Source organism: Nesterenkonia sandarakina, from assembly GCF_014138825.1.
In the GTDB taxonomy this organism is placed as follows: Bacteria; Actinomycetota; Actinomycetes; order Actinomycetales; family Micrococcaceae; genus Nesterenkonia; species Nesterenkonia sandarakina.
In genome coordinates, this window is the sequence record NZ_JACJIH010000001.1 from 798,628 (window position 1) to 851,975 (window position 53,348).

Below are 53,348 nucleotides of genomic sequence, written 5' to 3' on the forward strand. Positions count from 1 at the left end.
CACCTCGGCGGCGGGAATCAGCTCCGGCCCCAGAGTGGTGTACCCGTCGCGGCCCTTATTGCGCAGGTTGGAGCCTTTATCGGCCGAGCGCAGGTCGTAGAGCCCCCAGTCGTTGGCCGCGGTGACCGCGTGGACGTGGGACCAGGCATCCTCGGGACTGATCTGGCGCGCCTGGCGACCGATGATCAGCGCGATCTCGCCTTCGAAGGCGAGCAGCTCGGTTCCTCCGGGGCGCTGCACCGGGTCCCCCGAGGCACCCAGCGAGCTGGCGGGCTTGAGGAAGTAGGACGGGGTGGCGGGGCGTCGTCCGCGCTCGGCCGCGCGGGACTCGTAGCTGATGTGGACCGCGATGATCTTGCCGGGCGTGCCCAGGTCTTGCGCGCTCATATGCTCTCCTCGACGAGACGACCCGGAGCACCACCCCGGATGATATTCCAGATCGTATACGGTCTGTGATGTGGGGCACAACCCTCGGCATCGGAATCTGCTGCGCCGGTCATCGAGTGTGCAATCTGTGCAGGTTCTGCGGCCGTCTGGCCTGGATTCGGCGGTCGAATTGCACACTCGATGCGCGAGCTGCCGCCGCCAGCGTCTGAACCGGGCAGACATGGCCGCCTGATCTCGCCCGATGCGGGAGAATCGGCACATGCCCAAGAAGATCGACCGCGAAGAGCGCCGCCAGCAGATCGTCCGCACCTATCTGCGCATCGCGGACCGCGACGGCCTGGAGGCGGCCACCTCGCGCGCCGTCGCCCTCGAGCTTGGGGTCTCCACCGGGTCCCTATGGCATTACTTCACCGGATTCGACGACGTCGTCTTCCGCGCCTTCCAGCTGATCTTTGACCGCACGAACGCCCGGATCACGGCGCGAGTGGGAGACCACGGCGGTCTGCGCGCCCTGATGGCGCTCCTGGAAGAGGCCCTCCCCGTGGGCGAGGAGACCGAGCGTGAGGCGCTGATCGTGACCAACTTCTGGGGCCGGGCCTCCTCGAAACCCGAGCTGGGCCGGTTCCAGAGCGAGGTCGGAGCGATGTGGCTCCGGCAGATCACGGACCACCTCACCCAGGCCGTGGATGCCGGGGAGCTCAGCTCCGCAACACCTGTGCAGGAGCTCGCCGACGTCCTGATGGTGCTGATCACCGGGCTTCAGGTGGAATGCGCACTGAAGACCCCGCTGGCGCAGACGCAGAGGCAGTGGCGGATGATCCGCCACTGCCTCTCCCCCTGGCTGACCGACACCGGGCGCACCGGCGTCGGACTCTAGTGCGCCTGAAGATCCTGCGCCTGCCCCAGACTCGCAGGCCGCCCCAGGCCCCTAGGCGCCTCCGGACTCAACACCGGCCCGCGGCTGAGCGCCGTGAGTCTGCCGGTTGACCCCGACGGCTAGACCCGCCAGCTCAGCTGCAGCCGCAGCCGCTGGACTTGTCCGCGCCCTCGGCCTTGGCCTCGCGGGCCGGGCTCGCCGGGGCTGCGCAGTGCCCCGAGGGCTCCGGGGGCACGTCCAAGGTGGGGTTGCGGTCGAAGAAGCCGTTGGGGGTCAGGGTGAATCCGGCGTAGTCCACCGGCATGATCGGCCAGTCCTCGGTGCGCGGGAAATGCGTCAGCCCGAAGGTGTGCCAGAGCACCAGGTCCTCACCCTCCAGCGAACGATCCTGCGCGATGTAGCTGGGCAGTCCGCCGTAGCCCGGGTTCAGGTTCACCTGATCACCGGCCGGGAACTGCTCGTCCGGATGGTGCTGGGTCACCCAGAGGTGATGCCCGGCGAACGCCGCGCGGCGACGGATCGAGGAGTCCTCGGCCGCCAGCAGTGTGGGACTCTCCTCGGGGTGCAGCTGATACGCCGTGGGAGCTCCCATGCGGTTGGTCTTCTCCGCGCTGCTGATCTGCCAGACCCGGCCCACCGAGCCCTTGGCGTCTCGGACGGCTTCCTTCTCGGAGCGCAGCCGGGTGATGCTGCGGGTGAAGGCGTTGCCCCACGGGTTCTGCTCACTGGTGGGCACCTGGACCGCGTCGATCTCATCGATCGAGTTGCGCGTCCCATCCACGGTCATGTCCAGCCTGGCGCAGAACATGTGCTGGTGCACCGGGGCCCCGAGCCCTGGTGCCAGCTCGGTGGCGTAGGGGTAGTCCGGCGACGGCATGCCTGAGGTGAAGACGATCCCGGTGGCCTTGGACTCCAGCTCGATCTTGCCGTCCAGATAGAGGTACCAGTAGAAGCCGTAGTCGTAGTTGCCCACGGTGACGAAGAAGGACACCACGAGCCGGCGCTGCCGGCGGACCTCGCTGGTGCCGGAGAAGTCATCGCTGTGCTTCCAGAGGATGCCGTAGTCCTCCTCATGGATGCAGATCGCGTTGCGCAGCGTCTTGGGATGCCCCAGGTCATCGACGACGACGGCGTCCACGTAGCTGATCTCACCCTTGCAGTCACAGCCGAGCTCCAGGGCGTTGGCCAGCCGGCCGAACTGGTACTCCCCGACGTCGAAGTAGTTCTGCCAGGCGTGGGTAGGCGTGGGGTCCCCGTAGTTGACCACCATCTCTGCGATCGAGCCGCGGTAGAGGATGGGACGGTCCACGCCCTGATCATGGAAGCTCAGCTGGTGCAGCGTGAGTCCTTCGCGGCCGTTGAAGCCGACCCGGACCTTCCAGTTCTCCCACTCCAGCACGCCGTCCTGGAGGCTGAAGCTGACCCCTTCGGGCTGGGTGATGGAGATCGGCTTCAGCGAGGTGCGGTGCTCACCGCGCACCGCCGGGTCCAGGTAGTCTCCTGACTCTTCTGGGACATGGGTGACCTCGGTCTCCACGACCCGCAGGACCTTCTTGTTGGTCAGATCCACATGCGCGACCACGCCGTCGATCGGGTGCGCCCAGACGGAGTCGCTGGGGTAGTCCTGGCGGAAGGCCAGGGCGCGGACCACGCGCACACCCACTTCGTCGTCGTAGCCGAAGATCCCGGCCGAGAGCCCGACGACGACGACCTTGTCCAGATCCTCCACCCCACGCCGGGCGAGCGCCTCGACCCAGGTCGGATCGGCCTTGACGATCGGATCCGCGCCGGCAAGGTCCTCATCGAAGCTCGGCGCTGATCCCTCTTCCACCGCGTTGACCTCGTGCCGGGCGACGATGGACTCGCGGTCCAGGTCCACCACGAGCTGGGTCAGGGTCAATGTGGGCAGGTCGGTGAGCAGAAGCGACACCTCCCGGGGCAGCTTCGTGCCCGGGGTCCACCTGAGGACGTCTGCCTTGCTGGGCTCGCGCAGCGTCACATAGGACACGCGGGTCGCCTCATGCAGCAGCGACTCGCGTTCCAGGACGCCGCGCATCACCTCGATCTCGGGCTCGGTCAGCGGGGTCAGGGGGTGGCGGGACTGCTGGGCCGGGGTCTTGTCAGCCATGGTGATCCTCCTTATAGTTGAGCGCACGCTCAACAATAAATATGACACATTTCACATGTGTTTCGGAAGGGTCAGCTGCGCATGACAATCGCGATCCGCCGAGTGGCTGCGCTCGGAGCTGCCGCCTCTGGCCTGCAGCACCTGGTGATGCTCAGCCAGGGTCACCACCTGGGCGCCGCCCTGCTGATGGCAGCGATGGCCATCGTCTGCCTCCCATGTGCGGGGCATCTGTGGCGGGCCGCAAGCATGCGTTCCTGGACCATGATCGCGGTGATGAACGCCGCGATGCTCGCAACCCATCTCGGGATGCTCGCCGGCAACGCCGCGCCCACGGCGGCACACTCAGCCCAGCTCGGCGCAGGCGCCACGCCTGACCAGACGACCGTCCCGGAGGCCCAGGCAGCCCATGCGCACGACTCCTGGGCAGGGGCAGCCGCCCCCGCTGCCTCCTCCGAAGCTCACGCGGAGGGACTGCATCAGCTGCTGCTGCCATTGGCCTCGGGCCTCGCGCTGCTGGAGATCATGCTGGCACTGCTGGGACTCGCGCTGCTGCGGCGCCGGAGCACGAAAGAGGGGCCCCCACGCTCGGGGCCCCCTCATCTCGGGGTGGTCAGCACCCCGCCTCAGCGGCACGATGTCGTCGCTGACGCGGTGTCGCCGCCGCTGTACTCGCCGGCTCAGTCAGTGCCGGCGTCGACTCAGTGCTCGTCGTAGTGGTCACCGTGAGCCGCATGGCGGTGTCCGTCGTGGACATAGTCCACGTGATCGCCGTGCTCCAGCGCCTCGTGGCCGCAGTTCTCGCCGTGGGTGTGATCCTCCAGCTTGTGCTCAGCAGTCGCGTGCTCTGCAGTGGGGTTCTCAGTCATGATGAAGCTCCTTCTGGGGCGGACTCAGCCGCCTGATCCTGGGTGACGGGCTCCTGTGCGTGAGCGATGGCGTCGGTGATCACATGGGCAACGTGGTCATCGGCCAGACGGTGCTCGATCTCCCGGCCATGACGCTCGGCCAGCACGAGCCCGGCCTGCTTCAATGTCCGCAGATGCTGGGAGACCAGCGGCTGCGACATGGAGGTGATGCTCACCAGCTCGGTCACCGTCCTCGGGGACTCAGCCATCAGGCACAGCAGCCTCAGCCTGGACTCGTGTCCGAGGACCTTGAAGAGCTGGGCCGCGCTGACGAGCGCCTGATTCTCACTCACAGGTAGAGAACACCACACATATAAATAGATTGCAATCTATTTATTGCGACGCAGTCTCATCCTCGGGATCCAGTGCATCGAGCTCGGTCAGAGCCGCCTTCGCGGCACTGATCCGCTGCGCCTCCGGCAGCTCCCACCAATAGGGGCCGCGCTCCCCCAGTCCGGTCTTGGCCAGCCCGACCCGCTTGCGAGAGGCGGTCACCCGCTCCTCGTCGCCGGTCTTCTTCCCTGCCGCGACACCGGACCGACCGCGGCCCAGGTGGGACTTCAGGGCGGTGACCAGCTCCTCGGGCAGCGCGGGATCGGTCCGGCGCCACCGTCGTCCCTTGATCACCATCCAACGCTGGTCCTCCTCGGCGGAGGGTGTTTCCTCAGTCATCGACATCTCCTTGCCTACCCCAGTTGATGAGCGGGTTCTCCTGCTACTGTGCCAGCCAGGACGGCCGCTCGCGCGGCCACGCTTCGCCGAAAGGGCACTGATGACCCGCACGCTGATCTGGTTCCGCGACGATCTGCGCACCGCAGACCATGAGGCGCTGCTCACCGCCTGCCAGCGCGCGGAGGGACCGGGCGACGTCGTCGCACTCTATGTCCTCGACGAGGTCAGCCCCGGGGTGCGCCCACTCGGAGGCGCCGTGAAATGGTGGCTGCACCACGCGCTGGATTCCCTGAAGGCCGATCTCGCCGAACTGGGCATCCCGCTGCTGCTGCGCGCCGGGGACCCGGCGAAGCTGCTGCCTGCACTGGCCCAGGAGCTCGACGCAGAGAAGGTGCAGTGGTCGCGGCGCTATGGCGGGCCGGAACGAGCAGTGGACGCCGGGATTAAGGCCGCGCTGCCCGAGCAGGGTGTGGAGGTGGAGAGCTTCAACGCCTCATTGCTGCACGAGCCCTGGACCGTGGAGACCAACACCGGTGGCCCGTACAAGGTCTACACCCCCTTCTGGAAGCAGATCAGCGTGCGCGACCCCGGCGCTCCTGTTCAGCGCCCCACCCCCCTGGGCCCGATCGCAGACGCCGAGGCCGCCCTACCCACAATCAGTGAGGGCGCGGGGAACCTCGAGGACTGGCAGCTGCTGCCCACCCGCCCTGACTGGGCTGGCGGGCTGCGTGAGAACTGGACCCCCACCGAGGCCGGCGGTCACGCCCGGCTCAGCGAGTTCCTGAATCATCAGGTCGAGGACTACGACGACGCACGCGATGTTCCCGCCGGAGACAACACCTCGCGGATCTCGCCCTACCTGCGCTTCGGTCAGCTCAGCCCGCGCCAGGTATGGCATGCGGCGCACCAGGAGACCGAGGAGGCGGTGGGGAAGTTCCTCTCCGAGATCGGCTGGCGCGAGTTCTGCTGGCACCTGCTCTTCCACTTCCCGCAGCTGCCGCACACCAATCTGCGCGCCCAGTTCGACGCCTACCCCTGGAAGACCCGTGATCAGGCGCCCGAAGACTTCCGCGCCTGGGCCAAGGGGGAGACCGGTTTCCCCTGGGTCGACGCGGGGCAGCGCCAGCTCTGGGAGACCGGGCATATGCACAACCGGGTCCGGATGGCCTCGGCATCTCTGCTGATCAAGAATCTGGGCATCGACTGGCGCGAAGGGGAGGCATGGTTCTGGGACACCCTGGTCGACGCGGACGCCGCCTCGAACCCGGCGAACTGGCAATGGGTGGCCGGCTGCGGGATGGACGCCGCACCGTACTTTCGGATCTTCAACCCGGAACGGCAGCGCGAGCGCTTCGACCCCCGAGGCCACTACGTCAGCGCCTGGATCCCGGAGCTGAACACCCCGGACTACCCCGCCCCGATCGTGGATCTCAAGGCCTCCCGTGAGGAGGCGCTGGAGCACTACAGCCAGATCAGCGGCAAGTGATCCGGAATCTGTCGGTGGCGCCATGAGGTAGAGTGGGGATCCTGGTGCCCACCATGTGGGTCGCCTGCGTCGTAAGAACGCCTTGATCAACGCGACCGTGTGTATCCACCGGTCGTCGTTTCAGCAGTGATTTTCTCGCGGCGACCGAGTGCATCAACCGATGCCTTCGCCCCATGCCAGACCAGCCCCCGGCGGGTATACCCCTGCCTTCTCTGCGTCCGGCGCTTTCCGAAAGGCCCTCGCCATTTCTGAGACCCAGACCTTCGCCGAGCTCAACGTCCCCGCACCCCTGGTGCGGGCTCTCGCAGCGGACGGCAAGACCGAAGCCTTCGCCATCCAGCAGCAGACCCTCACCGACACGCTCTCCGGACGCGATGTCCTGGGACGCGGCAAGACCGGCTCCGGCAAGACCCTCGCCTTCTCGATCCCGATGGTCGCCCGCCTTGGTGAGAAGGACGCGGCCAAGCGCCGTCGTCCCGGGCGCCCGCTGGGCCTGGTGCTGGCCCCCACCCGTGAGCTGGCCACCCAGATCAACGCGGTGCTGGAACCGCTGGCCGCCTCCTATAACCTCAAGACCACCACGATCTTCGGCGGCGTCGCCGCTTCGCGCCAGATCAACGCGCTGAAGTCCGGGGTCGACATCGTAGTGGCCTGCCCCGGCCGCCTCGAGGACCTGCTGAACCAGCGCGCCTTGAGCCTGGAGTCGGTGGAGATCACCGTGCTCGACGAAGCGGACCACATGGCCGACCTCGGCTTCCTGCCCGTGGTGACCCGGCTGCTGGAGAAGACCGACGCCAAGGGGCAGCGGCTCTTCTTCTCAGCGACGCTGGACAACGGTGTGGACAAGCTGGTCAAGCGCTTCCTGAACAACCAGGTGATGCACTCCGTGGACGAGGCCACCTCCCACGTCTCGGCGATGACCCACCACGTCTTCGAGGTCCACAACGACGATAAGCGCGACCTGGTGAAGCAGCTGGCCTCCGGCACCGGACGCCGCATCCTCTTCACCCGCACCAAGCACCAGGCCAAGAAGCTTGCCAAGCAGCTCACCGAACAGGGCACCCCTGCGGTCGACCTGCACGGCAACCTCTCCCAGTCCCAGCGTGACCGCAACCTCGCGGCCTTCGGCGAGGGCGACATCAAGGTCCTGGTCGCCACCGACGTGGCAGCCCGCGGCGTCCACGTGGACTCCGTGGAACTGGTGGTCCATGTGGATCCGCCGGCCGAGCACAAGGCGTACCTGCACCGCTCCGGTCGCACCGCCCGCGCCGGCAGCGCCGGTGACGTGGTCACCGTGATGCTCCCCGAGCAGCGCCGCGACACCCAGGCGCTGCTGCGCAAGGCCGCCATCGCGGTGCACCCGATCCGGGTCAACTCCGAGTCCGAGGCCGTGAGCGAGCTGGTCGGCGCCACCGCCGAGTTCGTCAAGCCCGCCCCGCGGGCACCGGTCCAGCAGCAGCAGCCCCGCCGTCGTTCCGGGTCCTCCCCGCGCGGCGGAGGCCCCTCCCGCGGCGGTCGCGGCGGTTCGGGAGGCTCGGGGGGTCAGTCCCGCGGCGCCGGGTCCGCCCGCGGCGGTCGCCCCTCGGGTCGCAGCGGCGCATCCGCAGCCGGACGGTCCTCGCGCCCGGCACGCTGAGTCTTTGAGGCCATGACGATGGCTCGATCGCAACGACGCTCCAGGTGGGTGGGCCTTAGTGCCCACCCACCGGTGTACTAGGGTGATGCCAAACAGACGCTGTACACAGGTTGGGGAGGATCTGGGAATGTTGAACGAGGAGACCAGACAGCGCGCACTCGACGCCCTCGAGGTCTTGGACACTCCCCCTGACGAACGCGTAGATAGGATCACGCGCCTGGCACAGCAGATCTTCAATGTGCCTATGGTGAGCGTCAACCTTCTTGACCGGGACCGTCAATGGCGCAAGTCGGAGATCGGCATCGGTGTCCAAGAGGTCCCGCGTGCCGACGCGTTCTGCGAAGCGACGATCCAACAGTCTGGTGCACTAGTCATCGAGGACGCGACCAAGGAGGACGCGTGGGCTTCGAACCCTTTTGTCGTGGGGGATCCCCACCTTCGGTTCTATGCCGGTCACGCTTTAGCCGCGCCATGTGGTGAGCACGTCGGAACCCTCTGTCTCCTCGACACCAAACCTCGAACCCTCGACGAGGGTGAGCGTCGGCTGCTGCAGGATCTCGCCACGTGGGTCCAGACCGAGCTCGCCCAGCAGCAGGAACTGGACCACGCTGCCGTCGTACAACGCGCGTTGAACCCGCGAGAACTTCCTCAGCCCGCCGGGTTCACCGTCACGGCAGGCTCCGCGCCCGCCGGCGGCGTCTCCGGGGATTTCCACGACGTGAGGCTACGAGACGGCACCCTGCGCGTCACCCTGGCCGATGTCATGGGCAAAGGCGTGGGTGCCGGGATCATCGCCTCTGCGGTGCGAGCCTCTCTGCGCACCGCCCCGGACCGTTCGCTGCCCACTACGGTCTCCGAGATCGACGCGATCCTCGAGCACGATATCGGCGACCTGAATATGTTCGTCACCCTCTTCAGCGCTGAGATCGACGCGCTGACCGGCCAGGTCAGCTATGTCGATGCCGGACACAGCCTCAGCTTCATCCATCGGGCAGACGGCGCGTGGGAGCACCTGAACTCCACTGGGCTGCCACTGGCGATGGGCATGGGTGAACCGCACGGTGTTGGTTCAGCGCAGCTGAACCCAGGGGATGCATTGATGAGCTGCAGCGACGGACTGCTCGACCTCCTGGACCTCGAGGACCCGTTCGGTCAGGTCGACGAGATCCTCGAGGCATACGGCATGGACGGGGCGGTCGACGAGGCGCTGCGTCGGGCGGTCGCCGTCAAGGCCGCCGATGATGTCACCGTGGTCGTGGTCAGGAGAAAGTCATGACCCGACGGTTGATCCTGATCCGGGTCTTCGCCGTCCTCGCCGTACTCACCGGGATCAACTACCTCACTTGGCGCTGGATGGAGTCGCTGAACTGGGAGGCCTGGTGGATCGCGGTGCCGTTGGTGATCGCCGAGACCTACAGCTTGATCGATACCTTCCTCTTCGCGACCACCATGTGGCGCGCAAAGGAACGCTCTGGTCCGGAGTCTCCCCCAACGGGAACGGTCGACGTCTTCATCACCACCTACAACGAACCTATCCCGATGGTCATGGCCACGGCACGAGCCGCAAAGAACATCGCCTACCCTCACAGGACCTTTGTCCTGGACGACGGCAACCGTCCGGAGATGGCGGCCGCCGCTCGGGCGGAGGGACTGGGATACATCACCCGCTCGGAGGACTGGACCGACAAGCCACGCCACGCCAAAGCTGGAAATTTGAACAACGCGCTGTTCGAGACCGACGGCGAGTTCCTGCTGATCCTCGATGCCGATCAAATCCCGGACCCGCTCATCCTGCACCGTACCCTCGGCTACTTCGCCGACGACGAGCAGGTCGCACTGGTGCAGACCCCGCAGTGGTTCATCAATGTCGACGAGGCCGACCCGCTCGGCAGCCAGGCGCCGTTGTTCTACGGACCGATCCAGCAGGGCAAGGACGGTTGGAATGCGGCCTTCTTCTGCGGATCCAATGCCGTGCTGCGCCGCGACGCGCTGATGCAGCTCGGCATCGTCGGCTATGTGCGCAACCTCCAAGACTCCACCGAGCGCACGCTGCGTGCCGCCGAGAAGCTGCTCTCCCGCGAGGCGCGGCGCAGCCGGTCGGCGCCCGAGCTGCAGACCGAGCTCAAGGACCTGCGGATCGAAGTGTCCCAAGCGCGCGCCGCCATCGCCTCCGGGGAACCCATTGCTGATGTCACCTACGAGCTCCATGCCAGGATCAACGACGCCTCCAACCGGCTGGTGAGGCACGATCTGGACATGATGGCCGAAGACCTCGTGGCGATTCACGCACTTCCGGTCCAACGCGACGCTGAACTGGGGGCCGTCGTCATCGACGAGGTCGGCCTGGATGCGCTCTCCACCCGTGAGCTCTCCCCGCTGGCCGCGGTGAAGTCCGTGGGTGCTCTGCTTGATGCGCTGCGGGTGGACCGCCCCGACGAGGCCCAGCCGATCCAGCCGCTGGCCACGATCTCGGTCACCGAGGACATGGCCACCGCCATGCAGTTGCACAGCATGGGCTGGCGCAGCGTCTACCACCACGAGATCCTCGCTCGCGGGCTCGCTCCGGAGGACCTGCAGACCATGCTCAAGCAGCGGCTGCGCTGGGCCCAGGGCACCATGCAGGTGTTCCTGCGCGACAACCCGCTGGCCAAGCGAGGACTCTCGGCCGGGCAGCGACTGATGTACTTCGGGACCATGTGGAGCTACCTCGCCGGCTTCGCTGCGATCGTCTACCTCTCCGCGCCGGTCATCTACCTGATGTTCGGCGTGATGCCGGTCACCGCGTGGAGCGGCGACTTCTTCGCCCGCTTCCTGCCGTACTTCCTGATCAATCAGCTGATGTTCCTGATCGTGGCCCGGGGCATTCGCACCTGGCGCGGCCAGCAGTATTCGCTGGCGCTGTTCCCGGTCTGGATCCGCGCGTGCACGTCCTCCTTCGCCAACGTGTTCTTCAAGAAGCCTCTGAGCTTCGTGGTCACCCGTAAGGACGGCCGGGCGGACGGAGCGCTGCCGCTGCGCGAAGTCTGGCCACAACTCCTCGCGATCGCGCTGTTGATCATCGCACTCATCACCGGCATCATCCGGGTGCTGGCCGGCACCGCCGACGGCACCGGCACCCTGGTGAACACCGTCTGGGTGGCCTACTCATTGGCTGCACTGAGCATCGTCATCCAAGCCCTGCGCTACAAGGGCCCCGCAGCACACGCCGAAGAGGTAGAAGGAGCACCATGAACCTGAACGTCTCCACCCATGCACACCATGCGGTCGTGCGCCCCGAAGGACGACTCACCGCCTCGGGCGCCCCACGGCTGAAGCAGGCGATCAAGAAGCTCATCGACGACGGAAATCCCCGCATCGTGGTGGACCTGGCACAGACCGAGTTCATCGACTCCTCCGGGCTAGGCGCGCTGATCGGCGGCCTCAAGGCGGCCCGGCTCGCCGAGGGTGATCTGCGACTCGCCGCTGCGAGTGACTCGGTGAAGAGCGTCCTGAAGCTGACCAGCCTTGACCGGGTGCTCCGTGACCACCCCACCGTCGAGGCGGCCTTCGGTGACGGCTGATGGGGGCTCCCGCGTCACCCTGACCGGGGCCGCGGAGCTGGACTTCGTGGATCGGGTGCTCGCCGCCCTGGATGAGCTCTTCGAAGCTGCCGGTGACCTCACGGAGGAGGATCGCACCTTCTTCTCGCTCGCCGTCAGTGAGATCATCACCAACATCGTCACCCACTCCACCTGTGTGGGCGACGCCGGGGTCACGGTCACCGCGGACCTGACAGTCGACGACGGCGCGCTCTCGGCCCGCTTCCAGGACGACGCCGTGCCGGTCACCATCGATCTCCGGGGAGCCGCGCTTCCCGAGGAGCTGGCCGAGTCTGGTCGTGGTCTGGCGATCGCGAAGATGGCGCTGGACCAGCTCAGTCATGAGGTGAACAATGGTCACATCTGGACGCTGGTCAGACGCCGCCGCTGATCAGTCATCTCTCACTGCTCAACGGTGACCGCTGGGGCTGACCGATGGAGTCTGACCCCTGGCCGATGACCACGAGGATCTTCGTCGATGAACCGTCTCTCATCCCGCCTTGCAGCCCTGGTCGATGCGCTGCCCCTGGTGCCTGGGATGCGGGTGTTGGAGATCGGAGGGGGCCTGGCGCCGCCGCGCGTGCCGTGGCGCGGCGCCTTGTCGCCGGAGCCGGGCCGGTGTCCGAGACGTCCGAGGGCTCGGTGAGCGGTCCCAGCGAGGGCCCGGGCCGGGACCGCGGGGAGCTTCTTATGATCGACCGGTCTGCGAAGAGCATCGCCCTGGCCTCCCGGAACGCTGCCGAGGAGATCTCGGCCGGCTGGATGAGGGTTCGCCAGGTCGGGGTGGAGGACTTCGTCCTGGAGACGCGGGAGCATCCCTTCGACCTCGCATTCGCGTTCCGAGTCGGCGCCTTCGACGGTCGGCACCCCGAGATCGCGGAACAGGCTCTGGACCGTGTATCCGCTGCACTCAGGCCAGGTGGTCGGTACTTCATCGACGGCGGTGATCCGCTGCGGGAGATCGATCTGCAGAGCCGGACCTGACGCGGCGGATGGGCCTCGCGCAGGTCCCGGGCCCATGTCACGCTTGACCAACCCCCGTACGGGCGCCCAGGATTGATGCGACCCCCACGGAACGGAACCGCAGCACATGATCGACTATGGCGTCGCCCCCGGCATCCACCTGGTCTCCCAGGCGAATGTGAACTCTTACGTCGTCGAGGCAGAGGATGGGATCACCCTCATCGACGCCGGACTGCCCGGGATGTGGCACGAGGTCATGGCGGTGCTCAAGGCGCGCCAGCGGATGCCCTACGAGGTGAAGGCGCTGGTGCTGACCCACGGGCACTTCGATCACCTCGGGTTCGCGCTGCGCGCTCAGAAGAGCCTGGGCATCCCGGTGATCATCCACCACGAGGACGCGGAGCTCGCGACCGCTCCGTACCGCTACGCCACCGAACGCAATCGGCTGCTCTATCCGCTGGGCCACCCGCGATCGCTGCCGCTGCTGGGGCGGATGGTGGCCGCCGGCGCACTGACTGTCAAGGGCGTGCATGGCGTCCAGCTGATGACCGCCGGATCCACGCTCCACGTGCCAGGGTTTCCCGTCCCGGTGCACACGCCGGGCCATACCGACGGGCACTGCATCCTGCACTTCCCGGCCCGCCGGGCAGTCTTCACCGGTGATGCCCTGGTCACCCTGGACCCTTACACCGGGGAGACCGGACCCCAGATCGTCGCCGGAGCGGCCACCAAAGACACGGCCCAGGCGATCAGCTCGCTGGACGCCATCGCGCTCACCGAAGCCGACACCGTGCTCCCAGGCCACGGCGCGGTCTGGTCTGAAGGAGCAGAGGCCGCGGTACAGGCTGCCCGCGAGGTGGGCCGACACTGACGTCGACGGCCACTCTCACGCCCGCGGCCGCGGTGCTGAACGTGAGCCAGTCGGCACGCAGCTGCAGACTAAGAGACGCGACCCAGCCTTCGGACGAACGTCGCCGCGCCGGGCACTGAGAACTCGTCCCCGTCCGCAGGACGGCCCGAGACCGACATCAGGAGCGCCAACCCACTCGCCATCACCTCGGGCCCGGATCCATGCGCGAGCCCGGAGTCAGAGGCTCGCAGCCGAAATCCCGCCGCGCGTTCTCTCCCGCCACCGACCGAGACTCCGGTCGCGAGCTGGTGCCGCAGCGCCGCCTGCTGCGGCTCATCCGGGTAGGTGCGCGCGAGCCCCAGGGGACGCCGGATGTCCTCGCCGTGCACGATGGCTTCAACCAGTCGCGTCGCCAGCGGCACCGGCGGGGTGTTCGTGGCATCGCAGATCCGACGAAGCTCGGCCAAGGTCGCTGCCGGCGTGGCTGCCCGTTCGCGAGCGATGCCGTCGTCGTTGTGTCTGTCGAAATCACCCCTGGCAGCCGCCAGACCACGCAGAAAGCCCAGTCGGGTCGTCTTCGCGGTGTCCACGAGGTGCGCGAGGACGTCGTGGACATCCCAGCCCGGACACAACGAGGGCAGTGTCCATTACTCTGGGGTGAGCGATTCGAGATCGATCAGGAGCGCACGGCGTTCGCTGCGCACTGCTTGCCACACCGTGGCCGAGGTTCGGGAAGGCATGGGCCAATCCAACCACCGGCTCGAACCGATGAACACCCCAGCTCGCGGTGCACGTCGAGTCGGTCGTCGCCTCCGCAGCGCCGTCCCGGAGTCATGTCACGGTGGATGCCCCCTGACCCGCCGCCAGCGGGCGGCGCATGACGACGCGGGGCCACCGATCGAGCCCCAGCGCGGCCTCGTGCTCCCGGATCGCTCGCAGACCCTCCGTGAGGTCCTCCTCCGGCACGGTCTGGAATCCGATGCGTGCGTAGTACGGCGCGTTCCACGGGACGAAGGTGAACGTGGTCAGCGTCAGTCCGGTGAGATCGTGGTGCCGTGCCCAGTCGGCGGCAGCGTCCAGCAGAGCCTTTCCCAACCCCTGCCGGGCGTGGTCGGGATGGACCGAGACCTGCTCGATGTGGGCGCCGCCGTCCACGGCCTGCACCAGCAGATACGCCACGGGACGATCCGCCGCATCAACCGCGACCCACGCCCGCCCATCTGACTGAAAGTCAGCGAGTTCCGCGACCGTGGGCGGGTCATCCTCGGCAATCTCCTCCATGCCGAGTTGGCGAAAGGCCGCACCGGCGGCGCGCTCGATCTCGCGCAGGCCCCTGAGGTCATCGAGCCGCGCGTCCCTGATCATGGCGCGCTCCCCTGCCATTCGCTGCCTCTGCCTGCTGAGTGCCTTCTCGGAGGCTCGGCTAGTCCGTGAAGTACTTCCACTTCGTCATCTCATCGCTGAGGTCGTGCAGCTCCCCATTGGTGCTGAAGGTCCCGTTGCCGCGGTGGTGGAACTCCGGGGCCGGCGCGGCGTCGGGCCGGATCCAGGCGGCCGTGGTGCGCAGCAGCCACAGCGAGTAGTCCTCCACCAGGGAGTCGTCCTCGACCTTGCACTCGATGTTCGCCACGCACTCCCCGATCAGCGGCGCCGCGACGCTGACACCTGGGACCCGGGTCAGTCCGAAATGCTCCCATTTGTCGATGTCCTGGCTGGAGGAGTTGCCGACCTGCACCGTGGTGAGCATCAGGTCCGCCCCGGGGATCCCGATCACACACTGCCGCGTGGCCTGCAGGGTCGCGAAGCTGGTGTCCCAGGTCCCCACGATCACCGCCAGGATGCCGTCGTGCCGGACCGGCATGTTGAACGCGTTGGTCATGATGTTGTCCCGGACTCCGTCGGAGGTGGAGATCAGCACCGTGGGTCCCGGCTCGATCAGCCGGTAGGTCTCCCGGACCGGATAGGGCACGAATCCATTCATGATGCGTCCTCCCTCGTCAGGTGCTGCGATCAGCCTGCGTCGTGTCACCCAGCGTAGCGCTGCGTCGAGGAATCTCGTCAGGGTCGGCGTTCGCCTAGGCTGGAGCAATGAGCGCTGCTTCCCCTCGAATCACCTGCCCCGTCCTGGCCGGCAAGGTCACCTCCGCCGCCGAGGCGGCCACCCACATCCACGACGGCGACCGGGTCGGGATGAGCGGCTTCACCGGCGCCGGATACCCCAAAGCGGTGCCCGCCGCCCTGGCCGAACGCGCCAAGGACGCCCACGACCGTGGCGAGGAGTTCGGGATCGACCTCTGGACCGGGGCCTCCACCGCCCCTGAGCTCGACGGTGTGCTCGCCGAGGCCGGAGCTGTGCGCAAGAGACTGCCCTTCCAGTCGGACCCGACGCTGCGTGAAGCCATCAACACCGGGGAGACCGAGTACGTCGACACCCACCTGAGCCACTCCGCCCAGCAGGCCTGGTTCGGCTTCTACGGCCAGCTCAACGTCGCAGTGATCGAGGTCGCCGCGATCCTGCCCAACGGGCTCCTGGTCCCTGGCAGCTCAGTGGGCAACAACAAGAGCTGGCTGCAGCTCGCGGACAAGGTCATCCTGGAGGTCAACGACTGGCACCCCCGCGCCTACGAGGGCTTCCACGACATCTACTACGGCACCAAGCTGCCCCCGGAGCGCCGCCCGATCCAGCTCACCGACCCGCTGCAGCGCATCGGTGACCCCTACCTGCGGGTGGACCCCGAGAAGGTCCTCGCCGTGGTGCACACCGACGCGCCGGACCGGAACCTGCCGTTCAAACCCGCCGATGAGCAGTCCAAGGCCATGGCCCACCATGTGGTGGACTTCCTGCGCCATGAGATCCACCACGGCCGGCTGCCCGAGAACCTGCTCCCCCTGCAGTCCGGGATCGGGAATGTGGCCAACGCCGTGATGGCCGAGCTGGCACACAGCGAGTTCGAGGAGCTGCTGGCCTATACCGAGGTGATCCAGGACGGCATGCTGGACCTGATCGACACCGGGAAGCTCACCGCGGTCTCCGCCACCTCCTTCTCGCTCTCGGCCGAGCGCGCCGAGGCGTTCAACGCGCGCGCGGAGGAGTACAAGGGCCGGATCCTGCTGCGCACCCAGGAGGTCTCCAACCACCCGGAGGCCATTCGCCGGCTCGGAGTGATCTCCATCAACGGCATGGTGGAGGCAGACATCTACGGCAACGTGAACTCCACCCATGTGATGGGCAGCTCCATCATCAACGGGATCGGCGGCTCCGGGGACTTCGCCCGCAACGCCTACCTGAACTTCTTCGTCTCGGGCTCAGTGGTCAAGGGCGGCGCGATCTCCTCGATCGTGCCCTTCGCCAGCCATGTCGATCACACCGAGCACGACACCCAGATCCTGGTCACCGAGCAGGGCCTGGCGGACCTGCGCGGGCTCTCCCCCGCCGCCCGCGCCCGCACCATCATCGCCAACTGCGCGCACCCGGACTACGCAGACCTGCTCCAGGACTACTTCGACCGCGCGGTGGCGCAGAACCCGCGCGGCCGGCACACCCCGCACCTGCTGGGCGAGGCGCTGAGCTGGCACGGGAACTACCAGAGCACCGGCAGCATGAGGCCATGACCCCTGAGGAGATCCGCGACCTCCCCGCCATGGAGCTCGGCGACGACGCGCTGCGCACCGCGCTGACCACCGCCGTCATCACCGGGGTCAAGACGATGACCACGAGCCTGCACCGCTCCTACCTGGCGGAGTCCGAGCCGCTGCCCGTCCCGGGGCTCCAGCGCCTCGTGGGCCTGCAGGAGGAGAGCCTCGGCGTCGTCGAGGTGCTCGAGGTGACGCTGCTGCCGCTGGGTGAGATCACCCAGGAGATCGCTCGCGGCGAGGGTGAGGGATTCGACTCCGTGGCGGCCTGGCGCGAGGCTCATGAGCGCTTCTGGCGCAGCACGGGTGAGCTCGGCGAGGATCGATGGGAGGAGCACGACGTCATCGTCGTCGAACGTTTCCGCTGGCTGCCCGAGCATGCGCTGGTCCCGACGCCGGAGCCACGCCGGGTCGGGATCGTGGTCACCGATGACTACTCGGAGGCCCCCGATCGGGACACCGCTCCGCTGATCGCGCAGCTGCAGCTGCTCGGTATCGCAGCCGACCCGGTCATCTGGCACGAGTGGACGCCTCGCCCGGACTATGACCTGCTGGTCATCCGCACCCCGTGGAACTACTCCTCGCGCACCGAGGAGTTCCTGGACTGGCTGGAGCGGGCCGAGGCGCAGGTTCAGGTGCTCAACCAGCCCGCGCTGATCCGCTGGAACCTGGACAAGGTCTACCTGCGCGAGCTCGAGGCCGAGGGGATCGCCGTCGTGCCCACCCGGTGGGCCGACGACGACGCCGCACTGCGCCACGGCCTGGCCGCGCACGCGGAGGGATGGGTCGTGATCAAGCCGAGCATCTCGGCCGGGTCCTTCGACACCGGGCTGCTGCGCGCCGACTCCGCCGCGGCGCTGGCCCTGGGTGAGCGGATCCTGGCCCGCGGTCTGACGGTCATGATCCAGCCGGAGGTCCCGGAGCTCAGCGAGGGCCGGGAGAAGGCGCTGTACTTCATCGACGGGCAGCACACCCACTCGATCGCCAAGGGGGCGCTGCTGGCCCGCGGCGGGGGTCTGCGCGGCGGCAGCTATCAGGAAGATCCGCAGCTGGTGCAGGCCAGCGCGGCCGAGGTGGAGTTCGGGGAGCATGTGCTGGCGGCCGCGGGACGGCGGACCGAGACACCCATGCCGCTCTATGGCCGGGTCGACCTGGTCGATTCCGCGGAGTCCGGCACCGTTCTGCTGGAGGCCGAGCTGTTCGAGCCGGCGCTGAATCTGCACCTGGCCCCCTCGGCGGCGCTGGCGCTGGCCTGCAGCATCGAGTCCCGGCTCTCGCAGCACCAGGCCGCGAACGCCATGGTCGGCTGATCCTGCTGGTCTGAAGATCGTGCGGGTCGGAATGTGCTGCGGGTGTGAAGCTCGTGCGGGTCAGTTGATCGCCGCGATCACTGCCACCCCGATGAGTCCGACCGCTCCGGCCCAGATGTAGCTGGCCAGAGTGCCGATGATGAACCGTTCGGTGGCCTTCGCGCGCTGCTCTGCCTGCCAGGAGCGCAGCTCGGGATAGCGGCCCAGGCCCTTGACGGCAAGCACCACCGCGATCGCTTCGGGATATCCACCGAAGACCGCGCCGGTGATCGCCAGCCGCTCCAGGATCCCGATCCAGGTGCCCCCGCGCAGAATCCCGGGCCCATAGCCCTCGGGCTCCACCCGGCGCAGCAGCCAGCCCACCAGCGCAGCGCCTAAGAAGGCAGAGAGCGCCAGGGCAATCAGCACCACCGCGGTGATCCACAGCCATGTCATGGTTCTCAGTCCTCCTTCGCCGCAGTGGGGATCTGCCAGCTGCCTTCGGCGGCCGCGGCGGAGATCAGGGCCGCCAGCACGGGGCGGCTGCGGCGCTCCTCCTCCAGCATCGCAGAGCGCGCGCGCTGACTGACCGCAGACACGGTGATGCCCAGCCGAGCGGAGATCTCTGCCCGGGTGAGTCCCCGGTCGGTGAGGTCACTGACCTCCCATCCGGTGTCTGCGCGCCGGCGCACCACCCCGCCGAGCAGCTGCAGCACGGCGGTGGCGGCTGTCGCGGCCTCGGGTCGGTCCCCCTGGACCACCAGCGGCACCGGCTCGGTGCGGCTGCGGGCGCGTTCCACGGCGTAGCGGGCCTGGATGAACGCGCTGCCGGAACTGGCCCGGGCACTGGCGCCCAAGGGCTGCTCCACCGCTCCGGCCCCGATGCCCACCGCCCACTGCTCGGTGCGGCACAGTGTCAGGGCGAGGTCCACCGCGGCCTCCGCGCCCCGGAGCAGGATCTGGACCTCATCGCCGACTGTGCGCTCCAGCGGCAGCACGATCTCTGACTCCCACCGTGCGCTCCAGGGGCTCAGCTCCTCGAGCAGCTCCTGCACCCGCTCCCCGGATTCAGTGCTGCGATGCTGATCTGCGGTGAGGACGAACATGAATGTAGGTTATATCCTTCAACTGTCACTTTCAAGGCTATAGCCTTGATTCCTTTCTAGGCTGCCGGCCGCGGAGCCGTTCGGGGCCGGGCCGGACCACCGAGGGTGAGTGCATTGCTCAGCACCACCAGCAGGATCCCGACCCAGGCCAGCCATGGCAGCAGCTGACCCAGGAACACTGCGCCGATCAGCGCCGCGAAGAGCGGGTGCAGGGACATGCCGAGGCCGAAGATCACCGGACTGATGTGCCGCAGCACGATCAGGTCCAGCGAGTATGGCACCACCGAGGCCAGGACACCGGCGACCGCGGCGAAGAGGAAGGCCTCCAGCGGAGGCTGCAGGTGCCAGACGAGGACAGCGGCGATCGGCAACAGGCCAAGTGCGGAGATGGCGGTGCCCATCGCGACCCCTTGGACGCCGTCAAGGCGTTGACCCACGACTCGATTGGTCAGGATGTAGCCCGCCCAGCACCCCGCAGCCAGCACCGCGAAGCCCAACCCGAGCAAGTCGCTGGTGGGTCCGGGTCGGGTCAGCAGCACCACCCCGATCAGCGCCGTCGCGGCACAGACTCCGTCGCGGAGTCGCCGAGAGGCCAGCACCGCCACGGCCAGCGGCCCGAGGAACTCGATGGTCACCGCAGTCCCGAGCCCCACACGCTCCAGGGCGGCATAGAGCGCGGTATTCATGCCGGCGAAGAACAGCGCCAGCAGCAGCACCGGGGACCACTGGCTGCGGGTGAAGCGCCAGAACCGGGGGCGGGTCAGCGCGAGAAGCACCGTGGAGGCCACCACCTGGCGAACCGCCACCACCCCGACCGGGGTCAGTCCCGAGAAGGCCAGGGACCCGACGGCGGCGCCGAACTGGGTGCTCACCGCGCTCGCGCAGATGACCGCCAGTCCTCGTCCCGGTCGGTCCGCGAGCCGGCTCACCGGTGGAGCGCCAGGCGCGCTCACATGCGCAGCTGGACGGTGCCGGCCGCCCGGTCGTGGGCGCCGCGACCGTCGACGCCGATCAGGATGGCGGGGAGCAGCAGCAACAGCAGCAGGGTGCGCACCGTGGACCAGATCGGACCGGGGACGTTGTTGCCGCGCACCACCTGGATCCGCATCAGGCGCTTGCCGATGGTCACCCCGAGCAGGCCGATCAGGATCACGTGGATGGCAACGAAGATCCCCAGGGTCACCAGCTCATCGCCGCCGAAGAACGCCATCGAGATCAGCGTGGCGATCCCCCAGTCGATGAACAGGGCGATCAGCCGCCGACTCCAGGGTGCCATGCTGCCAGGACCAGTCTCCGGCAGACCCAGCTGATCACCGGCCCAGCGCGGCTCTCCAGACCCCGGCTCAGAGGCGCCGGGGGGTCCGCCGTCGTGCTTCGCCACAGATCTCCTTCGGGTTCGGATATGAGAGGGTGATGTAGAGCATGTGGCCGTGCGAGCACGGCCCCGGTCAGTCTATTCGCCCGACCGGGGCGGCCTCACCACTGGCCCATGAGCAACTTAAGTTACATGACGGAAACATTTGCGTGATGGCCGGGAAATGCCCGGACCATAGCGTGGAGCAGAGCGTTCACCACTGTTACGCGCGCAAGCCCAGACACCTGACGAGGAGCACGGACGTATGTTCACAAGCCCTGATGAAGTTCTGAAGTTCATCGAGAAAGAGGAGGTCGTGTTCGTCGACGTTCGCTTCACCGACCTCCCCGGCCTTCAGCACCACTTCAATGTTCCGGCCAAGACCGTCGACCTCGACTTCTTCGAGAACGGACAGCTCTTCGACGGCTCTTCGATCCGCGGATTCCAGGGCATCGCCGAGTCTGACATGCAGCTCATCCCGGATGTGGCCACCGCCTACATCGATGAGTACCGCGTGGAGAAGACCCTGGTGATGACGTTCTCGATCGTGAACCCGCGCACCGGGGAGCCCTACGCCCGCGATCCGCGCGGCGTGGCGCAGAAGGCCGAGGAGTACCTGGAAGCCTCAGGCATCGCCGACACCGCCTTCTTCGCTCCCGAGGCCGAGTTCTTCCTCTTCGACGATGTGAAGTGGCAGTCCAGCCCGGACGCCTCCTTCTACTCGCTGGATTCCGACGAGGCCTCCTGGCAGTCCGCCGAGGAGATCCCCGGCGGGAACCTGGGCCACAAGATGGCCACCAAGGGCGGCTACTTCCCGGTCAGCCCGCAGGACAAGAGCGCCGATCTGCGCGACGCGATCTGTGTGGCTCTGGACGCGGTCGGCCTCGAGGTCGAGCGCTCCCACCATGAGGTCGGCGGCCCCGGTCAGCAGGAGATCAACTACAAGTTCAACACGCTGACCCACGCAGCCGATGACCTGATGAAGTTCAAGTACATCGTGAAGAACACCGCGGACCAGTTCGGCAAGTCGGCCACCTTCATGCCGAAGCCGATCTTCGGCGAGAACGGCTCCGGCATGCACTGCCACCAGTCGCTCTGGACCGATGGCAAGCCGCTGTTCTTCGATGAGAAGGGCTACGCCAACCTCTCCGACACCGCTCGCTGGTACATCGGTGGCCTGCTCAAGCACGCCTCGGCCGTGCTGGCCTTCACCAACCCGACGGTGAACTCCTATAAGCGTCTGGTCAAGGGCTACGAGGCCCCGGTCAACATGGTCTACTCGCAGGGCAACCGCTCCGCGGCGATCCGCATCCCGATCACCGGTGCCAACCCGAAGGCCAAGCGCCTGGAGTTCCGCGCACCGGATCCGTCTTCGAACCCCTACCTCGCCTTCGCCGCGCAGCTGATGGCAGGTCTGGACGGCATCCGGAACCGGATCGAGCCTGCCGACCCGGTGGACAAGGATCTCTACGAGCTTCCCGCCGAGGAGCTCGCCGACATCCAGAAGGCGCCGGGCTCCCTGGAGGAGGCGCTGCTGGCACTCGAGGGTGACTACGAGTTCCTGCTCGAGGGCGGCGTCTTCACCGAGGATCTGGTCAAGGCCTGGATCGAGTACAAGCGTGAAGAAGAGATCGCCCCGCTGAACCTGCGGCTGAACCCCTACGAGTTCGAGCTGTACTACTCGGTCTGATCTCGCGTCACGTCTGCGACAGAGCAGCGGCCCCGCACCAGTGATTGGTGCGGGGCCGCTGCCATGTCCGGGACATCCATGCCCCTACCGCCTGCCCTCCGATGTGTCTTCCACCGCCGCGGAGCTCAGCCCAGGGGCGCGGTGAGCTCCAGGTTGATGCCGTCCGGGTCCTGGACGGAGAGGATCGCCAGCCCGGAGTCGCTGAGATCGTTGATCTCCCCGTGTTCGATTCCGGCTTCGGCCAGTGCCTGCGCGGCGTCCTGCAGCGCATCCCGGGAGTCCACCGCGAAGCTCACGTGGTCCAGCCCGGTGGTGTCGGGGTCGAATCCGGTCTCGCCCACCGGGCGCAGACCCACCAGCGTCCCCTGCGGAGTCTGGTAGATCACGCCGCCGTAGAACTGCTCCTGGGAGGCGCGGACCGAGGGGTCATCGGCCTGGGCCGAGGTGTCCACCACGGCGGGCCAGCCGAAGACTTCGTCGTAGAACGCCTTCGACCGGGCGATATCGGTGACCGTGAGCCGGACGTGTGCCAATCCATTGCTGTTGATGAGAGCCATCACCTCACCGTAGCCGGAAGACCCTTACCTGACCACCCGATGCTGAATACACTGCGCTCATGACCCGGATAGGACCGCTGGATGTGGTCGACGTGTTCGTCTACACCGTGGTGCTGGGGCTCTTCGTACAGTTCTTTCCCGAGGTCATCTCGGAGTCGTTCCTGATCACGCTGCTGACCGCAGTGCTGCTGAAGCTGGTCCTGGAACTGGTGACCTGGGTGAAGAAGTCGCTGCTGGCCCGGCGTCGGGCGCGCCGCGGAGTCCGGCGCGGTCTCAACCTGGCGATGCTGATCCTGGTGCTGCCCGGCAGCAAGTTCCTGGTCCTGGAGCTGACCGCGCTGGTCTTCCGAGGTGAGGTCCAGCTCGGCGGCTTCTTCCTGGTGACCGGGCTGATCCTGGTGCTGATGCTGGCCCGTGGGGGCACGCGCCGGCTCTTCCGCTCCTCGCCGGCCGCGACGGATACCGCACCGGCGGGTCCAGCACCGGCGGGTCCCGCACCGGCGGGTCCCGCGGAATGAGCCCCGCGGCACCAGCGAGCCGCTCTGCGGAATGAGAATGGCCGCCGGAGCTGTTGCACTGGGTATGCCCAACACCGCTTCGCGCCCCCTCTCCCTGCTTGACCTGGCTTTCGTGCGCCCGCCGGAGACCGTCGCCGATGGCATCGCACGCAGCGTCCGGCTCGCCAAGACCGCTGACGCCCTGGGATACACCCGCATCTGGTTCGCCGAGCACCACAACATGCCCAACATCGCCTCCAGCGCCACCGCCCTGCTGATCCAGCACGTCGCCGCGGCCACCGAGAATGTGCGGGTGGGCTCCGGGGGCATCATGCTCCCCAACCATGCCCCGCTGATGATCGCCGAACAGTTCGGCACCCTGGAGACGCTCTACCCGGGCCGGATCGACCTGGGTCTCGGCCGCGCCCCGGGCACCGACGGCGCCACCATGCGCGCCCTGCGCCGGGACGGCACCGAGGCCGATCGCTTCCAGTCCGACGTGATGGAGCTCAGCGGCTACCTCACCGGATACAGCCGGATCCCCGGGGTCAACGCCTACCCCGGTCGGGGCACCGAGGTGCCGCTCTACATCCTGGGCTCATCGCTGTTCGGAGCTCAGCTCGCCGCGCAGCTGGGTCTGCCCTACGCCTTCGCCTCACACTTCGCCCCGCAGATGCTCAACCAGGCCGCCCACGTCTACCGCGAGCACTTCGACGCGAGGAACTCACTGCAGGGCCCGGACGCGCAGCCGCACTTCATCGCGGCGGCCAATGTCATCGCCCATGACGACGCTGAGACCGCGCAGGCCCAGAAGACCCTGGCGGAGAACGCCTGGATCAAGAACCACCTGGGCCGGAATCGCCAGATCACCGACGAGGATGTGGTGATGCTGCGCGATCACCCGGCGGGCCAGCGGGTGCTGAGCATGCTCTCCCGCGCCGCCGTGGGCACCCAGGAGGAGGTGGTCTCCTGGCTGGACGACTTCGCCGAGGAGGTCCAGGCCGATGAGCTGATGCTGGTCAACCTGGCGCCCGAGGAGGCCGTGCAGCACCGCACCTTGGAGCTGCTCGCGCCGAGCATCGCCGCGTCAGAGAGATCCCCCTCGCAGGTCGCCTGAACCGTCCCCCAGAGCACCGCCCAGCGAGCACCTCCCACAGTGCGCGGCGCGACCGAGCACCGCTCATACGAGACCCGTCCTACAACAAGGAGACACCCATGAAGGTCCTGATCGTTCTCACCTCGCACGACGAGCTCGGCGACACCGGCAAGAAGACCGGCTTCTGGCTCGAAGAGCTCGCCGCCCCCTACTATCGCTTCCAGGAGGCCGGCTACGAGATCACCCTGGCCTCCCCCAAGGGGGGCCAGCCGCCGCTGGATCCTGCGAGCAATGTGCCTGACTTCCAGACCGATGACACCCGCAGGTTTGAGGACGACGCCGAGGCCATGGCTGCGCTGGCAGAGACTCGCCGCCTGGACACCGTCCATGAGGCGGACTACGACACCGTGTTCTACCCCGGTGGCCATGGCCCGCTGTGGGACCTCGCCGAAGACCCCGCATCGATCCGCCTGATCGAGACCACGATTCGCGCCGGCAAGCCCGTGGGTCTGGTCTGTCACGCCCCAGGTGTGCTGCGCCATGCCACCAACGAAGATGGCACTCCCCTGGTGCAGGCGAAGCTGGTCACCGGCTTCACCAACACCGAGGAGGCCGGGGTCGACCTGGTCGACGTCGTGCCCTTCCTCGTGCAGGACGAGCTCACCAGGCTCGGTGGCAGGTACTCCAAGGGCGAAGACTGGAGCTCCTACGTGGTTGAGGACGGCCTGCTGATCACCGGTCAGAACCCCCAGTCCTCCGCAGAGACCGCCCAGGCGCTGATCGCCAAGCTCGCGGCCTGAGTCGCAGAGAAGCCCGGCCGGCTGGGGACTCCGAGGCTTCCCCCGCCGGGCCGGGCAGAGCGATCTCCCGTTGAACTGAGCCACGTCCGCCGAATGGACCCGCACCGCGAATGCCCGCCGTGCCCGGCGGCACGGGCTGTGCCGTTCTCGCGCGCTGCCGCCGAGATGGTGGTCCACGTCTGTACGAGCTCCGGTCACTCATCGGATATGCGCCAGACTGCCGAACCTCGAACAGCGGACAGCCCGAAGGGCGCTCAGCCCCCGGAGATCAGCCGAGGCAGGACTCCGGGGGCTCTCCCCAGGCGAAACTTCATGCCTCGGTGACATTCGGTCCGCCCACTAGCCTCATCGGGGGGCGGGCCCTGGAGCCGCGAGAGCGGACCAGGAAGGCGCCTCACCCACTGTTCGCCTCATCCTGGAAGAACTTCATCGCCATCCAACCGTGCGTCACCGCGCCACCCGCACGCAGTGCGGCGGAGACCATGACCGCTTCGGAGATCTCCTGCTCGGACGCCCCCGCCTTCTGCGCGCCCCTGGAGTGGATCTCCACGCAATGGGGGCACTGGGTGGTCGTCGCTATTGCGATCGCAATGAGTTCGCGGGTCTTTTTGGACAGCACATGGTCGTTCTCGGAGAACACGGCGCCGTCGAACGCCGCGAAAGCCTCAAATCCTTGTGGATATCCATCCTTGATGTTCTGCATGTATTTTGCATCGGACGACTCATAATGCATCATATTTGTTCTCCCAAGATCGTATCTGCTTCCGCATCATTCACGGACGGCACGTTCGACCGTCCACGGGTGTGGCTCAGGTCAGCGCTCCGGGGTGGCGGTGTAGTCCACCACCACACGCCCCTCGATCTTGGCGTGCTGCATCTCGTCGAGGACCGCGTTGATGTCCTCGAGCGGACGGCGGCTGTACGTGGGATGGATCTTTCCCTGGGCGTAGAACTCCAAGGCTTCCACCATGTCCTGGCGGGTACCCACGATCGATCCTCGGATGGTGAGCCCCTTCAGCACGATGTCGAAGATCGGAGCGGGAAAGTCCCCCGGAGGCAGACCGTTGAACACGATGGTTCCGCCGCGTCGAGTCATGGCGATGGCCTGGCCGAATGCCTTGGGGTGCACAGCGGTGACCAGGACACCGTGGGTCCCGCCGGTCTTCTCCTGTATCTCGATGGCCGGATCCGCGACCATGGCGTTGACCACGATCTCGGCACCGTGCTGCTTGGCCAGCGCCAGCTTGTCGTCAGCGACGTCGACCGCAACGACTCGCATTCCCATGGCCACCGCATATTGCACAGCGATGTGGCCCAGACCGCCGATGCCCGAGATCACCACCCACTGGCCAGGTCGGACCTCTGTCTGCTTCAACCCCTTGTATACGGTCACGCCCGCGCAGAGCACAGGTCCGACCTCGTAAGGGTCGGAACCCTCGGGGATGAGGGGGGCGTATTTGGCGTCGACGATCATGTACTCGCCGAACGATCCGTTGACGCTGTATCCTCCGTTGCTCTGAGACTCGCACAGCGTTTCCCACCCGGTGCGGCAGTATTCGCAGGTTCCGCAGGCGCTCCACAGCCAGGCGTTGCCCACCAGCTGCCCCACCGAGAGCTCGGTGACTCCCTCCCCCAGCTTCTCCACGGTGCCCACACCTTCGTGGCCAGGGATGAACGGCGGACTGGGCTTGACCGGCCAGTCACCTTCAGCGGCATGCAGATCGGTGTGACAGACACCGGAGGAGATGAGCTTGACCAGGGCCTGTCCCGGTCCCGGTTCAGGAATGGCCACGTCTTTGACGACGAGGTCCTGGCCGAAGGCCTCGACGACTGCGGCCCGCATCGTGCGTTCGGTGGCGGCTTGGGTGTCCGAGTGCGTGTGTCCGGGGGAAACAGTGACATTGCTCATGATGGCTCCTAGATAGTGGCGGGACTTCTCACGGGGTCCGGGTCCAGATGGAGGCCGCTTCTGCCGCCTGCCCGTGGCCGAAGCTTCGGTACCAGACGGGTCTGCGGTTGGACCACGCCGACTCCGCAGAGCGGGCTGTTGTTCGCGCGGCCTCTGGGGTGACTCTAGTCACATTCGAGTTGCACCTACGTTGCATCCCGCTGGGTGCGTGGTCTGCCTGCTGCTCTGGTTCTCGGGCGCGGGCCCCGCCGCGGTGGCAGCTGCGTCCGTGCGAACCGGGTCAGCGGGTGATTGAGCTGGACTGGAAGCCGTCGCCGGACGCCGATGTGCGCTCTGCGTGGCCCCATCAGCCGCAGGGGATCAACCGACGCGACTCTGCGACTCAGAAGGGAACGACGCGCCGACCAGCTCCTCGGACTCCACCCAGATGCGCCTGGCCTCTTCCAGGTCCTCCAATGGCGTGTAGAGGCGTTGCAGGGCTGGGGCACCCCCCAGGTGCTGGAATCCTGAAGGTCCCCAGAACTGTGCACCGCGAGCTTCCGCAGACGCGGCAGCGGACAGGGCCGACAGTCCGGCGGTCTCGACGGTGCCGGTCAGCCCCAGCCGAGAGAGTGCGCGAATGATTCGACGACCGGAAGTCGGCTGGGATCGGCCAAGCTCGGGTCTCGCCGCGAGCAACGACGTCGGGGCAATCCCCGGGTGGGCGATGTTGCTGCTGAGACCCCACCCCTGTGCCCTGCTGCGCCGATCCAGTTCCAGACCGAACAGTCCGAAGGCGATCTTGGACTGCTGGTATGCGTCCATTCCGCGATACGAACGCTCCCAATTGAGATCATCCCAGTTGATGGATCCGCGGGAGGCGGCCAGGCTCAGCTGGGAGGTCACGCGGGCACTCCCGGCCCGCAGCAAAGGGAAGAGATGAGCTGTGAGTGCGAAATGCCCGAGGTGATTGGTGCCGAACTGAAGCTCGAACCCGTCCGACGTCGTCTTGCGCTCAGGCGGAGTCATGACGCCGGCGTTGTTGATCAGGATATGGATCGGCTTTCCAGCCTCCTGCATGGAACGGCCAAACATCGCGACCGAATCCAGAGACGACAGATCCATCTCTCCGAGCTGCACCCGGGCACCTGGGCTGCGCCGAAGGATCGACGAAACGGCGGCCTCTCCTTTTCTACGATTGCGCACCGGCAGGATGAGGTCTGCACCGGCGTCGGCGAGACGCGCTGCCATCTCGAGACCCATTCCATCGCTGCCTCCGGTGAGGACTGCTCGCCTGCCAGAGAGATCCGGCAATGAGATGTTGAACTTCTGATTCATGATCTGCTCCTCGTGAGGTGTGGGGGTGACACTCACTGTGCCAAGAGTTCATCAGACGAGGCAGTGTCGGCTCATCCTGGGACTCGCGCTCCCTGGCTCGCGCTGGCGAGGGGGATCACCAGTCCCTGGTGCAGAGGTCCCGCGGGCCGATAGAACTTGAGGAACACCAGCCGAAGGAGGCACCAATGAGCATGGATCGCACCGGCCTGGCGCAGTTTCTCCGCCGACGCCGCGAGCTCCTGCAGCCTGAGGACGTCGGCCTCCCCCGCGGCGAGCGACGACGCACCGGCGGTCTGCGCCGAGAAGAGGTGGCAGTCCTGTGTCACATGTCCACCGACTACTACACCCGTTTGGAACAGCAGCGCGGCACGCAGCCCTCCGAACAGATGTTGGCCTCCATCGCTCAGGGACTGCACCTGTCCCTCGATGAACGGGATCACCTCTTCCGGCTCAACGGGCGCAATGCGCCGAGCCGGGGTCCAGGAAGCGCACACATCAGTCCCGGTCTGCTGCGCATCCTCGACCGGCTCCACGACACTCCAGCCGAGATCATCACCGAGCTCGGCCAGACTCTGAAGCAGACGCCCCTCGGCGTCGCCCTGAGCGGTGACCTGACCTCGTTCACGGGTCCAGCACGCAGCATCGGCTACCGCTGGTTCACCCAGCCGGGCGCGCGCGACTTCTACCGCCGCGAGGATCACCCGTTTCTCACCCGGATGTGGGTGTCCCACCTGCGCCAGGTCACGACCCTGCGCGGTCCCAGCTCGGAAGCGGCACATCTGGTGGATCTCTTGATGGACGATGCCGAGTTCAGAGAGACCTGGGACAACCACGAAGTCAGAATCCATCCCGCCGAGGTGAAACACTTCGTCCACCCGCAGGTGGGGGCACTGGAACTGAACTGTCAGACACTGCTGGATCGAAACCAGCTCCATCTGCTGCTGGTCTACACAGCATCCCCTGGCTCGGAGAGCTACGAGAAGCTTCAGCTGCTCTCAGTCATCGGTTCGGTGCATTCCTAGTGTGCGCGAGGGCCGCTCAGGCCTCGTCGTAGAACAGCCGCTCGTAGACCTGCCGGCAGCGCCGGGTGGTGCGCAGGTAGTGGTCCTCGAAGTCGGCGCTGCCCCCGGAGGGGAACCCGCACCAGCGGGCCACCGCGTCGAGGTCCCGGCGCGCCGAGGGCAGCACATCGGCGGTCTTCCCGCTCCACACCGTGGTGGCGGAACGGACCCGGGTGCAGAGCTTCCACGCCTCACTGAGCTGTTCCGCGTCGAGCGGGCTGATCAGCTCCTCATCGACCATCGCGTCCAGCGCCAGCAGCGTGGAGCTGGTGCGCAGCCGCGGCATCTGGTGGGCGTGCTGGAGCTGGTAGAGCTGCACCAGCCACTCCACGTCACTGAGCCCACCGCGGCCCAGCTTCACGTGCCGGGACGGGTCGGCCCCGCGGGGCAGCCGTTCGGATTCCACCCGGGCCTTGATCCGGCGGATCTCACGGATCTGCGAGGAGCTCGGCGGGGCGCCGTAGCGCACCGTGTCGGCGAGTTCCATGAACCCGGCCAGCAGGTCGTCGTCTCCGCCGATCGGGCGAGCGCGCAGCAGAGCCTGCCGCTCCCAGACGTCCATCCATCGCCGGTAGTACTCGGTGTAGGACTCCAGGGACCGGGAGAGCGGACCCTGTTTGCCCTCAGGGCGCAGATCGGCGTCGAGCTTGAGCGGGAACTCACCGCGGATCGCGGGTTTCAGCGGCTTGGAGAGCTGCGCGCTGATCCGCATGGCCAGCTTCTGTGCCTGGGCGTCGGTGCGGGTCGGGTCTCCGCCCTCGGCGACGTCGTGGACGAACATCGCGTCCATATCAGAGCCGTAGCCGATCTCCCGGCCCCCTTGGCGGCCCATCGCGATCACCGCGAGGTCGGCGTGCCGACCCTCGGCCGTCCAGACCTCGGATTCGGCCACGCGCATCGCGCCCAGGGTGGCGGCGCGGTCCACATCGGAGAGAGCGGTGCCCACCTCGGAGATCTCCAGCAGGCCCACGGCGTCGCCGATCGCCACCCGCAGGGTCTCACGCTGGCGCACCAGTCGGGTCAGCCGCATCGCGGCTTCGAGATCAGTCCGGTGCCGGGCGATCTTGTTCCCGATCTCCTTCCACAGTGCGTCAAAGCTGCGCGGCACCAGCGCAGCGTTGTCCCCGAGCCATCGGGTGGACTCCGGGGAGTGCTCGAGCATGTCCGCGATGAACCGGGAGCCGGAGAGCACCAGGCAGAGCCGCTCCGCCGCCACCGAGGAATCGCGCAGCATGGTCAGATACCAGGGGCTCTGCCCCAGCGACTCGCTGAGCCGCCGGAAGGCCAGCAGCCCGCCGTCGGGGTCCACGCCTTCGCCGAACCAGCCGAGCATCACCGGCAGGATGTGCCGCTGCAGCTTCGCCCGGCGGGACACGCCCCCGGTCAGCGCGGAGATGTGGCGCATGGCGCCGGCCGGGTCGTGGTAGCCCAGCGCGGCCAGACGATCCTGCGCCGCCTTGGCGGTGAGCCGGACCTCGTCGTCGGAGAGCACCGCGGTGGTGGAGAGCAGCGGGCGGTAGAAGATCCGTTCGTGGAAGCTCGCGACCTCCCGGGCGACCTCTCGCCAATGGCTGAGCACCTCGTCCCCCGCCGGACGACGACGCCGGTTCGGTGGCTTCACGGCGTGGGCCAGCGCGCGGATCTCATCGGTCTTCACCGGCATCAGGTGGGTCCGGCGCATGCTGCTCATCTGGATCCGGTGCTCGTAGAGGCGCAGCAGCCGGTAGCACCGGGACATCGCGTCGCGGTCCGCGCGGGCCACGTACTCCCCGGCTTCGAGCATCTCGATGGCCGAGAGTGAGTCGCGCACCCGGAGCGACTCGTCGACCCGTCCGTGGACCAGCTGCAGCAGCTGCACGGTGAACTCGATGTCTCGCAGCCCCCCGCGCCCGAGCTTGATCTCTCGGTCCACCTCGTCGGCGGGAATGTTCTCGAAGACCCGCCGGCGCATCCGCTGCACGTTCTCAACGAAGTTCTCCTGCGCCGAGGAGGTCCAGACCTGCGGCCAGATCGCCTCGATGTAGTCCGCACCCAGGCTGCGGCTGCCCGCGATGGGGCGGGCCTTGAGCAGGGCCTGGAACTCCCAGCCGTGGGCCCAGCGCTTGTAGTACTCCAGGTGGGATTCCAGGGTGCGGGAGAGGTCGCCGTCGCGGCCCTCGGGGCGCAGGTTCGCGTCCACCTCCCAGAGTCCGGGCTCCGGACCTGCACCGTTGATGACCTTGGAGATCCCGGAGGCCATCGCCACCGCGGTGTTCCGCGCGGCGGCGGAGTCCACCTCTGCGGCGGCGCGGTGCACGAAGATCACGTCCACGTCGGAGATGTAGTTCAGCTCGCGGGCTCCGCATTTGCCCATCCCGATCACGGCGAGCTCCACGGTCTCTGCGGTGCGCCCGTTGCGTTCGGTGAGCTCGGCGCGGCTGACCGCCAGCGCGGCATCGATGGCCGCGGCGGCGAGGTCCGAGAGCTGCCGGGAGACCAGCGGCTGGTAGCTCGCGGGGTCTGCCGCGCTGAGGTCGCGCAGGGCGAGAGCGGTCAGTTCGCGCCGGTAGACCCGGCGCAGCGCGACGCCGGCGTCCTTGGCCGTGAACTCCGGGCCCAGTCCCGCAGTGGGCGGCTCCGCCGCGGCGTCGGCGTGCACCGCCTGCATCAGTCGGGATCGCAGCACCTCGGGTTCGGTGACCTCCGGGGCGTCGAGGGCTGCGGCGTCGTCGGGGGCGTGGTTGTGCTGGTGCTGATCCCGTTCGGACTCCAGGGCGTCGGCCACGGAGAACACCAGATCGCAGTTCTCCGGACGCCGGACCAGGAATTCGCCCAGCGCCTGGGATGCCCCGAGCAGCCTCAGCAGCGGGACCGCGCGCAGATAGACCCCGTCGGTGACCACCTCGAAGAGGTCACGGACCTCCCCGGCACGTTCCACCAGCCGGATCAGCAGCAGCAGCGCCTGATCCGGGTTCGGCGCGTAGTGCAGGGTCCGCAGCAGGACCGCCGGGTCCAGGCCGGCGAGCTGCTCGTCGGCGAGGAAACTCGATGCCCGCTCCAGCTCCTGGAAGCCAGCGGAGATCAGTTCTCGGCGGGTCGGTGCGACGGCGTCCACGATCAGATCAGGCCGAGGTACCGTTTGATCTCGAAGGGCGAGACGTTGACCCGGTACTCGTCCCATTCCTGCTGCTTATTGCGCAGGAAGTTCTCCAGGACCTGCTCGCCGAGGATCTCGGCCATCAGCTCAGAGTCCTCCATCTGGCGCAGCGCCTCGTGCAGGGTCCCCGGCAACGGCTTGATGCCCAGGGCCTTGCGCTCGGAGGTGGTCAGTGACCAGACGTCCTCGCCGACCGGCTCCATCAGCTCGTAGCCCTCACGGATGCCCTTCAGGCCAGCCCCGAGCACCGCGGCGTAGGCCAGGTAGGGGTTCGCCCCGGAGTCGATGCCGCGGAACTCCACCCGTGCAGAGCCGCCCTTGGTCGGCTTGTACAGCGGCACCCGGACCAGCGCGGAGCGGTTGTTGTGGCCCCAGGAGACATGCGAGGGGGCCTCTCCCCCGCCCCAGAGCCGCTTATAGGAGTTCACGAACTGGTTGGTGACCGCGGTGAACTCCGGGGCGTGGCGCAGCACCCCGGCGATGAACTGCCGGGCGGTGGTGGAGAGGTTGTATTCGGTGTTCGGTGCGAAGAAGGCGTTGGTGTCCCCTTCGAAGAGCCCGAAGTGGGTGTGCATGCCCGAGCCTGGGTGCTCGGAGAACGGTTTGGGCATGAAGCTGGCGTACTTGCCCTGCATGATCGCGACCTCTTTGATCACGGTGCGGAAGGTCATGATGTTATCCGCTGTGGTCAGCGCGTCGGCATAGCGCAGGTCGATCTCGTTCTGGCCCGGCCCGGCTTCATGGTGGCTGAACTCCACGGAGATCCCCACGGCCTCGAGCATGTTCACCGTGTGGCGGCGGAAATCCTGGCTGACGCTTCCGGTGACGTGGTCGAAGTATCCGGCCCGGTCCACCGGGATCGGGGCGCCGTCGGCGTCGAGGTCCTGAGATTCGAGCACATAGAACTCGATCTCCGGGTGGGTGTAGCAGGTGAAGCCCATCTCCCCGGCCACATCGAGCTGCCGGCGCAGCACATTGCGCGGGTCCCCGGCGGCCGGTTCCTGGTCTGGGGTCAGGATGTCGCAGAACATCCGGGAGGTGGGCTCCTCCTCCCCGCGCCAGGGCAGGATCTGGAAGGAGGACGGGTCCGGCTTCAGAAGCATGTCGGATTCGAAGACCCGGGAGAGTCCTTCGATCGAGGAACCGTCGAAGCCCAGGCCTTCGTTGAAGACTCCCTCGACCTCAGCCGGGGCCAGGGCGACAGACTTCAGTGAGCCCACCACATCGGTGAACCACAGGCGCACGAAGCGGACGTCACGCTCCTCGATGGTGCGCAGTACAAATTCCTGCTGTCGATCCATGCGTTGAAGCCTCCTGAAATGCAGTGGGTGTCGCCGGGACCACTCTACCCAACTCGCTTCGGGCAGGCGGTGTGTGGTGCATTCCTGAGCGGACGTCGGCTCGCCCGCGCGTCACCTCTTCCGAGTGCCCTGCGCAAGGCAGGGTCGACTCAGGGTGTCGGACCAGCGTGACGCGACGTCCGGTCGACCTCTCGATTGTGCGCCGCCGCGGCGACCATCCAGGCGGTGGCGGTGAGAGCTGGGGCCAGTGCCGCGAAGGCACCCAGCGCATCCAGCAGCAGAAAGGCACTCAGCAGGCTCAACGCGATGCCCACCCCTTGGAGCAAGGTCGCCGACGTCGGTCGGCGCAGCGTGGGACGGACCTGCGGGATCCGACGGTCTGGCTCAGCGGTTCGCGTGACCTGCACCGACCACACCGTCATCGCGACGGCGGCAGGGAACAGCACAGCTCCGAAGACAACATCCATGTGTTCACCCAACCGGAGAGCAACAACGTCGGTCAATGGCGATCACTCTGAACGATGCCGCCGGGGCCCGCTGACCGGGGGCCGCGCACGATTGGGTAGCCTGATCACATGTCAGAGCCGATCAGCCCGAAACGGGTCCGCACCGTGCACCTTCAGCAGTTCAAGGATGCCGGCCAGAAATTCTCCATGTTGACCGCCTACGACGCCCAGATCGCGTCCATCTTCGACGAAGCCGGGATCGAGCTGCTGCTGGTGGGCGACTCCGCCTCCAGCGTGATGATGGGCCACTCCTCCACGTTGCCGATCACCACCGAGGAGATGCTGGTCTTCACCAAGTCGGTGGTCAACGGTGCCAACCGTGCACTGGTGGTCGCGGATCTTCCCTTCGGAAGCTACGAGGGCTCCCCCGCCCAGGCCGTGGCCACCGGGGTGCGCTTCATGAAGGAGGCCGGCGCCCAGGCGGTGAAGATCGAAGGTGGCGCGGCGATGGCCGACCACGTCCACGCCCTGGTCTCCGCCGGCATTCCGGTGATCGCCCATATCGGCTTCACCCCGCAGGCCGAGCACGCCCTCGGCGGCTACCGGGTGCAGGGACGCGGTGAGAGCGCGCAGGCACTGATCGATGACGCACTGGCCCTGGAGGCGGCGGGGGCGTTCTGCGTGCTGATGGAGATGGTCCCCGAGGAGCTGGCCACCCAGGTGGACCGTGCGCTGCGCGTGCCGACCATCGGCATCGGCGCGGGCAACGGCACCACCGGTCAGGTGCTGGTCTGGCAGGACATGCTGGGCCTGGGCTCGGGGCGGGTGCCGCGCTTCGTGAAGCAGTACGCGAACCTGCGGGAGGTGGTCTCCCAGGCGGCTGCGCAGTACCGCAGCGATGTCAGCGCCGGGAGCTTCCCGGCACCGGAGCACACCTTCGAAGGCTAGCGCGCCGCTGCGGCAGCATCAGCGGGTGGGCTTGCGCGCGTGCCCGCCGTCGTCGTCCCAATGCTCGCTGGAGTCCTCATCCTCCCAGGCCTCGTTGTTCTCCTGGACCCGCTTGAGCGCCTCTGAGGCGGCTTCGCGGGTGGGGTACGGGCCCAGCAGCTGACTCCAGGAGGACTGGGCGCCCTCCTCGACCTGCCCGGTGCGAACGTTGAACCAATATTCGGTGCTCATGGCCTCAGAATACGCCCCGTGCCGTCCTCCGGTCAGTCTGGCCGTGCGAAACTGCTAGCCATGCACTCAAGCGCATCACCCTCGCCCTCACCTGGAGCTGCCCCGGGTCAGGGACGACGGCGCGGGGCTCCGTCGCTGCGGCGCAGCCGGCTGGCCACCATGGCCGCCTTCGCCACCAACGGCGCCCTTCCCGCTTCGCTGCTGGCCCGCTATGCGGAGGTCAAGGACGCGCTGGGCCTGAACCCAGCGGTCTTCGGCCTGGTGGTGGTGGGCTTCGGTCTGGGTGGGGCACTGGCGCTGCACATGCCCGGAGTCCTCAACCGGTGGCTGGGGGTGGCGCGCACCGCGAGCCTGGGCACGCTCTGGATGGGTGCCGCACTGATCCTGGCCGCGGCAGGCGTCGCCCTGGGCAGTCCGTGGCTGGTGGTCGCCGGTCTGCTGCTCACCGGCTTCGGCGATGCCGCGGTGGACGTGGCGCAGAATTCTCAGGGCCTGCGGGTCCAGGCGGCGTATCGACGTTCGCTGTTGAACTCGATGCATGCCGGTTGGAGCATCGGCGCGGCCCTGGGGGGCGCGGTCGGCACCCTCGCCGCGGTGCTCGGAGTGCCCCTGGTGACCCATATGGCGGTCTGGACGGCGCTCTGCGTGCTGGCGATGACCTGCTCAGCGCGGGCTTTCCTGCCCGAACCCGAGGCCGAGCCGGTGGATGCTGAGACCCCGGCGAGGCCCTCAGGGTGGTCCACGGCGAGGATCCTGCTCCCGCTGGCGCTGATCGCGCTGGCCGGAATATCGGTGGAGGATGTCGGCAACAACTGGTCCGCCGTGCTGCTCTCCACGGAGCGCGGAATGGACCCTGCCTCGGCCGGGGTCGGCCTGACCGTGCTGCTCACCGCACAGTTCATCGGGCGGATGCTCGGTGATCGGGTGATCGACCGACTCGGTGAGCGCACCGCGCTGATCCTGAGCCTGACTCTGGTGATCCTGGGCCTGCTCGGGGCTGCCTGGGCCCCCGGGGTCACGCTGACACTCATCGGCCTGGCGCTGGCCGGACTGGGCTGCGCAGTGACCGTCCCGCTGGCCTTCGCCCGGGCCGACCGGGTGCCCGGGCTGCCGGCGCACAGCGGGGTGACCTGGATCAGCTGGGCGATGCGCGCGGTGATGCTGAGCCTCTCCCCCGCCATCGGCGTGATGACCCAGGGCTCCTCGCTGCCGGTGGCGATCAGCGTGATCGTGGGCATCGCGGTGGTGGCGTTGGCGCTGCAGCTGCGGCCGCGCCCGGCGTCGAGACCGGGTTGAGACTGCCCCGGCGGCTGACCGATAGGATGACTGCCATGCCTACCCCGCAGTCCGCTCCCCTGTCCTCCCATGCCCCCGTGGGCACGCTCACCAAGGGCCGGGTCTCTCCGGAGCGTCCGGTCCCGGGCCACATCGAACGCCCCAACTATGTGGGTCTCGAAGCGCCCCCGGAGTACACCGGTGAGGACGTCTATGACGCGGCAACGGTGCAGAAGATCCGCCGGGCAGCCCAGCTCGCAGCAGACGCGATGGTCGCGACCGCTGAGCTGATTCGGCCCGGAGTCACCACCGAGGAGCTCGACGCCTACGCGCACCAGTACCTGACCGAGCGCGGCGCCTACCCGTCCTGCCTGTCCTACCGCGGGTTCCCCAAGGCCATCTGCACCTCGGTCAACGAGGTCATCTGCCACGGCATCCCGGATTCCACCGTGCTCGCCGAGGGTGACATCGTGAACCTCGACATCACCGCCTATATCGACGGGGTGCACGGGGACCACAACCGGACGTTCTTCGTCGGCGAGGTCGACGAGGAGTCGCGGCTGCTGGTGGAGCGCACCGAGGAAGCCATGATGCGCGGGATCCGGGCGGTGAAGCCGGGCCGTCCGATCAACGTGATCGGCCGCGCCATCGAGTCCTACGCGAAGCGCTTCGGCTATGGTGTGGTACGCGAGTTCATCGGCCACGGCGTGGGCAAGGCATTTCACACCGGCCTGGTGATCCCGCACTTCGACGCGGCACCGGACCATGCGCGCCTGCTGGAGCCGGGAATGGTGTTCACGATCGAACCGATGCTCACCCTGGGCACGCGCCACTGGGACATGTGGGAAGACGGCTGGACAGCCGTGACCCGCGACCGCAAGCGCACCGCGCAGTTCGAGCACACTCTGGTCGTCACCGATGACGGCGCCGAGATCCTCACGCTGCCCTCAGGCGCCTGAGTCCGGTCCCCTCCCCCACAGCACGGAGATACTGCACCACTATGAGCTCTTCCCACGAGCAGCCGCTGGCTGCCCAGGCCATCGGTTCCGCCAGCGAGACGATCGGCGACCTCCCCAAGCGGGCCATCGGCATCGACGTCGGCGGCACCGGAATCAAGGGCGGGATCGTCAACCTGCACAAGGGCAGCCTGAGCGGTGATCGCTTTCGGATCCCCACCCCGAAGCCGGCGACGCCGGAGGCGGTGGCCGACGTGATCGGGCAGATCCTCGACGAGCTGCTCAGCCGGGAGAAGGCCCCCGCGTTGGAGGAGCTCTCAGTGGGGGTGCTGTTCCCCGCGATCGTGGACAAGAACATCGTGCTCTCGGCGGCGAACATCGACGAGTCCTGGATCAACACCGACGCCACGAAGCTGCTGCGTCACCTGCCAGGTCAGATCCACACCCTCAACGACGCCGACGGCGCCGGCCTGGCCGAGGCGCGATACGGCGCGGGCAAGGGCCTGGAGGGCACAGTCATGACGATCACCTTGGGCACCGGGATCGGCTCCGCCTTGGTCCACGACGGCGTGCTGGTCCCCAACAGCGAGATGGGCCACCTGGAGTTCGAGGGCGAGGTGGCGGAGAAGAAGGCCTCTGCCGCCGCCCGGGAGCGCGCAGACATGCCATGGGATGAGTACGGTCAGCTGCTGAACCGATTCCTCAAGCACGTGGAGCGGCTGCAGTCCCCGGAGCTGTTCATCATCGGCGGAGGGATCTCCAAGCGCAGCGAGGACTTCCTCCCCGAGGTCAAGGACCTCCGGGCGAAGGTGGAGGTCGCGGCGCTGCAGAACAACGCCGGAATCGTCGGGGCGGCGCTGTACGCGGCCGAGCAGACCAGACTGAACCAGGCCCGCGGGCGGTCCTGAGCGCCCCCGCCGGGTTGCTACACTTCTTGCTGCACCAGATCGCGCCACTACGGCTGGGTCTGGGCACGGGCCTTTAGCTCAGCTGGTAGAGCACCGCGTTTACACCGCGGTTGTCGTCGGTTCGATCCCGGCAGGGCCCACCATTCTCAGGACACCTGACCAGAGTCTCGATCGGAGCCCTGAGCCGCTGGCGATCGGGCGGGCCGTCACCGAGTGATCGGATCCTGGAGCTCGCTCGGCAGCCGGTCTATCCTGCCATCATGGCGTCCTCGTCAGGGAGCCCGGACGACCCGTCCCCCACTGGCAGCAGCAGTCCCGCAGTGATCCTCTGGTGGATCCCTGTGGGAGCAGGCGGGCACGTCGTCGTGCATACCAGCCGGTGCTGGGAATGGCTGCGGGCGCTGCGAGCACACAGGCGCCCCCGGCCCCTGTTCCATGCCGCGCTGGAGGTCTCGGACGGCGACCTCCAGTATGTGCTGGAGATGACTCCCGTGTGGGGGCAGCCGCCCGGACCGCGCGGGGTGATCGTCCGTGGGCCTGTGGGGCTGAGGTGGCTCGGTGCTTCCCGGTTCTTCCAGTACGAGGTTCGCTGCTGGGCGGGTGGCAGCATCCCTGACCGAGACTGGGCGGTAGGCCCGCCCGTGAGATTCCCGCTCACCTCTTCCGAGGTCCACGCGCTGATCACGCGGGTCCCTTTGGTTCCGCGGCTCACCTGGGGCCGGGATGTCTTCGGAATCGCAGACATGTGGAACTCCAACTCGCTGATCGCCTGGGTCCTGCAATCGAGTGGAATCGAGGCCCGCCGGCTCCTGCCACCGAGAGGCGGGGACGCGCCGGGATCGCGCAGCGGCGTCGTCGCGGCGCTCTCCGACTCGCAGAGCCGACCTGGCGCTGGCGCCAGGTCCGAGCCGTGAACAGCGACTGCGCGTGCTGAGGCTAATCTGTTCCTATGTCATCGCCTGCACGCACCACCGGCCGGATCTTTCTCGGCTCCGCTCTGACCTTCGCCGGGGTCTCGCATCTGGCCTGGGCCCGCAAGGAGTTCCGCGCCCAGGTGCCCGAATTCGTCCCTCTGGATCCCGACACCACCGTGCTGGCCTCGGGAGTGGCCGAGATCGGGCTGGGCACCGCGCTGCTGTTCTCGCGGAGGCACCGGCCGCTGGTCGGCAACGCCACCGGGGTGTTCTTCGCCGCGGTGTTCCCAGGCAACATTGCGCAGTACGTGCACCAGCGAGACGGGTTCGGCCTCGACACTGATCGCAAGCGGCTGGTGCGGCTGTTCTTCCAGCCGGCACTGATCGGCCTGGCGGTATGGTCCACCCGCCGAGGAAACCCGTAGATCACCCTCTGACCTGCGGTTTCCCGGCAGATCTTCTAGTCTGGTGAGACGACTGGACGAGGACCCTCAGGAAACTGGGCGAGAGGCTTCACCACTCGCCAGCGTGGTGGGCAAGTCCGGTGACAGGGCTCTTGCCAGGGGCAGCTAGACGAGGAGATCGCCGGTGAATGCACTGCGTTGGGAAAACGAGGATCTGGGCTCAGCGGATCTGGCTCAGAAGGTTCTGCAGCGCCCATTATTTGCGCACCTTGCCACAGCCTCGGGAGACGGTCCGCGGGACTCACCGGTGTGGTTCCTGTGGGAAGACGAGGCGCTCTGGATTCTCAGCAATTACGAGGCGGACTCTTTCCCTCGACGGATCGAGGCCGATGATCGCTGCGCGGTCGGAGTCGTGGATTTCGACGTGGCCACGGGTCGTGTGCTCCATGTGGGATTCCGCGGGACGGCGTCGCTCACCGCACACGATGCGGCGCGGGCCCGGCGTCTGCTCCGTCGCTACCTGGGTCCAGAGGAATCAGCCTGGGATCCGCGCTTCTCGGCAGTCCCTGGTGACCCGATCTGGGTCCTGCTGCGGTTCCACCCTGAAACTGGGGTGGTCCGGGACCAGTCATATCAGCGCTAGGGCCACCCGTGGAGGCGGAGGCAACCGCTGGGACGCGATGTGTGCGTGGATCAGCGGCTCCGCAGGGAAGCAGTGTCTAGCACGGTCGCGAACTCACCGTGGAGGTTGGTCGCCGTGACCATCGACAGCGTTTCGGCGGGCACGGTGCTCCCGTCGGGAGCTGTGCGGTCGAAGGTATGCGTGGCGTCGATGACGAAGTAGGTGTCGTAGCCGAGGTTCCCCGCCATTCGCGCGGTGGTTTCACAGCAATGGTTGGTGGTGATGCCGCAGATCACCACCTGATCGATATCGTGCGCGCGCAGCCAGGAATCCAGATCCGGGGTGCCATAGAAGCTCGAGTTCACGCTCTTGCGCACCAGGAGGTCTGGGGCGCCGGAGAGGCAGTCTTTGAAGTCACCACCAGGGCTTGCTGAGGCGAGTGGAGACCCCGGGTTCTCGGACTCGTGCTGGACGAACACCAGAGGCCAGTGGTTGTTTCGCCAATGCTCCACAAGGGTGGAGATGTTGGCCTCGCAGGCGGGGTTATCCCGTGGGCCCCAGAACGTGGAGTCGTCGAAGCCTCGTTGGACGTCGATGACGATCAGGGCCGGTCGATCCAAGGGTGCAGGGAGGGGCGACATGGTCCCAGCGTATCGAGTCCTCGAACCGTGGGGGCGCCGTCGGTGTTCCAGGTGAAGAGCGCGAGGTGCCAGAGTCCGGGCTGTCTGCGCGATGGGTCGATCAGACCGTGGGCGCCCATGCGCTCGAGTGCTTCTCGGACTCGCCAGGAGGAGGGAGATCCGCCGGCGGCAGCCACATCCTGCCAGTCCGCCGCCGCGTCTGCGGGGTGGATGCCGCACGCCCGGAGGGCCTGGTGATCGCGCAGGTCAGCGATGTGTCTGGCTTCCACACGGAATCGCAGCACTTCGCGATCGGGATCGCCCGTGCGCGTATGGGAGATCATGGCCGCGGCAACACCGGCCGGGGACGAGCTGAGGTAGAGCGTGGGCACCCCGGGGCGTGAATACCGACCTGCAGCCCGAGAGCCCGCCAGCGCCGCCTCGCGGTGGACCGGGCGGACGGCTCGGAAGAAGGATCCCGCCACCGTGCGCATCGGCCCGCCCTCTGATCGGATCACCGGGTCCTCTTGGACCATCGCCCCTCCCGCACGTCTGGTCGGCACACACCGTCGCCGCTGGTCATTCCACCCTTGCATCGCAAGGGACCACAGTCTCACTCAAGAGAGTCTGGTCCGCGCTCAGTTCTGCGTCTATGCCCTCTTCTATGTCCTCGGGGTGTTCCCGCGAGCCGCTGGAGTGACCCGGGTCAGAAGGCGCATGGGCCGCAGATCGGGGTGCGGATCGGTGCGAAGTCGGGCATGGGTCTCCACGTCGAAGCGCGCCGCCCCGTACCGCAGCTTCTGCCGCTCAAGTCCCTCCCGAAGGAATCCGGCGCGCAGAGCAACCGCGCACGACGCCGGGTTGTTCACCCGATGCCCCAGTTCCAGTCGGAAGAGACCGTCCTTGAAGGCGTCATCCGCAACAGCAGCGAGCGCGCGGGAGGCATGACCGTGGCCACGTGCTTCGGCAGCGAGCCAATAATGCACCCAGGCGGTACCGTGACGCCGTTCAATCGCCGCAAGTCCAACATTGCCGACCGCTGAACCGTCCGCGACCACGGCCCAGTTGCGCGATGACTCCGTGAACAGCAGGTGCTCGCCGATATGCCCACGGGCGAGGTCGACCGTGGCGAGGTCGGCTCCCCCGAGCTGCACGTGGAGGTCCGGACTGCGCCGGTACGCCTCGTGGAGAGCGGCGGCGTCGTCCTCGCGCCACGGACGCAGTTCAAGCCTCATGATCGCCGTCCTCCGAGCGCCACCAGCGGGTTGTTCGGGCTCACCAGCTGATGGGCCAGTTGGCCTAGTTCACGCAGCCAAGCCCCCACCGGTCTAACAACCCTCGGCGGTGTGGAAATCTTGTACGTCTTCGAGCAACGAACTGACCCCGGTGGATTCACAGTTGGAGCCGATGAGGTAGAGATAGAGCCCCACCGTGACGGTCACGCTCAACAGAGCAAGGAACCACGCAAAAGGCCTGGCACCTCGCTCGCGACGCATCGGTTGTTGGGGTGCTGCCATGAACCCTCGCTCCCATGAACAGTAAGCGGATGTGCGGAGCCCGGCTCAGTCGTTGGTCGGGTCTGCCCAGATCGCCTGGTGCTTCTCCTGCCGAGTAGGAACCACCAGGAGGACCAGCAGCAGAATCGGGCCGACGACCGGAAGAAAGCCCAGGAAGTAGAACGGACCGGGGAAGCCGGCATCGTGGAGGCGCCGCCAGGTCAGTGCCAAGGTGGGAATCAGCAGCGCCAGAGCCACGGCCAGGTTGACCAGGCTCACCGCCATCAGGGCCACGGCGGCACCGCCCTCCGCCTCGAAACCGGCACTCATCCCGGTGCTGTAGGTGTCCATATTCGGCGAGTTCTCCATGAGACTCGCGAAGACCACCCCGTAGATCCCGCCGAGCACCATGTAGAGGACGAACTGGGCCAGAGCAACCCACCAGTATTCACTCCTGGAGGCGTACCCCTTGAAGCGAGCGTATTTCTTGAAGAACCGAGAAATCGCTTGGCCCATCCCGGCCCCGTACAGCGGTTGGCTCAGACCCGTACTGGGTACCCCGACGTCTGAATATGTCATCTTCTACGATCCCGTCCTGGACATGATGATTGTTGATTCACAGGTCGCGAATCGTATTGTTCACGACTAATACCAACGACATTACCTGCCGTGAAGAGTCACACCAACCCCTGGACCTGGGGCGATGCGACCATTCGCGCTCAAGCGCCCCCGCAGCGCTTGAGGAATTCCAAACACACCCGCGCGCTAACCGTCGGAGAAGTCCACACTTGCGCAAGCGCTGCGGGCACCGTTTCAGCTACCACTGCTCGGGACAGTGAGGAGCCTGATGCTGATGCCCCTGATGGTGGGCATGCCCGTGTTCGTTGTAGATGCGGCAGCCCTGTGGAGCTTGCTGGGGCACCTCATGTACGGACTGGTCCTGGGGCTCACGGCGGTGGCGGTCCTGAACCGGGCCAGGTAGCGGCGGTTCAGGACCATCACCAACCCGGTCCTAGCGTCCGCCGCTGAGCTTGCGATGACGCTGCTGGACGCCCGCCGTTCCATAGGGATAGTCCTCGATCTCAGGCTCGCTTGCCGCAGTCAGCTGCTCCAGCTGCTCGGTGCTCAGCTCCAGCGAGTCCGCGGCCAAGTTGTCCTGAAGCTGCTCCAGAGTACGGACCCCGAGGATGACCGATGTGACGGCGGGCTGGGCCTTCAACCAGGCCAGCGACACCTGCGAGGCGGAGGCACCGTGCTCCTGGGCCACCGCGGAGACGGCATCGATGATTCGCCAGGTGCGCTCCTCGGCGTTGCGTTTCTCCCAGGCCTCCATGCCGCGCTGTGGGTTCTCGCCCAGACGGGTCGCTCCGGTGGGTGCTTGGTCTCGACGGTACTTCCCGCTCAGCCACCCGCCGCCCAGCGGTGACCACGGCAGGAGGCCGAGTCCGGCGTCGAGGGCTGCCGGGACGATCTCCTGCTCGATCCCCCGCACGAGCAGGTTGTACTGCGGCTGCAGGGTGACCGGGAGAGACCAGCCATGCCGGTCAGCCAGGTGAACCGCCTTCGTCAGCTGCCACCCCGTGAAGTTGGAGAATCCGTAGTACCCGATCTTCCCTGCGGTGACGGCGTCGTCGAGGAAGCGCAGCGTCTCATCCAGCGGGGTGATCGCATCCCACGCGTGCAGCTGGTACAGGTCGATGTGATCGACCCCGAGCCGCTGCAGGGAAGCATCCAGGGCGTCACGCAGATGCCGGCGCGAGGTGCCGAGATCATTGGGGCCCTGTCCCATGGGGAACCGGCCTTTGGTCGCCAGGACCATCTGCTGTGCCTCGGTCGGATGGGCGCCCAGCCAACGCCCGATGATCTCCTCACTGGTGCCGGCGGTGTAGACGTCGGCGGTGTCGATGAAATTTCCGCCCGCGGCAACATAGGCATCGAGAAGGGCGTGCGACGTCGCCTCATCAGCCTCCGCCCCGAAGGTCATCGTGCCTAGGGCCTGCGCTGAGACAACCGCGCCACTGCGTCCCAACGTCCGGTAGGTCAGATCGGTCTGAGTCATGCCACGTCCTTCTCAGTGTGCGTATCGCCGAATCGAGATGTTCAGCGCCCTGGGTGCGCACCCGGTAGTTGGGTATCGCAACTCTTTGACTGCAACAGTCGCTCCCGATCAAAGGCCTGGCGTTGCCTGAGTAGAACCTGGAACCTCTGACCCCTATTCGCTGCGGCGGCCTGTAGGGCGTCCCAAGAACTGCGGGTGCACTGCGAGCGTGCCGCTCTTGAGACTGTCGGCATTGATGCCTAGGTTGTTGCCTATTCGCCACCTCGGGAAGCGAGCAGCACGTGACCCTGAAGATCGACTTCAAGAAGAGTCTGCCCGGTTACCAGGCCCCGTCCGGGGAGTACCAGATCGTGGAGATACCCGACCGGCATTACATGATGATCGATGGTCAGGGTGATCCGAACACCTCCGAGGAGTACTCAGCCTCGTTGGCAGCCCTGTATCCCGTGGCGTACGCGCTGAAGTTCGCCAGCAAGAACGAGCTGGACCGCGATTATGTGGTCCCGCCCTTGGAGGGATTGTGGTGGGCGGAGGACATGAGCGTGTTCACCAGTTCCCGGGACTCCTCGAGATGGCGGTGGACACTCATGCTCTTGGTGCCGGACTGGATTGATGACGAGAGGATTTCTGCCGCGATCGCAGCAGTTCGGGCGAAGTCCTCTCCGCTGCGTCTGGATGCCCTCCGCCTGGAAACTCTCGTGGAGGGTCGGTGTGTGCAGACTCTGCATCTGGGGTCCTTCGAAGAGGAGGGCCGCACCCTCGAACCGATGCACCGGGACTTCATGCCGAGCCACGGCCTGGAACCCACCGGCAAGCATCATGAGATCTATCTCAGCGACCCTCGCAGGACCGCGGCGGGGAAGCTGCGCACCATCCTCCGGCAGCCGGTCGGGCAGGCGAAACCCCATGGCCTCCAACCCGGCGTGGCACCGCCGGAAGCGCCTTGGCGGGGCTGAATAGGTCACATGTCTGGCCCTTTTTGATTGCAGGGATCGGGCTTGCCGTGGAGGCATGGAGCGGCCCGATCGGGCGGCTGAACCTAGGAGGTTGTCGGTCTTGACTACCCACGTCTCGGAATGCAGCGTCGAAGCCTGCTCATTCAATGATCATTCCCACTGCAATGCGGCTGCCATCACGGTGGGCGGACAAGAGGACCACGCCTCCTGCGCCACGTTCATCGACATCGGTGTCCATGGCGGACTGCCCAAGGTGCTGGCCGGTGTCGGGGCCTGCCAGCGCAGCGAATGCGTCCACAACGATCACCTGATGTGCAACGCCTCCGAGGTGCGGGTCGGGCCGGGACTCGACGACGCAGACTGCCTCACCTACACCCACCACTGAGCTCCGGTCCTTCCCGGCGCACCCGGTGCCGGGCGGGGCCCGGCGGGGTTCAACCCACGAGCCTTAAGTCCGCCGGTTTTCAGTCCGCCTGTGTTCAGCCCACCAGAACATTGGCGAAGACCTGCCAGGCCAGCAGGCTCTTGGCGACCAGACTGAGCACGATGTAGGTGAGCTCCCCCGTGAGGTAGTTCCTCCACCGGCCGACCTGCCGGTACTGCAGCCACTGGTTGACGGCGAAGCTGTTGAAGAACACGAACAGTGACACGATGATGCCGTACACGAACCCCGGCGGGCCTTCCCCACCCTCTATTCCGACGTTGACGATGAGGTAGACCGCCGCGGCCAGCCATGGGCCGATGCCAGCGATGCAGCCGAACCAGAACGGCGTCCACCAGGCGCTCCCGCCACGGATCGATCCCCCGGAGGCGCCATGCATCAGTCCGTTATTGCTCATCTCCATCAGCCAGCCGAAGAGGATCATGGCCACGTTGGCCAGACCCAGCCCGATCAGTGCGGCGATGTCAGAGATACCCAGCAGCAGGCTGATCAGCAGGATCATCAGGGTGGAGGACAGGCTGTACTCCACCCAGCGGAATCGGTTTCGCCCCTTGGAGAGCTCGCCGATGTAGCGCCGGAAACCCCACGGTGAGGCGATCAGGAAGTGGAAGAGGGCGGAGAGCAGCAGGAAGGAGGCCGTGGCGTATCCCAGCGGGACGTCGAAGACGACATTCGCCGAGCCTTGGGACACCGGCGTCCCGGGTGGACCGTTCAGCGCAAAGGTCGAGACCTGCAGGCTGAAGTCATTGCTGAGGGCGACCATCGCGGATCCCGAGACGAGATGCAGCACCCCCATGACGAGGTTGAAGCTCCGCAGCCGACGAGCGGAGCGGCGCGGCACGTCAACGGATCTGGTGTGCAGCTCCAACGGGTAGGCCTTCATGTACACCAGTGTCCTCCCGGTCCTACGCCGCTGACCAGGGTCCTTCGGCTCACCGACCGGCAGGGCTACGCTGAGGCCTGTGAGTACAGACTCCAGTGCCCCGATGGCCCGGCGAATCGTGCTCTCAGGCGTGCTGTTCGGATGCGGGATCGCCGCCTCGATGATCGACCTGTTCATCTTCCACCTGGCGCTGCAGTGGCACCACTTCTACGACGTCTCCACCACCGAGGTCGCGCTCACCGCGGACGGATTCTTCCACGCCTTCGGCTGGTTCATCACCATCTGGGGCCTGTTCCTGCTCGCGGATGTCCGACGTCGCACGGCAGTCCCGTGGACGCGGTGGACCGGGGCGGTGCTCACCGGGGTCGGGTTCTTCCAGCTCCTCGACGGGGTGCTCAGTCATAAGGTGCTGGGGATCCACCAGATCCGTTATGGGGTGGACCTGTTCCTCTATGACTTGACCTGGATCGGCTCAGCCGTAGCGCTGCTGCTGATCGGGCTGCTGATCCTGCGCCGCACCCGTCCAACACAGGTCCCGGCGTGAGCCCCACACCCGCGCTGCCTCCACCCGGCTGATGGATCATCACGGGGAACCCCTGGAGGGTCTTGGACTGGAGGCGGCGGACCCGCTGATCTGGGCGGGGCTCGACGTCGTCGTGGTCCTGCTTCTTCTGACCGCTGCGCTGGCTCACGCGGCCGGGCTGTGGGCCGCGCGTTCTCGGAGCCCCTGGCCGCGGCACCGCAGCCTCCTCTTCTACCTCGGGCTGATCTGTGCCGCCGCCGGGCTGCTCGGGCCGATACCAGCCGCGGCGCACACCAGCTTCACCGCGCATATGCTCGGGCACCTGTTGCTGGGCATGATCGCACCCGTGCTGCTGGTCCGCAGCGCACCAGTCACCTTGGCGCTGCGCGCTCTGCCGGTCCACGCCGCTCGGGTGCTGACCCGGGTTCTGCGCAGTCCCGCGGTCCGGGTGGTCAGCCATCCGATCACCGCCGGCGCGCTGAACGCGGGTGGGCTCTGGCTGCTCTACACCACGGACCTCTACCAGGTCATGCACGTCTCCCCGCTGGCCTATGCCGTGGTCCACCTGCACATCTTCGCCGCGGGATACCTCTTCACCGCTTCACTGGTCGGGGTGGACTCTGACCCGCACCGGGCCTCGATGCCGATGCGATCAGCAGTGCTCATCCTCTTCATCGCGGCGCATTCGGTCCTGGCCAAATGGCTCTACGCGCACCCGCCCCAGGGGGTGGAGACCGGTGACGGGCAGGCCGGCGCCCAGCTGATGTACTACGGCGGGGACGCCGTTGACCTCGCCGTGCTCGTGCTGCTCTTTACCGGCTGGTACTCCGCGACGCGTCCCCGCGCTGCGCCGCGGCCGGTGCTCGGCCGGGGGTGACTATGCGCTCCCGCGGCCCGCGATCCCTCTCGGCGCGGCAGGATCCGCTCAGCACGGCCGTGCTGGACTCAACAATGCTTCGCTCAACAGTGCTTCACTCAATGCGCAGGGGTCTCGCCCAGCGCTGCCAGCGCCGCCTGCAGCCGCCGCTCGGCGTCCTCGGCGACCTCCCGAACCGCGGGGGCACCGCTGAGCTGGACCATGGTCTGCGGGTCGATCGCGTCGACGACGCTGGTCTGCGCATCGGCTCCGCGCCGAACCACCACATTGCACGGCAGCAGCGCCCCGAGCTCAGGCTCAGCTGCCAGCGCCCTGCTGGCCAGAACCGGGTTGCAGGCCCCGAGGATGATGTAATCCCCCACGGCCTCGCCGGACTCAGCACCGAGCTTCTTGGTGAACGTGGCTTTGACATCGATCTCCGTCAAGATCCCGAAACCCTGCTCAGCCAACGCCGCCCGGGTCGCCTCCACTGCGTGCTCGTAAGACATCGAGACGGTGATGCTGTGCGTGTAGCTCATGGAATGCTCCTTCGGATCGCGGCGATCGGCGTCGCTCCCAGCATGACATGGCGGGCGCCCCGCAGCGATGAGCTGCCCTGCCCGCCCGCCCCGGGTGCGACACGCCCGGCTATGCAGCGGTTGGCCCAGAAGGTGAGCTCGGTCGGGCTCTGCGGAAGACTAGGCGCGAGAGAACCATCCACCGGATGAGAGAACCACTCGATGAGAGACCCTCATCCGGCCAGAGAAAGGTGCCACTGTGAGTGATCAGAACCCAAGGGACTTCTGGGAGACCCGTTACGCCGACGCCGACCGCGTCTGGTCCGGTCGGGTCAATCCGACGCTGAGTTCATTGGTCGCGGACCTTCCTGTTGGACGGGCGCTGGACCTCGGCTGCGGGGAGGGCGGCGATGTCCTCTGGCTGGCTGCTCGGGGCTGGTACGCGATGGGAGTAGACATCTCGGACACGGCGGTGGCCCGAGCCCGGGCAGCCGCGCAGACCCAGGATCTCACGGAGGGCAGCGCTGAGTTCCGCACCGCGGAGCTCCCGGATGGCATGCCCGAGGGGCCCTTCGACCTGATCACCGCCTCCTTCCTGCAGTCCCCCGTGGCGTTGGACCGGGAACGGATCCTGCGGGCGGCGGCAGCGAGGGTCGCAGTGGGCGGGCACCTGCTGGTGATCTCCCACGCGGCCCCGCCGCCCTGGTCGGCGCATCAGCACGGACCCGAGGAGATGCCCACCCTCGACGGCGACCTGGCCGCCCTGGTTCCCCGGGAGGCGTGGGACGTGCCGGTCGGTGAGCTGCGGACCCGGTCGGCGGCGGGCCCGCACGGCGAAGCTGCCACCCTGGAGGATCTGGTCATCCTGGCTCAGCGGTTGCGCTAAGCGGCGGTCCCGGGAGTCGGGAGGGTGAGGATCTCGGCCCCGTCTTCGGTGATGGCGATGGTGTGCTCGCTGTGCGCGGTCCGGGCTCCGGTGGCGCTGCGCAGCGTCCATCCATCGGGGTCGGTGCGCAGCTCATCGGTGTCTGCCATGATCCACGGTTCCAGCGCGAGCAGCAGGCCCGGCTGGAGCTTGTACCCGCGGCCGGCGCGGCCGGTGTTCACGATGTGCGGGTCCTGGTGCATGGTCGAGCCCACCCCGTGACCGCCGAACTGGGTGTTGATCGGATACCCGGCTTCGCTGAGGACCGAGCCGATCGCGTGGGAGAGGTCTCCGATGCGGGCACCTGGGCCTGCCGCAGCGATCCCCGCCGCCAGCGCCCGCTCGGTGGTCTGGATCATCGCCAGGCTCTCGGGGTGCGCGGTGTCCCCGATGAGAAAGCTGATCGCTGAGTCCGCGACGACCCCGTCCAGGGACACGGCGAGGTCGAGGGTGAGCAGGTCGCCGTCAGCCAAGGTGTAGTCGTGGGGCTTGCCATGCAGGACTGCGTCGTTCACCGAGGTGCAGATGTAGTGACCGAACGGACCCCGCCCGAAGGACGGCTCATAGGCGACGTAGCAGGAGGCGGCCCGAGCCTCGAAGATCATCTCCCTGGTCCAGGCATCGATCTCCAGCAGGTTGGTGCCCACAGTGGCGCGACGCTTCATGGACTGCAGGATGTCTGCGACCAGGGCTCCGGTGACGCGGGCCCGGGCCAGTGAAGCGGCGCTGAGGATCTCGATCATGAGGTTCCTTCTGCGGCGGCGACCCGACGGTTGTGCAGGTAGTTCCGCAGACACCCGGGCAGCGCCCCGATCACGATCACAAGCGGACCCATGGCGCGGCCGTACGCGTCGCTGAAGATCCATGCGCTGACCAGGAACAGGATGAACGCCAGCAGCCGCACCATCGCGACCTGCGGAGGGTTGTTCGGCGGCTTTCCGAAGAAGAACGGCAGCCGCGAGTCGGGATTCACACTCCGGAGCATGTCGAAGGACGCGGTGAACAGCACTGCTGCCACAACCCACAGAACGATCGCGATGAGCTCCATCGGATCATTCCACCCTCCAGGGGTGCTCCCGTCAATCTTCCGCACAACAAGCGTGGCGTCACTGGGCCCTCGTAGAGTGGCCCAAGGACTCCCCCCCATCTCAGCCTTGGAGGTCGACAGAGCGTGAGCACCGACTCCACGCGCGCACCCGCGCTGGAGGCCGAACAGGAAGCGGCGGCGGAACGTCTGGCCGCCCGGCTCGACCGTCCCATGGGCCTGCTCGGCGTGGCCTTCCTGTTCGTCTTCCTCGGTCAGATGCTGGTCACCGAACCGGGTTGGAGCCGCGCGCTGAGCATTGCTGGCTGGGTGTTCTGGAGCGTCTTCGTGGCCGAGTTCCTGCTCCGCGCGTATATCGCCGGCTTCCAGAGGGCTTTCTGGCGGCGCAACTGGTGGCAGGTGATCTTCCTGCTGGTGCCCTTCCTGCGGTTTGTCCGGGCTCTGCGGGCGGTACGGGTGCTGCGCGTGGCGCGGGTCGCCCGAGTGGGCGGGATCCTCTCCGCAGGGGTGCGCGGCTCGCGCTCCGCCGGGAGGCTGCTCTCCAGTCGCATCGGGTGGCTCGCCGCAGTGACTCTCGTGGTGATCCTGGCGGCCAGTCAGCTGCTCTACGCCTTCGAGGCTCACACCGACTACTCCACCGCACTCTACGAGGCGGCCCTGGCCACGGTCACCGGAACCGGCATCACCACGGAGGACCCGTTCTCCAAGGGCGTGCAGCTGGTGTTGGCGGTGTACTCCGTGGGCGTCTTCGCCACACTGGCCGGCTCCGTGGGCGCGTTCTTCCTGCGCGGCGCGGACCCGGTGGCCAGCACCTCGAAGGACAGCACCTCGGAGGACCGCACCTCAGAGGACCGTCAGCCCGAGCCGGTGCAGACTTCGGACCATTCCGGCGGGCCAGAGCCGGTCCGGGTCAGCGGGGAGCGCTCCCACTGAGGTCCTGGTAGGCCGCCGGCTGCAGAGACTCACCGTCGGCGCTGAGGGTCTCGGCACCGGGCACCCGATCGGTGTTCTGCGCGCTGACGGCGAGCCAGCCGCCGTCGTCGTTCTCTGCTGCTTTCCGCTGCCGCTGCACGGTGAAGCTCAGGACTCCCTGTCTGGCGCCGGCGCTGGTCTCGCCATCTTCCCCGGGGGCCGGGGTCTGGCCGGTGAGCGTCCACAGCGCGTGGACGACGGCGACGCTCTCCCCCAGCTCGCGGACCCGGATCTGCTCGAGCTGCATCTGCGAGCCGCCGAAGATCCGACGGAACCCGTAGTCATGCGCGGCGCGGATCCGGTTCCGGCTGTTCCACCAGAGACCCACCACGTTCACGAAGTCCGCGTCCTCGACGAACAGCGCCGCCAGAGCCTCGGCGTCGGCGTTGTTCCAGGCCCGGGCGAAGCCCTCGGCGATACCTTCGGGGTGGTTGAGCTGGTCCGCGCTCCCCGGCTCCTCGGTGAGATCGGATGGATCCTGCATGGTCATGGTCGGCTCCAGGGGAGGTGGGGTCCGGCGCAGGCGCGATGCTGCACCACTGCGCGGACGGAAGGCTAAGGGTCATTCCCAGAGGGTGGGCGCGGGATCCAGGAGCTGGGGTCCGTTGTTGCGCACGTTGCCGACTGCCGGGTCCACCTCACAGACCTCCCAACCTGCGGCGACCGACGGGACTTCGCCTCGCAGCCGCTCCAACAGGACTTCAAGCTCCTGAAGGCTCCTCTCTCCCGGGTGGAGCCAGTCGGCCGCGAAATCCTCGGTCATCGCCAGCGGGATGCGGTCATGCAGCGCGCCGAGCTCGCTGAGCACCCCGTCCTCGGAGACCCCCGGCGAGGGTCCGGTGAGGATGGTGCAGGAGAGGATCCAGGGCTCGGGCTCGCCACGGGCCTCGGCGTCCTTGTCCTTCCACCATTCGTAGAGTCCGGCGAAGATCAACGGGGACCCGTCGGCGGCGTGGATGGCGTGCGGGCGCTTCTTTGCACCGCCAGCCTTCCACTCGTAGTAGGCCTCAGCGGGGACCGCGCAGCGCCGCGCCTTGGCCGCCGACCGGAAGCTCGGTTTAGAGGCCACCGTCTCGGAGCGGGCGTTGAAGGTCCGGGAGCTGAAGGTCATGTCCTTGGCC

General features: G+C 67.2%; 62 protein-coding genes and 1 tRNA gene (2 of these 63 only partly in view). 32 read left to right on the forward strand and 31 right to left on the reverse strand.

Annotation, left to right across the window (positions count from 1 at the left end):
* Positions 1–387, reverse strand: the 5' end (the start) of a protein-coding gene (locus tag HNR24_RS03595) for a fumarylacetoacetate hydrolase family protein (RefSeq protein ID WP_182495033.1). Its footprint begins 1,101 nt before the window's first position; the window shows 387 of its 1,488 coding nt (coding positions 1–387); it begins with the start codon at positions 385–387; its stop codon lies off the left edge, out of view.
* Positions 388–646: 259 nt separating this feature from the next.
* On the opposite strand from HNR24_RS03595, the gene HNR24_RS03600 reads away from it, so the two are divergent.
* Positions 647–1,264 carry a TetR/AcrR family transcriptional regulator gene (locus tag HNR24_RS03600; RefSeq protein WP_058889251.1) on the forward strand — a complete coding sequence of 206 codons (618 nt, stop codon included), beginning with the start codon at positions 647–649 and terminating at the stop codon, positions 1,262–1,264.
* 133 nt (positions 1,265–1,397) lie between these two features.
* Here HNR24_RS03600 and HNR24_RS03605 read toward each other — a convergent pair whose 3' ends face one another.
* Complete coding sequence (locus tag HNR24_RS03605) at positions 1,398–3,392, reverse strand: primary-amine oxidase (RefSeq protein ID WP_182495034.1); 1,995 nt, start codon at positions 3,390–3,392, stop codon at positions 1,398–1,400.
* A gap of 81 nt (positions 3,393–3,473) precedes the next feature.
* Between HNR24_RS03605 and HNR24_RS03610 the strand changes: the two genes are divergently transcribed.
* On the forward strand, positions 3,474–4,106 hold the full coding sequence (locus HNR24_RS03610; protein WP_182495035.1) for a hypothetical protein: 633 nt from the start codon (positions 3,474–3,476) through the stop codon (positions 4,104–4,106).
* Here HNR24_RS03610 and HNR24_RS03615 read toward each other — a convergent pair.
* The 3 genes from HNR24_RS03615 to HNR24_RS03625 are packed head-to-tail and all read right to left on the reverse strand — an operon-like array spanning position 4,091 to position 4,969.
* Positions 4,091–4,258 (reverse strand): zinc transporter permease, encoded by a 168-nt coding sequence (locus tag HNR24_RS03615; RefSeq protein WP_179442288.1) that lies wholly within the window; start codon positions 4,256–4,258, stop codon positions 4,091–4,093. The two genes, HNR24_RS03610 and HNR24_RS03615, sit on opposite strands and share 16 nt — an antisense overlap.
* A complete protein-coding gene (locus HNR24_RS03620) occupies positions 4,255–4,590 on the reverse strand; it encodes an ArsR/SmtB family transcription factor (RefSeq protein WP_182495036.1) in 336 nt (111 codons plus the stop codon). The genes HNR24_RS03615 and HNR24_RS03620 overlap by 4 nt, the downstream gene beginning before the upstream one ends.
* A 40-nt stretch (positions 4,591–4,630) precedes the next feature.
* On the reverse strand, positions 4,631–4,969 hold the full coding sequence (locus HNR24_RS03625; RefSeq protein WP_182495037.1) for a biopolymer transporter Tol: 339 nt from the start codon (positions 4,967–4,969) through the stop codon (positions 4,631–4,633).
* Between the two features lie 100 nt (positions 4,970–5,069).
* Here HNR24_RS03625 and HNR24_RS03630 point away from each other — a divergent pair, with 100 nt between their 5' ends.
* The 8 genes from HNR24_RS03630 (at position 5,070) to HNR24_RS03665 (ending at position 13,503) form a co-directional block, all read left to right on the forward strand.
* On the forward strand, positions 5,070–6,455 hold the full coding sequence (locus HNR24_RS03630) for a cryptochrome/photolyase family protein (RefSeq protein ID WP_058889256.1): 1,386 nt from the start codon (positions 5,070–5,072) through the stop codon (positions 6,453–6,455).
* Between the two features lie 160 nt (positions 6,456–6,615).
* Positions 6,616–8,091 carry a DEAD/DEAH box helicase gene (locus HNR24_RS03635; RefSeq protein WP_083504949.1) on the forward strand — a complete coding sequence of 492 codons (1,476 nt, stop codon included), beginning with the start codon at positions 6,616–6,618 and terminating at the stop codon, positions 8,089–8,091.
* Positions 8,092–8,218: 127 nt separating this feature from the next.
* A complete protein-coding gene (locus HNR24_RS03640) occupies positions 8,219–9,367 on the forward strand; it encodes a PP2C family protein-serine/threonine phosphatase (RefSeq protein WP_182495038.1) in 1,149 nt (382 codons plus the stop codon).
* Entirely contained in the window at positions 9,364–11,322 is a 1,959-nt protein-coding gene (locus tag HNR24_RS03645) for a glycosyltransferase family 2 protein (RefSeq protein ID WP_058889257.1), read from the forward strand. The genes HNR24_RS03640 and HNR24_RS03645 overlap by 4 nt, the downstream gene beginning before the upstream one ends.
* The gene (locus HNR24_RS03650) at positions 11,319–11,651 is read left to right on the forward strand and encodes an STAS domain-containing protein (protein WP_058889258.1); all 333 of its coding nucleotides are present in this window, start codon (positions 11,319–11,321) and stop codon (positions 11,649–11,651) included. The genes HNR24_RS03645 and HNR24_RS03650 overlap by 4 nt, the downstream gene beginning before the upstream one ends.
* Positions 11,641–12,060 carry an ATP-binding protein gene (locus HNR24_RS03655; RefSeq protein ID WP_058889259.1) on the forward strand — a complete coding sequence of 140 codons (420 nt, stop codon included), beginning with the start codon at positions 11,641–11,643 and terminating at the stop codon, positions 12,058–12,060. Before HNR24_RS03650 ends, HNR24_RS03655 begins: the two co-directional genes overlap by 11 nt.
* 227 nt (positions 12,061–12,287) lie before the next feature.
* A complete protein-coding gene (locus tag HNR24_RS03660; RefSeq protein ID WP_198144738.1) occupies positions 12,288–12,653 on the forward strand; it encodes a class I SAM-dependent methyltransferase in 366 nt (121 codons plus the stop codon).
* 106 nt (positions 12,654–12,759) lie between these two features.
* Positions 12,760–13,503, forward strand: coding sequence for an MBL fold metallo-hydrolase (locus tag HNR24_RS03665; protein ID WP_058889260.1), 744 nt, complete (start codon positions 12,760–12,762; stop codon positions 13,501–13,503).
* 68 nt (positions 13,504–13,571) lie between these two features.
* Here HNR24_RS03665 and HNR24_RS03670 read toward each other — a convergent pair whose 3' ends face one another.
* The 3 genes from HNR24_RS03670 to HNR24_RS03680 form a co-directional block, all read right to left on the reverse strand.
* Positions 13,572–14,123 carry a maleylpyruvate isomerase family mycothiol-dependent enzyme gene (locus HNR24_RS03670; RefSeq protein WP_310735454.1) on the reverse strand — a complete coding sequence of 184 codons (552 nt, stop codon included), beginning with the start codon at positions 14,121–14,123 and terminating at the stop codon, positions 13,572–13,574.
* Between the two features lie 190 nt (positions 14,124–14,313).
* Complete coding sequence (locus tag HNR24_RS03675) at positions 14,314–14,865, reverse strand: GNAT family N-acetyltransferase (protein ID WP_083504952.1); 552 nt, start codon at positions 14,863–14,865, stop codon at positions 14,314–14,316.
* A 40-nt stretch (positions 14,866–14,905) separates the two neighbouring features.
* On the reverse strand, positions 14,906–15,463 hold the full coding sequence (locus tag HNR24_RS03680; protein ID WP_182495039.1) for a flavin reductase family protein: 558 nt from the start codon (positions 15,461–15,463) through the stop codon (positions 14,906–14,908).
* Positions 15,464–15,570: 107 nt separating this feature from the next.
* Here HNR24_RS03680 and scpC point away from each other — a divergent pair, with 107 nt between their 5' ends.
* Together scpC and HNR24_RS03690 are read left to right on the forward strand one after the other, a co-directional pair.
* A complete protein-coding gene (scpC, locus tag HNR24_RS03685) occupies positions 15,571–17,094 on the forward strand; it encodes a succinyl-CoA:acetate CoA-transferase ScpC (protein WP_182495040.1) in 1,524 nt (507 codons plus the stop codon).
* Positions 17,091–18,425 carry a DcsG N-terminal domain-containing protein gene (locus tag HNR24_RS03690; protein WP_182495041.1) on the forward strand — a complete coding sequence of 445 codons (1,335 nt, stop codon included), beginning with the start codon at positions 17,091–17,093 and terminating at the stop codon, positions 18,423–18,425. The genes scpC and HNR24_RS03690 overlap by 4 nt, the downstream gene beginning before the upstream one ends.
* Before the next feature lie 60 nt (positions 18,426–18,485).
* Here the strand turns inward: HNR24_RS03690 and HNR24_RS03695 are convergent, their stop codons facing one another.
* From HNR24_RS03695 to HNR24_RS03710, 4 genes are read right to left on the reverse strand one after another with little or no spacing between them, the layout of a single operon-like run.
* On the reverse strand, positions 18,486–18,860 hold the full coding sequence (locus HNR24_RS03695) for a hypothetical protein (protein WP_182495042.1): 375 nt from the start codon (positions 18,858–18,860) through the stop codon (positions 18,486–18,488).
* Positions 18,861–18,865: 5 nt separating this feature from the next.
* Entirely contained in the window at positions 18,866–19,510 is a 645-nt protein-coding gene (locus HNR24_RS03700; RefSeq protein ID WP_182495043.1) for a hypothetical protein, read from the reverse strand.
* 56 nt (positions 19,511–19,566) lie between these two features.
* On the reverse strand, positions 19,567–20,439 hold the full coding sequence (locus HNR24_RS03705; RefSeq protein WP_310735381.1) for an EamA family transporter: 873 nt from the start codon (positions 20,437–20,439) through the stop codon (positions 19,567–19,569).
* Positions 20,440–20,459: 20 nt separating this feature from the next.
* Positions 20,460–20,891, reverse strand: coding sequence for an RDD family protein (locus HNR24_RS03710; protein ID WP_182495044.1), 432 nt, complete (start codon positions 20,889–20,891; stop codon positions 20,460–20,462).
* 238 nt (positions 20,892–21,129) lie between these two features.
* Here HNR24_RS03710 and glnA (HNR24_RS03715) point away from each other — a divergent pair, with 238 nt between their 5' ends.
* Complete coding sequence (glnA, locus tag HNR24_RS03715; RefSeq protein WP_058889266.1) at positions 21,130–22,554, forward strand: type I glutamate--ammonia ligase; 1,425 nt, start codon at positions 21,130–21,132, stop codon at positions 22,552–22,554.
* A gap of 125 nt (positions 22,555–22,679) precedes the next feature.
* On the opposite strand, the gene HNR24_RS03720 is transcribed toward glnA (HNR24_RS03715), so the two are convergent.
* Positions 22,680–23,111 carry a VOC family protein gene (locus HNR24_RS03720; protein ID WP_182495045.1) on the reverse strand — a complete coding sequence of 144 codons (432 nt, stop codon included), beginning with the start codon at positions 23,109–23,111 and terminating at the stop codon, positions 22,680–22,682.
* A gap of 59 nt (positions 23,112–23,170) precedes the next feature.
* On the opposite strand from HNR24_RS03720, the gene HNR24_RS03725 reads away from it, so the two are divergent.
* The 3 genes from HNR24_RS03725 to HNR24_RS03735 all read left to right on the forward strand — a co-directional run bounded on the left by HNR24_RS03725 (position 23,171) and on the right by HNR24_RS03735 (position 25,504).
* Positions 23,171–23,629 carry a hypothetical protein gene (locus HNR24_RS03725; RefSeq protein ID WP_220477152.1) on the forward strand — a complete coding sequence of 153 codons (459 nt, stop codon included), beginning with the start codon at positions 23,171–23,173 and terminating at the stop codon, positions 23,627–23,629.
* 64 nt (positions 23,630–23,693) lie between these two features.
* Positions 23,694–24,725 carry an LLM class flavin-dependent oxidoreductase gene (locus HNR24_RS03730; RefSeq protein WP_182495046.1) on the forward strand — a complete coding sequence of 344 codons (1,032 nt, stop codon included), beginning with the start codon at positions 23,694–23,696 and terminating at the stop codon, positions 24,723–24,725.
* 98 nt (positions 24,726–24,823) lie between these two features.
* Positions 24,824–25,504 (forward strand): type 1 glutamine amidotransferase domain-containing protein, encoded by a 681-nt coding sequence (locus HNR24_RS03735; RefSeq protein WP_058889269.1) that lies wholly within the window; start codon positions 24,824–24,826, stop codon positions 25,502–25,504.
* A 394-nt stretch (positions 25,505–25,898) separates the two neighbouring features.
* Here HNR24_RS03735 and HNR24_RS03740 read toward each other — a convergent pair whose 3' ends face one another.
* From HNR24_RS03740 to HNR24_RS03750, 3 genes are all read right to left on the reverse strand, one after another.
* Positions 25,899–26,240 carry a carboxymuconolactone decarboxylase family protein gene (locus tag HNR24_RS03740; protein ID WP_198144740.1) on the reverse strand — a complete coding sequence of 114 codons (342 nt, stop codon included), beginning with the start codon at positions 26,238–26,240 and terminating at the stop codon, positions 25,899–25,901.
* Positions 26,241–26,318: 78 nt separating this feature from the next.
* Complete coding sequence (gene adhP / locus HNR24_RS03745; RefSeq protein ID WP_058889490.1) at positions 26,319–27,347, reverse strand: alcohol dehydrogenase AdhP; 1,029 nt, start codon at positions 27,345–27,347, stop codon at positions 26,319–26,321.
* Between the two features lie 426 nt (positions 27,348–27,773).
* Entirely contained in the window at positions 27,774–28,730 is a 957-nt protein-coding gene (locus HNR24_RS03750; protein ID WP_058889270.1) for an SDR family oxidoreductase, read from the reverse strand.
* Between the two features lie 185 nt (positions 28,731–28,915).
* Between HNR24_RS03750 and HNR24_RS03755 the strand changes: the two genes are divergently transcribed.
* The gene (locus HNR24_RS03755; RefSeq protein WP_182495047.1) at positions 28,916–29,752 is read left to right on the forward strand and encodes a helix-turn-helix transcriptional regulator; all 837 of its coding nucleotides are present in this window, start codon (positions 28,916–28,918) and stop codon (positions 29,750–29,752) included.
* A gap of 16 nt (positions 29,753–29,768) precedes the next feature.
* On the opposite strand, the gene HNR24_RS03760 is transcribed toward HNR24_RS03755, so the two are convergent.
* The 3 genes from HNR24_RS03760 to HNR24_RS03770 form a co-directional block, all read right to left on the reverse strand.
* A complete protein-coding gene (locus HNR24_RS03760; RefSeq protein ID WP_310735382.1) occupies positions 29,769–32,885 on the reverse strand; it encodes a bifunctional [glutamine synthetase] adenylyltransferase/[glutamine synthetase]-adenylyl-L-tyrosine phosphorylase in 3,117 nt (1,038 codons plus the stop codon).
* 2 nt (positions 32,886–32,887) lie between these two features.
* The gene (gene glnA, locus HNR24_RS03765; protein WP_058889273.1) at positions 32,888–34,228 is read right to left on the reverse strand and encodes a type I glutamate--ammonia ligase; all 1,341 of its coding nucleotides are present in this window, start codon (positions 34,226–34,228) and stop codon (positions 32,888–32,890) included.
* 149 nt (positions 34,229–34,377) lie between these two features.
* On the reverse strand, positions 34,378–34,695 hold the full coding sequence (locus tag HNR24_RS03770) for a hypothetical protein (protein WP_182495049.1): 318 nt from the start codon (positions 34,693–34,695) through the stop codon (positions 34,378–34,380).
* Positions 34,696–34,803: 108 nt separating this feature from the next.
* Here HNR24_RS03770 and panB point away from each other — a divergent pair, with 108 nt between their 5' ends.
* The gene (gene panB, locus HNR24_RS03775) at positions 34,804–35,622 is read left to right on the forward strand and encodes a 3-methyl-2-oxobutanoate hydroxymethyltransferase (protein WP_182495050.1); all 819 of its coding nucleotides are present in this window, start codon (positions 34,804–34,806) and stop codon (positions 35,620–35,622) included.
* Positions 35,623–35,640: 18 nt separating this feature from the next.
* Here panB and HNR24_RS03780 read toward each other — a convergent pair whose 3' ends face one another.
* Positions 35,641–35,853 carry a hypothetical protein gene (locus HNR24_RS03780; RefSeq protein WP_058889276.1) on the reverse strand — a complete coding sequence of 71 codons (213 nt, stop codon included), beginning with the start codon at positions 35,851–35,853 and terminating at the stop codon, positions 35,641–35,643.
* Positions 35,854–35,913: 60 nt separating this feature from the next.
* On the opposite strand from HNR24_RS03780, the gene HNR24_RS03785 reads away from it, so the two are divergent.
* The 7 genes from HNR24_RS03785 to HNR24_RS03815 all read left to right on the forward strand — a co-directional run bounded on the left by HNR24_RS03785 (position 35,914) and on the right by HNR24_RS03815 (position 40,953).
* Positions 35,914–37,149: an MFS transporter gene (locus tag HNR24_RS03785; RefSeq protein WP_182495051.1), complete on the forward strand. Its 1,236-nt coding sequence runs from the start codon at positions 35,914–35,916 to the stop codon at positions 37,147–37,149.
* A 35-nt stretch (positions 37,150–37,184) separates the two neighbouring features.
* Entirely contained in the window at positions 37,185–38,087 is a 903-nt protein-coding gene (map, locus tag HNR24_RS03790) for a type I methionyl aminopeptidase (protein ID WP_058889278.1), read from the forward strand.
* A 41-nt stretch (positions 38,088–38,128) separates the two neighbouring features.
* Positions 38,129–38,992: a polyphosphate--glucose phosphotransferase gene (ppgK, locus tag HNR24_RS03795; protein ID WP_182495052.1), complete on the forward strand. Its 864-nt coding sequence runs from the start codon at positions 38,129–38,131 to the stop codon at positions 38,990–38,992.
* 67 nt (positions 38,993–39,059) lie between these two features.
* Positions 39,060–39,135: transfer RNA gene (locus tag HNR24_RS03800), tRNA-Val, on the forward strand.
* A 498-nt stretch (positions 39,136–39,633) separates the two neighbouring features.
* Complete coding sequence (locus HNR24_RS13780) at positions 39,634–39,906, forward strand: hypothetical protein (protein WP_220477153.1); 273 nt, start codon at positions 39,634–39,636, stop codon at positions 39,904–39,906.
* 35 nt (positions 39,907–39,941) lie between these two features.
* On the forward strand, positions 39,942–40,331 hold the full coding sequence (locus tag HNR24_RS03810) for a DoxX family protein (RefSeq protein ID WP_182495054.1): 390 nt from the start codon (positions 39,942–39,944) through the stop codon (positions 40,329–40,331).
* Positions 40,332–40,494: 163 nt separating this feature from the next.
* Positions 40,495–40,953 (forward strand): pyridoxamine 5'-phosphate oxidase family protein, encoded by a 459-nt coding sequence (locus HNR24_RS03815; RefSeq protein WP_220477154.1) that lies wholly within the window; start codon positions 40,495–40,497, stop codon positions 40,951–40,953.
* 50 nt (positions 40,954–41,003) lie between these two features.
* Here the strand turns inward: HNR24_RS03815 and HNR24_RS03820 are convergent, their stop codons facing one another.
* From HNR24_RS03820 to HNR24_RS03835, 4 genes are all read right to left on the reverse strand, one after another.
* On the reverse strand, positions 41,004–41,573 hold the full coding sequence (locus tag HNR24_RS03820; RefSeq protein WP_182495055.1) for a cysteine hydrolase family protein: 570 nt from the start codon (positions 41,571–41,573) through the stop codon (positions 41,004–41,006).
* Positions 41,534–42,088, reverse strand: a complete 555-nt coding sequence (locus HNR24_RS03825; protein WP_259392396.1) for an RES family NAD+ phosphorylase — start codon at positions 42,086–42,088, stop codon at positions 41,534–41,536. The genes HNR24_RS03820 and HNR24_RS03825 overlap by 40 nt, the downstream gene beginning before the upstream one ends.
* A 126-nt stretch (positions 42,089–42,214) precedes the next feature.
* Positions 42,215–42,787, reverse strand: a complete 573-nt coding sequence (locus HNR24_RS03830) for a GNAT family N-acetyltransferase (protein ID WP_182495056.1) — start codon at positions 42,785–42,787, stop codon at positions 42,215–42,217.
* Positions 42,788–43,114: 327 nt separating this feature from the next.
* Positions 43,115–43,564 carry a DUF805 domain-containing protein gene (locus HNR24_RS03835; RefSeq protein WP_182495057.1) on the reverse strand — a complete coding sequence of 150 codons (450 nt, stop codon included), beginning with the start codon at positions 43,562–43,564 and terminating at the stop codon, positions 43,115–43,117.
* 331 nt (positions 43,565–43,895) lie between these two features.
* Here HNR24_RS03835 and HNR24_RS13935 point away from each other — a divergent pair, with 331 nt between their 5' ends.
* Complete coding sequence (locus HNR24_RS13935) at positions 43,896–44,030, forward strand: hypothetical protein (protein ID WP_259392397.1); 135 nt, start codon at positions 43,896–43,898, stop codon at positions 44,028–44,030.
* Positions 44,031–44,060: 30 nt separating this feature from the next.
* Here the strand turns inward: HNR24_RS13935 and HNR24_RS03840 are convergent, their stop codons facing one another.
* Entirely contained in the window at positions 44,061–45,092 is a 1,032-nt protein-coding gene (locus tag HNR24_RS03840) for an aldo/keto reductase (RefSeq protein WP_182496078.1), read from the reverse strand.
* Positions 45,093–45,388: 296 nt separating this feature from the next.
* Between HNR24_RS03840 and HNR24_RS03845 the strand changes: the two genes are divergently transcribed.
* Both HNR24_RS03845 and HNR24_RS03850 read left to right on the forward strand, forming a co-directional pair.
* Positions 45,389–46,063: a GyrI-like domain-containing protein gene (locus HNR24_RS03845; protein WP_182495058.1), complete on the forward strand. Its 675-nt coding sequence runs from the start codon at positions 45,389–45,391 to the stop codon at positions 46,061–46,063.
* A 100-nt stretch (positions 46,064–46,163) separates the two neighbouring features.
* Positions 46,164–46,448: a DUF1540 domain-containing protein gene (locus HNR24_RS03850; RefSeq protein ID WP_182495059.1), complete on the forward strand. Its 285-nt coding sequence runs from the start codon at positions 46,164–46,166 to the stop codon at positions 46,446–46,448.
* 94 nt (positions 46,449–46,542) lie between these two features.
* Here HNR24_RS03850 and heR read toward each other — a convergent pair whose 3' ends face one another.
* Positions 46,543–47,388: a heliorhodopsin HeR gene (gene heR / locus HNR24_RS03855; protein WP_182495060.1), complete on the reverse strand. Its 846-nt coding sequence runs from the start codon at positions 47,386–47,388 to the stop codon at positions 46,543–46,545.
* 103 nt (positions 47,389–47,491) lie between these two features.
* Between heR and HNR24_RS03860 the strand changes: the two genes are divergently transcribed.
* Positions 47,492–47,932: a DUF2243 domain-containing protein gene (locus HNR24_RS03860; protein ID WP_182496079.1), complete on the forward strand. Its 441-nt coding sequence runs from the start codon at positions 47,492–47,494 to the stop codon at positions 47,930–47,932.
* Positions 47,933–47,963: 31 nt separating this feature from the next.
* Positions 47,964–48,788: a cytochrome c oxidase assembly protein gene (locus tag HNR24_RS03865; RefSeq protein WP_182495061.1), complete on the forward strand. Its 825-nt coding sequence runs from the start codon at positions 47,964–47,966 to the stop codon at positions 48,786–48,788.
* Between the two features lie 98 nt (positions 48,789–48,886).
* Here the strand turns inward: HNR24_RS03865 and HNR24_RS03870 are convergent, their stop codons facing one another.
* Positions 48,887–49,306 carry a DUF302 domain-containing protein gene (locus tag HNR24_RS03870; protein ID WP_182495062.1) on the reverse strand — a complete coding sequence of 140 codons (420 nt, stop codon included), beginning with the start codon at positions 49,304–49,306 and terminating at the stop codon, positions 48,887–48,889.
* Between the two features lie 238 nt (positions 49,307–49,544).
* Here HNR24_RS03870 and HNR24_RS03875 point away from each other — a divergent pair, with 238 nt between their 5' ends.
* Positions 49,545–50,171 carry a class I SAM-dependent methyltransferase gene (locus tag HNR24_RS03875; RefSeq protein WP_058889287.1) on the forward strand — a complete coding sequence of 209 codons (627 nt, stop codon included), beginning with the start codon at positions 49,545–49,547 and terminating at the stop codon, positions 50,169–50,171.
* Here the strand turns inward: HNR24_RS03875 and map (HNR24_RS03880) are convergent.
* The gene (gene map / locus HNR24_RS03880; protein WP_058889288.1) at positions 50,168–50,953 is read right to left on the reverse strand and encodes a type I methionyl aminopeptidase; all 786 of its coding nucleotides are present in this window, start codon (positions 50,951–50,953) and stop codon (positions 50,168–50,170) included. The genes HNR24_RS03875 and map (HNR24_RS03880) overlap by 4 nt on opposite strands.
* Positions 50,950–51,258, reverse strand: coding sequence for a hypothetical protein (locus HNR24_RS03885; RefSeq protein WP_058889289.1), 309 nt, complete (start codon positions 51,256–51,258; stop codon positions 50,950–50,952). Before HNR24_RS03885 ends, map (HNR24_RS03880) begins: the two co-directional genes overlap by 4 nt.
* A 123-nt stretch (positions 51,259–51,381) precedes the next feature.
* On the opposite strand from HNR24_RS03885, the gene HNR24_RS03890 reads away from it, so the two are divergent.
* Entirely contained in the window at positions 51,382–52,188 is an 807-nt protein-coding gene (locus HNR24_RS03890) for an ion transporter (protein WP_220477155.1), read from the forward strand.
* Here HNR24_RS03890 and HNR24_RS03895 read toward each other — a convergent pair.
* The gene (locus HNR24_RS03895; protein ID WP_259392398.1) at positions 52,166–52,717 is read right to left on the reverse strand and encodes an SgcJ/EcaC family oxidoreductase; all 552 of its coding nucleotides are present in this window, start codon (positions 52,715–52,717) and stop codon (positions 52,166–52,168) included. The two genes, HNR24_RS03890 and HNR24_RS03895, sit on opposite strands and share 23 nt — an antisense overlap.
* Before the next feature lie 72 nt (positions 52,718–52,789).
* On the reverse strand, positions 52,790–53,348 hold the 3' portion of the coding sequence (locus HNR24_RS03900) for an SOS response-associated peptidase (protein WP_182495063.1). Its footprint extends 218 nt past the window's final position; the window shows 559 of its 777 coding nt (coding positions 219–777); its start codon lies beyond the right edge, outside the window — the gene reads right to left on this strand; it ends in the stop codon at positions 52,790–52,792.

Coding starts and splice junctions, on each gene's coding strand:
- HNR24_RS03680 (WP_182495039.1), bottom strand. CDS start 15,463: ATGAATGGATTCGTGCCCTATCCGGTCCGGGAGACCTACCGGCTGATC.
- map (WP_058889288.1), bottom strand. CDS start 50,953: ATGATCGAGATCCTCAGCGCCGCTTCACTGGCCCGGGCCCGCGTCACC.
- HNR24_RS03780 (WP_058889276.1), bottom strand. CDS start 35,853: ATGAGCACCGAATATTGGTTCAACGTTCGCACCGGGCAGGTCGAGGAG.
- HNR24_RS03755 (WP_182495047.1), top strand. CDS start 28,916: ATGAGCATGGATCGCACCGGCCTGGCGCAGTTTCTCCGCCGACGCCGC.
- HNR24_RS03825 (WP_259392396.1), bottom strand. CDS start 42,088: ATGGTCCAAGAGGACCCGGTGATCCGATCAGAGGGCGGGCCGATGCGC.
- HNR24_RS03730 (WP_182495046.1), top strand. CDS start 23,694: ATGCCCAACACCGCTTCGCGCCCCCTCTCCCTGCTTGACCTGGCTTTC.
- HNR24_RS03695 (WP_182495042.1), bottom strand. CDS start 18,860: ATGACATGGCTGTGGATCACCGCGGTGGTGCTGATTGCCCTGGCGCTC.
- map (WP_058889278.1), top strand. CDS start 37,185: ATGCCTACCCCGCAGTCCGCTCCCCTGTCCTCCCATGCCCCCGTGGGC.
- HNR24_RS03740 (WP_198144740.1), bottom strand. CDS start 26,240: ATGATGCATTATGAGTCGTCCGATGCAAAATACATGCAGAACATCAAG.
- HNR24_RS03700 (WP_182495043.1), bottom strand. CDS start 19,510: ATGTTCGTCCTCACCGCAGATCAGCATCGCAGCACTGAATCCGGGGAG.
- HNR24_RS03860 (WP_182496079.1), top strand. CDS start 47,492: ATGGCCCGGCGAATCGTGCTCTCAGGCGTGCTGTTCGGATGCGGGATC.
- HNR24_RS03625 (WP_182495037.1), bottom strand. CDS start 4,969: ATGACTGAGGAAACACCCTCCGCCGAGGAGGACCAGCGTTGGATGGTG.
- HNR24_RS03820 (WP_182495055.1), bottom strand. CDS start 41,573: ATGTCGCCCCTCCCTGCACCCTTGGATCGACCGGCCCTGATCGTCATC.
- HNR24_RS03610 (WP_182495035.1), top strand. CDS start 3,474: ATGACAATCGCGATCCGCCGAGTGGCTGCGCTCGGAGCTGCCGCCTCT.
- HNR24_RS03830 (WP_182495056.1), bottom strand. CDS start 42,787: ATGAGGCTTGAACTGCGTCCGTGGCGCGAGGACGACGCCGCCGCTCTC.
- HNR24_RS03750 (WP_058889270.1), bottom strand. CDS start 28,730: ATGAATCAGAAGTTCAACATCTCATTGCCGGATCTCTCTGGCAGGCGA.
- panB (WP_182495050.1), top strand. CDS start 34,804: ATGTCAGAGCCGATCAGCCCGAAACGGGTCCGCACCGTGCACCTTCAG.
- HNR24_RS03895 (WP_259392398.1), bottom strand. CDS start 52,717: ATGACCATGCAGGATCCATCCGATCTCACCGAGGAGCCGGGGAGCGCG.
- HNR24_RS03865 (WP_182495061.1), top strand. CDS start 47,964: ATGGATCATCACGGGGAACCCCTGGAGGGTCTTGGACTGGAGGCGGCG.
- HNR24_RS03600 (WP_058889251.1), top strand. CDS start 647: ATGCCCAAGAAGATCGACCGCGAAGAGCGCCGCCAGCAGATCGTCCGC.
- HNR24_RS03665 (WP_058889260.1), top strand. CDS start 12,760: ATGATCGACTATGGCGTCGCCCCCGGCATCCACCTGGTCTCCCAGGCG.
- HNR24_RS03810 (WP_182495054.1), top strand. CDS start 39,942: ATGTCATCGCCTGCACGCACCACCGGCCGGATCTTTCTCGGCTCCGCT.
- HNR24_RS03650 (WP_058889258.1), top strand. CDS start 11,319: ATGAACCTGAACGTCTCCACCCATGCACACCATGCGGTCGTGCGCCCC.
- HNR24_RS03725 (WP_220477152.1), top strand. CDS start 23,171: ATGACCCGGATAGGACCGCTGGATGTGGTCGACGTGTTCGTCTACACC.
- HNR24_RS13935 (WP_259392397.1), top strand. CDS start 43,896: ATGCTGATGCCCCTGATGGTGGGCATGCCCGTGTTCGTTGTAGATGCG.
- HNR24_RS03735 (WP_058889269.1), top strand. CDS start 24,824: ATGAAGGTCCTGATCGTTCTCACCTCGCACGACGAGCTCGGCGACACC.
- adhP (WP_058889490.1), bottom strand. CDS start 27,347: ATGCGGGCCGCAGTCGTCGAGGCCTTCGGCCAGGACCTCGTCGTCAAA.
- HNR24_RS03630 (WP_058889256.1), top strand. CDS start 5,070: ATGACCCGCACGCTGATCTGGTTCCGCGACGATCTGCGCACCGCAGAC.
- HNR24_RS03835 (WP_182495057.1), bottom strand. CDS start 43,564: ATGGGCCAAGCGATTTCTCGGTTCTTCAAGAAATACGCTCGCTTCAAG.
- HNR24_RS03675 (WP_083504952.1), bottom strand. CDS start 14,865: ATGGCAGGGGAGCGCGCCATGATCAGGGACGCGCGGCTCGATGACCTC.
- HNR24_RS03640 (WP_182495038.1), top strand. CDS start 8,219: ATGTTGAACGAGGAGACCAGACAGCGCGCACTCGACGCCCTCGAGGTC.
- HNR24_RS03785 (WP_182495051.1), top strand. CDS start 35,914: ATGCACTCAAGCGCATCACCCTCGCCCTCACCTGGAGCTGCCCCGGGT.
- scpC (WP_182495040.1), top strand. CDS start 15,571: ATGAGCGCTGCTTCCCCTCGAATCACCTGCCCCGTCCTGGCCGGCAAG.
- glnA (WP_058889273.1), bottom strand. CDS start 34,228: ATGGATCGACAGCAGGAATTTGTACTGCGCACCATCGAGGAGCGTGAC.
- HNR24_RS03770 (WP_182495049.1), bottom strand. CDS start 34,695: ATGGATGTTGTCTTCGGAGCTGTGCTGTTCCCTGCCGCCGTCGCGATG.
- HNR24_RS03635 (WP_083504949.1), top strand. CDS start 6,616: ATGCCTTCGCCCCATGCCAGACCAGCCCCCGGCGGGTATACCCCTGCC.
- HNR24_RS03605 (WP_182495034.1), bottom strand. CDS start 3,392: ATGGCTGACAAGACCCCGGCCCAGCAGTCCCGCCACCCCCTGACCCCG.
- ppgK (WP_182495052.1), top strand. CDS start 38,129: ATGAGCTCTTCCCACGAGCAGCCGCTGGCTGCCCAGGCCATCGGTTCC.
- HNR24_RS03615 (WP_179442288.1), bottom strand. CDS start 4,258: ATGACTGAGAACCCCACTGCAGAGCACGCGACTGCTGAGCACAAGCTG.
- HNR24_RS03690 (WP_182495041.1), top strand. CDS start 17,091: ATGACCCCTGAGGAGATCCGCGACCTCCCCGCCATGGAGCTCGGCGAC.
- HNR24_RS03720 (WP_182495045.1), bottom strand. CDS start 23,111: ATGGCTCTCATCAACAGCAATGGATTGGCACACGTCCGGCTCACGGTC.
- glnA (WP_058889266.1), top strand. CDS start 21,130: ATGTTCACAAGCCCTGATGAAGTTCTGAAGTTCATCGAGAAAGAGGAG.
- HNR24_RS03645 (WP_058889257.1), top strand. CDS start 9,364: ATGACCCGACGGTTGATCCTGATCCGGGTCTTCGCCGTCCTCGCCGTA.
- heR (WP_182495060.1), bottom strand. CDS start 47,388: ATGAAGGCCTACCCGTTGGAGCTGCACACCAGATCCGTTGACGTGCCG.
- HNR24_RS03870 (WP_182495062.1), bottom strand. CDS start 49,306: ATGAGCTACACGCACAGCATCACCGTCTCGATGTCTTACGAGCACGCA.
- HNR24_RS03885 (WP_058889289.1), bottom strand. CDS start 51,258: ATGGAGCTCATCGCGATCGTTCTGTGGGTTGTGGCAGCAGTGCTGTTC.